Source organism: Streptomyces sp. PH9007, from assembly GCF_059813725.1.
On record NZ_CM187440.1, the window covers coordinates 5,910,842 to 5,967,154 of the forward strand.

Annotated in this window: 53 protein-coding genes (2 of these 53 only partly in view); 23 read left to right on the top strand and 30 right to left on the bottom strand. The window is 73.1% G+C overall.

The genetic code is table 11. The features are described from left to right. The 8 genes from ACTFAP_RS26960 to ACTFAP_RS26995 form a co-directional block, all read right to left on the bottom strand. Positions 1-4,669 carry the 5' portion of an amino acid adenylation domain-containing protein gene (locus ACTFAP_RS26960; protein WP_500467656.1) on the bottom strand. The gene continues 15,590 nt to the left of window position 1, outside the view, so only the first 4,669 of its 20,259 coding nucleotides appear in the window; it begins with the start codon at positions 4,667-4,669; the stop codon falls past the left edge of the window. Positions 4,670-5,021: 352 nt separating this feature from the next. Next, entirely contained in the window at positions 5,022-7,529 is a 2,508-nt protein-coding gene (locus ACTFAP_RS26965) for an AfsR/SARP family transcriptional regulator (protein WP_500467657.1), read from the bottom strand. A 323-nt stretch (positions 7,530-7,852) separates the two neighbouring features. Then, positions 7,853-9,181: a Zn-dependent hydrolase gene (locus ACTFAP_RS26970; RefSeq protein WP_500467658.1), complete on the bottom strand. Its 1,329-nt coding sequence runs from the start codon at positions 9,179-9,181 to the stop codon at positions 7,853-7,855. 144 nt (positions 9,182-9,325) lie between these two features. Further along, positions 9,326-10,048, bottom strand: a complete 723-nt coding sequence (locus ACTFAP_RS26975; RefSeq protein ID WP_495682735.1) for an HAD-IA family hydrolase — start codon at positions 10,046-10,048, stop codon at positions 9,326-9,328. 61 nt (positions 10,049-10,109) lie between these two features. Further along, on the bottom strand, positions 10,110-11,000 hold the full coding sequence (locus ACTFAP_RS26980; RefSeq protein ID WP_390120883.1) for a sirohydrochlorin chelatase: 891 nt from the start codon (positions 10,998-11,000) through the stop codon (positions 10,110-10,112). A gap of 97 nt (positions 11,001-11,097) precedes the next feature. Then, the gene (locus tag ACTFAP_RS26985) at positions 11,098-12,075 is read right to left on the bottom strand and encodes a BadF/BadG/BcrA/BcrD ATPase family protein (protein WP_495682736.1); all 978 of its coding nucleotides are present in this window, start codon (positions 12,073-12,075) and stop codon (positions 11,098-11,100) included. Continuing rightward, complete coding sequence (locus ACTFAP_RS26990; protein ID WP_500467659.1) at positions 12,072-12,749, bottom strand: uracil-DNA glycosylase; 678 nt, start codon at positions 12,747-12,749, stop codon at positions 12,072-12,074. Before ACTFAP_RS26990 ends, ACTFAP_RS26985 begins: the two co-directional genes overlap by 4 nt. Before the next feature lie 76 nt (positions 12,750-12,825). After that, on the bottom strand, positions 12,826-13,908 hold the full coding sequence (locus tag ACTFAP_RS26995; RefSeq protein ID WP_495682737.1) for an oxidoreductase: 1,083 nt from the start codon (positions 13,906-13,908) through the stop codon (positions 12,826-12,828). 103 nt (positions 13,909-14,011) lie between these two features. On the opposite strand from ACTFAP_RS26995, the gene ACTFAP_RS27000 reads away from it, so the two are divergent. Next, entirely contained in the window at positions 14,012-14,374 is a 363-nt protein-coding gene (locus tag ACTFAP_RS27000) for an ArsR/SmtB family transcription factor (protein ID WP_364241367.1), read from the top strand. On the opposite strand, the gene ACTFAP_RS27005 is transcribed toward ACTFAP_RS27000, so the two are convergent. Beyond that, a complete protein-coding gene (locus ACTFAP_RS27005) occupies positions 14,371-15,063 on the bottom strand; it encodes a DUF305 domain-containing protein (RefSeq protein ID WP_500467660.1) in 693 nt (230 codons plus the stop codon). The two genes, ACTFAP_RS27000 and ACTFAP_RS27005, sit on opposite strands and share 4 nt — an antisense overlap. Positions 15,064-15,269: 206 nt before the next feature. Here ACTFAP_RS27005 and ACTFAP_RS27010 point away from each other — a divergent pair, with 206 nt between their 5' ends. Continuing rightward, on the top strand, positions 15,270-16,694 hold the full coding sequence (locus tag ACTFAP_RS27010; RefSeq protein WP_500467661.1) for an LVIVD repeat-containing protein: 1,425 nt from the start codon (positions 15,270-15,272) through the stop codon (positions 16,692-16,694). A 6-nt stretch (positions 16,695-16,700) separates the two neighbouring features. On the opposite strand, the gene ACTFAP_RS27015 is transcribed toward ACTFAP_RS27010, so the two are convergent. The 4 genes from ACTFAP_RS27015 to ACTFAP_RS27030 all read right to left on the bottom strand — a co-directional run bounded on the left by ACTFAP_RS27015 (position 16,701) and on the right by ACTFAP_RS27030 (position 19,865). Further along, complete coding sequence (locus tag ACTFAP_RS27015) at positions 16,701-17,357, bottom strand: TetR family transcriptional regulator (protein WP_495682740.1); 657 nt, start codon at positions 17,355-17,357, stop codon at positions 16,701-16,703. A 139-nt stretch (positions 17,358-17,496) separates the two neighbouring features. Next, positions 17,497-18,192, bottom strand: coding sequence for an HAD family hydrolase (locus tag ACTFAP_RS27020; RefSeq protein ID WP_500467662.1), 696 nt, complete (start codon positions 18,190-18,192; stop codon positions 17,497-17,499). Positions 18,193-18,289: 97 nt separating this feature from the next. Continuing rightward, positions 18,290-19,243 carry a M56 family metallopeptidase gene (locus tag ACTFAP_RS27025; protein WP_500467663.1) on the bottom strand — a complete coding sequence of 318 codons (954 nt, stop codon included), beginning with the start codon at positions 19,241-19,243 and terminating at the stop codon, positions 18,290-18,292. 64 nt (positions 19,244-19,307) lie between these two features. Continuing rightward, positions 19,308-19,865, bottom strand: coding sequence for a DUF5134 domain-containing protein (locus ACTFAP_RS27030; protein ID WP_500467664.1), 558 nt, complete (start codon positions 19,863-19,865; stop codon positions 19,308-19,310). 122 nt (positions 19,866-19,987) lie between these two features. Between ACTFAP_RS27030 and ACTFAP_RS27035 the strand changes: the two genes are divergently transcribed. Further along, positions 19,988-20,563 (top strand): GNAT family N-acetyltransferase, encoded by a 576-nt coding sequence (locus tag ACTFAP_RS27035; RefSeq protein WP_495682743.1) that lies wholly within the window; start codon positions 19,988-19,990, stop codon positions 20,561-20,563. Here the strand turns inward: ACTFAP_RS27035 and ACTFAP_RS27040 are convergent. Beyond that, positions 20,544-21,230 carry a glycerophosphodiester phosphodiesterase family protein gene (locus tag ACTFAP_RS27040; RefSeq protein WP_495682744.1) on the bottom strand — a complete coding sequence of 229 codons (687 nt, stop codon included), beginning with the start codon at positions 21,228-21,230 and terminating at the stop codon, positions 20,544-20,546. The genes ACTFAP_RS27035 and ACTFAP_RS27040 overlap by 20 nt on opposite strands. A gap of 190 nt (positions 21,231-21,420) precedes the next feature. On the opposite strand from ACTFAP_RS27040, the gene ACTFAP_RS27045 reads away from it, so the two are divergent. From ACTFAP_RS27045 to ACTFAP_RS27055, 3 genes are read left to right on the top strand one after another with little or no spacing between them, the layout of a single operon-like run. Next, a complete protein-coding gene (locus ACTFAP_RS27045; RefSeq protein ID WP_500467665.1) occupies positions 21,421-22,821 on the top strand; it encodes a DUF6421 family protein in 1,401 nt (466 codons plus the stop codon). Between the two features lie 46 nt (positions 22,822-22,867). After that, the gene (locus tag ACTFAP_RS27050; RefSeq protein WP_495682746.1) at positions 22,868-23,641 is read left to right on the top strand and encodes an SDR family NAD(P)-dependent oxidoreductase; all 774 of its coding nucleotides are present in this window, start codon (positions 22,868-22,870) and stop codon (positions 23,639-23,641) included. After that, positions 23,638-24,708 carry a beta-eliminating lyase-related protein gene (locus ACTFAP_RS27055; RefSeq protein ID WP_495682747.1) on the top strand — a complete coding sequence of 357 codons (1,071 nt, stop codon included), beginning with the start codon at positions 23,638-23,640 and terminating at the stop codon, positions 24,706-24,708. The genes ACTFAP_RS27050 and ACTFAP_RS27055 overlap by 4 nt, the downstream gene beginning before the upstream one ends. A gap of 63 nt (positions 24,709-24,771) precedes the next feature. Here ACTFAP_RS27055 and ACTFAP_RS27060 read toward each other — a convergent pair whose 3' ends face one another. Further along, positions 24,772-25,482, bottom strand: coding sequence for a lysophospholipid acyltransferase family protein (locus ACTFAP_RS27060; protein WP_500467666.1), 711 nt, complete (start codon positions 25,480-25,482; stop codon positions 24,772-24,774). 138 nt (positions 25,483-25,620) lie between these two features. Here ACTFAP_RS27060 and ACTFAP_RS27065 point away from each other — a divergent pair, with 138 nt between their 5' ends. The 8 genes from ACTFAP_RS27065 to ACTFAP_RS27100 all read left to right on the top strand — a co-directional run bounded on the left by ACTFAP_RS27065 (position 25,621) and on the right by ACTFAP_RS27100 (position 32,812). Further along, positions 25,621-25,986, top strand: coding sequence for a thioredoxin family protein (locus ACTFAP_RS27065; protein ID WP_500467667.1), 366 nt, complete (start codon positions 25,621-25,623; stop codon positions 25,984-25,986). 85 nt (positions 25,987-26,071) lie between these two features. Further along, positions 26,072-26,869: an electron transfer flavoprotein subunit beta/FixA family protein gene (locus ACTFAP_RS27070; protein ID WP_046725219.1), complete on the top strand. Its 798-nt coding sequence runs from the start codon at positions 26,072-26,074 to the stop codon at positions 26,867-26,869. Positions 26,870-26,921: 52 nt separating this feature from the next. Then, positions 26,922-27,884, top strand: coding sequence for an electron transfer flavoprotein subunit alpha/FixB family protein (locus ACTFAP_RS27075; RefSeq protein ID WP_400008820.1), 963 nt, complete (start codon positions 26,922-26,924; stop codon positions 27,882-27,884). Positions 27,885-28,017: 133 nt separating this feature from the next. After that, positions 28,018-29,298, top strand: a complete 1,281-nt coding sequence (locus ACTFAP_RS27080; RefSeq protein WP_495682750.1) for a DUF6986 family protein — start codon at positions 28,018-28,020, stop codon at positions 29,296-29,298. Positions 29,299-29,341: 43 nt separating this feature from the next. Then, positions 29,342-30,304, top strand: coding sequence for an ROK family protein (locus ACTFAP_RS27085; protein ID WP_495682751.1), 963 nt, complete (start codon positions 29,342-29,344; stop codon positions 30,302-30,304). A gap of 27 nt (positions 30,305-30,331) precedes the next feature. Next, on the top strand, positions 30,332-31,351 hold the full coding sequence (locus ACTFAP_RS27090) for an NUDIX domain-containing protein (RefSeq protein WP_495682752.1): 1,020 nt from the start codon (positions 30,332-30,334) through the stop codon (positions 31,349-31,351). 91 nt (positions 31,352-31,442) lie between these two features. Beyond that, complete coding sequence (locus ACTFAP_RS27095) at positions 31,443-32,081, top strand: class F sortase (RefSeq protein ID WP_495682753.1); 639 nt, start codon at positions 31,443-31,445, stop codon at positions 32,079-32,081. Between the two features lie 152 nt (positions 32,082-32,233). Next, on the top strand, positions 32,234-32,812 hold the full coding sequence (locus ACTFAP_RS27100; RefSeq protein ID WP_495682754.1) for a hypothetical protein: 579 nt from the start codon (positions 32,234-32,236) through the stop codon (positions 32,810-32,812). Between the two features lie 28 nt (positions 32,813-32,840). On the opposite strand, the gene ACTFAP_RS27105 is transcribed toward ACTFAP_RS27100, so the two are convergent. Further along, on the bottom strand, positions 32,841-34,241 hold the full coding sequence (locus ACTFAP_RS27105) for a M20/M25/M40 family metallo-hydrolase (protein ID WP_495682755.1): 1,401 nt from the start codon (positions 34,239-34,241) through the stop codon (positions 32,841-32,843). A 173-nt stretch (positions 34,242-34,414) separates the two neighbouring features. On the opposite strand from ACTFAP_RS27105, the gene ACTFAP_RS27110 reads away from it, so the two are divergent. After that, the gene (locus ACTFAP_RS27110; RefSeq protein WP_400008828.1) at positions 34,415-35,680 is read left to right on the top strand and encodes a geranylgeranyl reductase family protein; all 1,266 of its coding nucleotides are present in this window, start codon (positions 34,415-34,417) and stop codon (positions 35,678-35,680) included. Between the two features lie 160 nt (positions 35,681-35,840). Here ACTFAP_RS27110 and ACTFAP_RS27115 read toward each other — a convergent pair whose 3' ends face one another. Beyond that, complete coding sequence (locus tag ACTFAP_RS27115; protein ID WP_500467668.1) at positions 35,841-37,082, bottom strand: MFS transporter; 1,242 nt, start codon at positions 37,080-37,082, stop codon at positions 35,841-35,843. Positions 37,083-37,099: 17 nt separating this feature from the next. On the opposite strand from ACTFAP_RS27115, the gene ACTFAP_RS27120 reads away from it, so the two are divergent. Continuing rightward, a complete protein-coding gene (locus tag ACTFAP_RS27120) occupies positions 37,100-38,308 on the top strand; it encodes an ROK family protein (protein ID WP_390120958.1) in 1,209 nt (402 codons plus the stop codon). Positions 38,309-38,343: 35 nt separating this feature from the next. On the opposite strand, the gene ACTFAP_RS27125 is transcribed toward ACTFAP_RS27120, so the two are convergent. After that, positions 38,344-38,538 (bottom strand): hypothetical protein, encoded by a 195-nt coding sequence (locus tag ACTFAP_RS27125; RefSeq protein ID WP_030731954.1) that lies wholly within the window; start codon positions 38,536-38,538, stop codon positions 38,344-38,346. Positions 38,539-38,732: 194 nt separating this feature from the next. On the opposite strand from ACTFAP_RS27125, the gene ACTFAP_RS27130 reads away from it, so the two are divergent. The 4 genes from ACTFAP_RS27130 to ACTFAP_RS27145 all read left to right on the top strand — a co-directional run bounded on the left by ACTFAP_RS27130 (position 38,733) and on the right by ACTFAP_RS27145 (position 42,785). Further along, complete coding sequence (locus tag ACTFAP_RS27130; protein WP_390120961.1) at positions 38,733-39,971, top strand: MurT ligase domain-containing protein; 1,239 nt, start codon at positions 38,733-38,735, stop codon at positions 39,969-39,971. Positions 39,972-39,993: 22 nt separating this feature from the next. Continuing rightward, positions 39,994-40,722, top strand: a complete 729-nt coding sequence (locus ACTFAP_RS27135) for a type 1 glutamine amidotransferase (RefSeq protein WP_030731960.1) — start codon at positions 39,994-39,996, stop codon at positions 40,720-40,722. Between the two features lie 30 nt (positions 40,723-40,752). Continuing rightward, on the top strand, positions 40,753-41,679 hold the full coding sequence (locus ACTFAP_RS27140; protein WP_495682758.1) for a cytochrome c oxidase assembly protein: 927 nt from the start codon (positions 40,753-40,755) through the stop codon (positions 41,677-41,679). Positions 41,680-42,017: 338 nt separating this feature from the next. After that, positions 42,018-42,785 carry a transglycosylase SLT domain-containing protein gene (locus tag ACTFAP_RS27145; RefSeq protein ID WP_495682759.1) on the top strand — a complete coding sequence of 256 codons (768 nt, stop codon included), beginning with the start codon at positions 42,018-42,020 and terminating at the stop codon, positions 42,783-42,785. Between the two features lie 494 nt (positions 42,786-43,279). Here ACTFAP_RS27145 and ACTFAP_RS27150 read toward each other — a convergent pair whose 3' ends face one another. The 3 genes from ACTFAP_RS27150 to ACTFAP_RS27160 form a co-directional block, all read right to left on the bottom strand. Then, positions 43,280-43,498, bottom strand: a complete 219-nt coding sequence (locus tag ACTFAP_RS27150; RefSeq protein ID WP_500467669.1) for a hypothetical protein — start codon at positions 43,496-43,498, stop codon at positions 43,280-43,282. An 86-nt stretch (positions 43,499-43,584) separates the two neighbouring features. Beyond that, positions 43,585-44,364, bottom strand: coding sequence for an SDR family NAD(P)-dependent oxidoreductase (locus ACTFAP_RS27155; protein WP_390120970.1), 780 nt, complete (start codon positions 44,362-44,364; stop codon positions 43,585-43,587). A gap of 8 nt (positions 44,365-44,372) precedes the next feature. Further along, a complete protein-coding gene (locus ACTFAP_RS27160; RefSeq protein ID WP_400008835.1) occupies positions 44,373-45,068 on the bottom strand; it encodes a TetR family transcriptional regulator in 696 nt (231 codons plus the stop codon). A 389-nt stretch (positions 45,069-45,457) separates the two neighbouring features. Between ACTFAP_RS27160 and ACTFAP_RS27165 the strand changes: the two genes are divergently transcribed. Then, a complete protein-coding gene (locus ACTFAP_RS27165) occupies positions 45,458-45,991 on the top strand; it encodes an EF-hand domain-containing protein (protein WP_500467670.1) in 534 nt (177 codons plus the stop codon). Between the two features lie 120 nt (positions 45,992-46,111). On the opposite strand, the gene ACTFAP_RS27170 is transcribed toward ACTFAP_RS27165, so the two are convergent. The 6 genes from ACTFAP_RS27170 to ACTFAP_RS27195 form a co-directional block, all read right to left on the bottom strand. Beyond that, a complete protein-coding gene (locus tag ACTFAP_RS27170) occupies positions 46,112-46,963 on the bottom strand; it encodes a class I SAM-dependent methyltransferase (protein ID WP_400008836.1) in 852 nt (283 codons plus the stop codon). 212 nt (positions 46,964-47,175) lie between these two features. Further along, positions 47,176-47,931 (bottom strand): hypothetical protein, encoded by a 756-nt coding sequence (locus ACTFAP_RS27175; protein ID WP_495682764.1) that lies wholly within the window; start codon positions 47,929-47,931, stop codon positions 47,176-47,178. Continuing rightward, positions 47,897-48,466 (bottom strand): SigE family RNA polymerase sigma factor, encoded by a 570-nt coding sequence (locus ACTFAP_RS27180; protein WP_400008838.1) that lies wholly within the window; start codon positions 48,464-48,466, stop codon positions 47,897-47,899. Before ACTFAP_RS27180 ends, ACTFAP_RS27175 begins: the two co-directional genes overlap by 35 nt. 19 nt (positions 48,467-48,485) lie before the next feature. Then, a complete protein-coding gene (locus ACTFAP_RS27185) occupies positions 48,486-49,031 on the bottom strand; it encodes a hypothetical protein (protein ID WP_500467671.1) in 546 nt (181 codons plus the stop codon). 237 nt (positions 49,032-49,268) lie between these two features. After that, the gene (locus tag ACTFAP_RS27190; RefSeq protein WP_495682766.1) at positions 49,269-50,309 is read right to left on the bottom strand and encodes a vWA domain-containing protein; all 1,041 of its coding nucleotides are present in this window, start codon (positions 50,307-50,309) and stop codon (positions 49,269-49,271) included. A 256-nt stretch (positions 50,310-50,565) separates the two neighbouring features. Then, on the bottom strand, positions 50,566-51,075 hold the full coding sequence (locus ACTFAP_RS27195; RefSeq protein ID WP_495682767.1) for an AidA/PixA family protein: 510 nt from the start codon (positions 51,073-51,075) through the stop codon (positions 50,566-50,568). A gap of 712 nt (positions 51,076-51,787) precedes the next feature. Here ACTFAP_RS27195 and ACTFAP_RS27200 point away from each other — a divergent pair. After that, positions 51,788-52,165: a nuclear transport factor 2 family protein gene (locus tag ACTFAP_RS27200; protein ID WP_390120996.1), complete on the top strand. Its 378-nt coding sequence runs from the start codon at positions 51,788-51,790 to the stop codon at positions 52,163-52,165. A gap of 179 nt (positions 52,166-52,344) precedes the next feature. Here ACTFAP_RS27200 and ACTFAP_RS27205 read toward each other — a convergent pair whose 3' ends face one another. Genes ACTFAP_RS27205 through ACTFAP_RS27215 form a run of 3 tightly spaced genes read right to left on the bottom strand, consistent with a single transcriptional unit; the run spans position 52,345 to position 55,477 of the window. Beyond that, positions 52,345-53,868 (bottom strand): tripartite tricarboxylate transporter permease, encoded by a 1,524-nt coding sequence (locus ACTFAP_RS27205; RefSeq protein ID WP_390120999.1) that lies wholly within the window; start codon positions 53,866-53,868, stop codon positions 52,345-52,347. Further along, positions 53,868-54,494, bottom strand: a complete 627-nt coding sequence (locus ACTFAP_RS27210; protein WP_495682768.1) for a tripartite tricarboxylate transporter TctB family protein — start codon at positions 54,492-54,494, stop codon at positions 53,868-53,870. The genes ACTFAP_RS27205 and ACTFAP_RS27210 overlap by 1 nt, the downstream gene beginning before the upstream one ends. Beyond that, a complete protein-coding gene (locus tag ACTFAP_RS27215; RefSeq protein WP_390121004.1) occupies positions 54,491-55,477 on the bottom strand; it encodes a Bug family tripartite tricarboxylate transporter substrate binding protein in 987 nt (328 codons plus the stop codon). The genes ACTFAP_RS27210 and ACTFAP_RS27215 overlap by 4 nt, the downstream gene beginning before the upstream one ends. 126 nt (positions 55,478-55,603) lie before the next feature. Between ACTFAP_RS27215 and ACTFAP_RS27220 the strand changes: the two genes are divergently transcribed. Next, positions 55,604-56,313, top strand: partial view of an IclR family transcriptional regulator domain-containing protein gene (locus tag ACTFAP_RS27220; protein ID WP_495682769.1) — the 5' portion only. The gene runs 82 nt beyond the window's last position; only the first 710 of its 792 coding nucleotides appear in the window; its start codon is at positions 55,604-55,606; its stop codon lies beyond the right edge, outside the window.

Here is a 56,313-nt window from a genome sequence, read left to right on the forward strand (position 1 = left end):
CCTGCCGGTGCGGCGCGCCCGGGTCCGCGACCATGGCGCGCATCACGCGTACATACACGTCGCGCAGCAGCAGCACCTGATTCTGCGTCAGCACATCCGGGTGGTAGTCCAGGCCCAGCAGCAGCCGCGAGGAGTACGGATTACGGATGATCCCCACGTTCAGCGGGAAGTTGGTCGGCTCGGCCCGCACCGTGCTGAAGCTGTCGATCTTGCCGTCCTCGATCCGGATCCGGTCCGCACCGAAGGCCTTGCTCAGCACATGGAAGTGGTTGTAGACGAAGTTCACCTCGAACAGCGGGCCCCCGCCGAGCCCGCGCTGAAGAGCGCCGAGGGGGTAACGCCGGTGCGGCAGCAGATCGCGTTCGGCCGCGAAGACCGCCCGCACCAGATCGGCCCAACTGCCGGTCGGCAGCTGAAGCCGGAAGGGCACGGTGTTCAGATAGAGGCCCCGGGCCTCCGCCCCGTCCGTCTCCTCCAGCCGGCCGTTGGCCGTGAGACCGACCAGGAGATCCGAACTGCCGGTGAGCACGCTGATGGCCCGTAGATGCGCCGCCAGGGCCACCGCCTTGAACGGCACCCCGCACTGCCGCGCGACCTCCTGGAGGCCGTCGCACACCTCCTGCGGCAGCAGGGTCTCCACCGAGCCGTAGCCCTCGGCCTCGTTGTGCACCCGCCATTCGTCGGGCATCGCCTGCGCGGCCGGCCCGGACGGGGCGTCCGCCGGACGGCGCGGCAGCCGGCAGTCCGGACGGTCCCCGACCCGCTCCAGCCAGAACTCCTCGCTCTCCCGCGAGGTCATCGCGGCCTTCTCCGCCGCGATGAAGTCGCGGTAGGTGGACCGCGGCGGCTCCGGGCGGGGATCACCTCCCGCCAGCAGCTCCTGATAGAGCGAGGTGATCTCGGAGAGCGTGGAATGCAGGCTCCACCCGTCGAAAATGGCGTGGTGTTCGGTGATCGTCCACTGGAACACCTCGTCCGCCAGCCGGTGCAGGCCGAAGCGCAGCAGCAGCGGGTGCGCGTGGTCGAAACGGTGCGCCCGCTCCGCCCGCACATAGTCGGCGATGACCTCCTCCTGGGCCGCGCCGTCCAGCTCCCGCACATCGACCACGGCGAACGGCATCTCGGCGTGGGCGTGCACCAGTTGCAGGGGCTCGCTGTAGCCGCTCAGGTCGAAGGACGTGCGCAGGATGGGATGCCGGGCGACGACCCGGGCCACCGCCTCGCGGAAGGCCGCCTCGTCGAACGGGCCGATGATCCGCAGGCTGTCGACATTGTGGTACGGCCGCCGGTCGGGGTCGAACTCCATCTCGTAGACCATGCCGACCTGGAGTTCGGCCATCGGATAGGCGTCGGTGAGCCCCTCGGGCAGGCGTGCGCGGTCCCCGGCGGCGAGCAGCGAGAACGGCTCCGGCGCGGCGGCCGGACCCTGCGCCCCGTCCTCCTGTCCGTCCGGGGGCGTGGTGACGGAGCAGACTCCGGCCAGTCCGGCGGCGGTGGGGTGCCGGAACAGGTCCTGGAGGGCGAAGGACACCCCGCCGGCCTTCGCCCGACCCAGGACCTGAAGGGCGCGGATGGAGTCACCGCCCAGGTCGAAGAATGAGTCGAGCCGTCCCACCCGGCGCACACCGAGGACCTCGCCCAGGATGTCGGCGAGCAGCGCCTCCACGGGGCCCTGTGGTGCGGCGTACTCCTCCCCGAGTTCCGGCCGTTCCTGATCGGGGGCGGGGAGGGCGCGGGTGTCGATCTTGCCCTGCGGGGTGAGGGGCAGCTGGGCGAGGTGGACGAAGTGGTGCGGGATGGCGTACGGCGGCAGTTCCGCCGTGAGCCACGCCCGCAGCTCCGTGGCGTTCAGCGGTTGTCCGGTGGTGGTGGTGAGGTAGGCGGTGAGGGTGTCCGGCTGGGTGTGGGTCAGGTGGGCCTGCGTGATCCGCGGATGCCGCTGGAGCGCCGCCTCGATCTCCGCCGGTTCCAGCCGGTGCCCGCGCACCTTGATCTGCTGGTCGGAGCGTCCCTGGTGGTGCAGGGTGCCCTGCGGCGTCCAGCGGGCGAGGTCGCCGGTGCGGTAGAGGCGGCTGCCGGGCGGGCCGTAGGGGTCCGGGACGAAACGGTCCGCCGTCAGCCCCGGGCGTCCCGTGTACCCCCGGGTCACGCCGGCACCCGCGACGTACAGCTCGCCCGTGACACCGATCGGCGCGGGCCCGCCGTGCCGGTCGAGCACCCGGATCGTCATGTCGGGCAGCGCCGGGCCGATCGGGGCCGTGCTGTGGCGGAGATCCTCGGCGGTCAGCCGGATGTGGGTGACGTGGACGGTGGTTTCGGTGATGCCGTACATGTTGATCAGGGCGGGGGAGTCGTAGCCGTGCCGGTCGGCCCAGGAGCGGACCGAGGGCTGGTGGAGCTGCTCGCCGCCGAAGACCACGGCGCGCAGCGCCAGCGGTGTGCCGCGCTCCGCGTCCACGGCCTCCAGATGGCGGAACGCGGTGGGCGTCTGACTGAGGACGGTGACGTTCTCCCGGCCCAGCAGGGTGTGGAAGGCGTGGGTGTCGCGTGCCGTGTCGCGCGGGACGATGATCAGGCGGGCGCCGGTGGTGAGGGGGCCCCAGATCTCCCAGACGGAGAAGTCGAAGGCGAAGCTGTGGAACTGGCTCCACACGTCGTCGGGGCGGAGTTCGATGGCGCTCCGTGCCGCGGTGAACAGCCGGGTGACGTTGCGGTGGGTGACGGTGGTGCCCTTGGGCCGGCCCGTCGACCCGGACGTGAAGATGACGTAGCACGCCTGGTCGGGGGAGATCGGTGCGGCCGGCGGCGCGGTGTCCGCAGCCGGAGGCTCTCCGTCCGCCGTCGCGAGGTCGAGGGCGGTCCAGGGCCCTTCCGGTGCGGTGGTGTCCCGGGTCAGGACGAGGGGCGCGCCGGTCTCGGCGAGCATGTGGCGCAGGCGTTCGGCGGGGAAGGTGGTGTCCAGCGGTACGTACACGCCGCCCGCCTTCAGGACCGCCAGCGCGGCCATCACGGCTTCGGGGGAGCGGTCGATGAGCAGGCCCACCGGTGTCTCCGGGCCCACTCCCCGTTCGACCAGGGTGTGGGCGAGCGCGTTGGCCCGCTGGTCCAGGTCCCCGTAGGTCAGCCGCTGCTCCCCGCAGACCACGGCCACGGCCTCCGGAGTCGCGGCGGCCCGCGCGGCGACCTGCTCGTGCAGCATCCCCGCCGCGCACGCGGTGTCACCACCCGCCCAGGAGGCCACCAACTCCCGCTCGGCAGGCGGCATCAGCTCCAGCCGGCTCACCGGCAGATCCGGCTCCGTCACGGCGTGGCCGAGCAGCGTGCGCCAGTGGTCGACCAGCGTCGCCACATCCGCCGCGTCGAACAGGTCGGTGGCGTACTCCACCTCAAGACGCAGCCCCCCGGCCCCCCGGTACACCGACCAGGTCAGGTCGAACTTCGCCGTGTCCGTCGGCACCATCGTGCGCCGCACCGCGACCCCGCCCGGCAGCGTGGTGTCCGGCTCCTCCTCGTGCAGGGCGAACACCACCTGCACCACGGGCGTGTGGCTCAGCGAACGCTCCGGCCGCAGCCGCTGCACCGCCACATCGAACGGAACCCTGCTGCGGCCCAGGGCATCCAGCACCCCGACCCGCGAGCGCTGGACCAGGGACCGGAAGGACGGATCGTCCGCCAGGTCGGTGCGCACCACCAGGGAATCCGCGAAGAACCCCACCAGCTCGTTCAGCCGGGGCAGCCCGCGCCCGGCCACCGGCGAGCCCAGCACGACGTCCGTACTGCCCGAATGCCGTGCCACCAGCGCCTGGAAGGAGGCCAGCAGCACCATGTACAGGGTGACGTTCTGGTCCGCCGCGAAGGTCTCCAGCTCCCGCAGGGGCACCCCGGTCAGGGGGTACGAGCGCGTCCGGCCCCGGTGGCTCAGCTCGGCCGGGCGGGGCCTGCCCGTACCGAGATCCAGTACCTCGGGAGCGCCGTCGAGCGCCTTCTCCCAGGCCGCCAGCGCCTTTTCGGCCCGGGGGCCGGCGACCGCCTCCCGCTGCCACAGCGCGTAGTCCGCGAACTGCACCTCGGGCGCCGCCGCGGCACCGCCCGCCGCCTCCCCCTGTTCCCAGGCGGCGAGCAGCTGGCGCTGGAAGACCTCCACCGACCAGCCGTCGCAGGCGATGTGATGGAAGGTCAGATGCAGCCACAGTTCACCGTCCGCGATCCGCAGCAGCACGTACCGCACCATCGGCCCGGTCGCCAGGTCGAAGGGGACCAGTGCCTCGGTCTTCACCAGGGCCTCGGCACGCGCCCGCCGCTCCGCGAGGTCCTCGCCGCCCCCGTCCGCGGCGAGGTCCACCAGCCGCCCCGGGACCCGTCGGTCCTCCAGAACCCGCTGCCGCGGTTCCCCGCCGCCGTCCTCCTCGATCACCGTGAACAGCACGTCCTGGCCGGCCGCGACCGCGTTCAGGGCGGCGGACAGCCGCTCCTCGGCGTCCTCGGGGAGCGGCCCGGTGAACCGCAGGGTGACCGGGATGTTGTAGACCGGGCGTCCGCCCATCCAGCGGTCCAGGAACCACAGCCGCTGTTGTCCGTAGGACAGCGGGCCGCGTTCCGCCGGACGGGGCCGGAGAGTTCTGCTGGAGGGGGCCGGTGAATTCTCCGGGCGACGGATGCCGTTGTCCATGTACGAAGTCCTTCTCGCCGGCCGAGTAATTCGGCGGATGACCGGTGATGTTGATCCGGAAGGCAGGGCGGAGCGCCAGCACATTGCGGAGGAAAGGGCGTCGAGCTGTGGAACATCTGCACGCTAGGGAGGCAATGGGGGCAAGTCAAGGGATTCCGGTGGCCGTTGCGTGCGCAATAGTGGATCGATGGCGGACGGAAAAGAAGGGAATAATGTCCGGGCCAAAAAAGGGCGCGCGCAGACGTGAGTTCCGCCCGCGATTTCACCGCGGGCGGAGCGGCGCCGCGGGTCGGGGAGAGAAATCCGGTGCGCGCCGGGAAACGCCGTACCGGCCGTTCCGTACCACGACGGGTCAGGGAACCGCCGGCACCTTCGGCAGCAGCAGCCTCGCGGGCTCCGGCGGCGCGGGCCGCACCCCCTCCTCCGCGAGCGCCACGGTCAGCCGCGTGACGGCCTCCGGCGGCGCGTTCCCTGCCGCCCGCCGGGCCGCCGCGAGCAGTTCACGGGCCTGCCCGTGCTCCCCACGGTGGCGGTAGGCACCGGCCAGACCGATCAACGCCTCGATCTCGTCCCCGGCCTCCGCCGTACCGGGCCCCACCGCCCACCCGCCGGCCCCGGCCACCGCGACCAGCACCGCCCGGGCCCCCGCACGCGAGGTCCGCGGCGCCCCGCCGTCACCCGCCCCGTCCGCCCCGCCCCAGCCCGGCGCCGCGCGCCACTGCCCCCACACCGCCACCACCGCGTCCGCCAGCGCCCGGGCGTGCGGCAGCAGCCCCGCGTCGGCGGCCTGCCGGACGGCCAGCAGCAGCCAGGGACGTTCCCGCCCGTACCAGTCCCCGGGATCGGCCAGGATCTGGCCCACCCAGCGCGCGGGCAGCGCCCAGCGGGTCACACCGGCACCGCCGGATCCGCTCTCAGGACCCCGGTCGTGGCCGCCCCTGCGGTACGCCTCGTCGAGCAGGAACAGCAGCGCCCCCAGGTAGCGTTCGAGCGCGGCGCGGTGCGCACCGGCCGTCTCCTCGGCGGCCAGCCGCTCCCGCGCGAAGGCCCGTACCAGACCCGGCAGCCGGTAGCGGGCCGCGCCGCTCACCGGATCGACATCGACCTCCAGCAGATACGACTCGGCCAGCTCCTCCAGCAGATCCTGCGAGGTGAGCGGATCGGTGCGCAGCAGCGGGCCCCCGGCCCACGACGCGAAGGACGCGGCCTGGGGCACCGCCAGCAGCCGCAGCAGCCGGCGCGCACCCGGGGTACGGCTGTCGTAGGCGGCGGCCACCGCGGCCCGTACGTCGGTGCCCGAGCGGCTGAGTTCGTCCAGCGGCCGGGCGCACTCCAGCAGCCGGCGGTTCAGGTCGGCGACCGTCCAGTGCGGGCGGGCCACCAGCCGCGCGGCGGCACCGCGCAGCGCCAGCGGCAGGTCGTCGCAGGCGGCGCACAGCTCTGCGGCCTGCGCCTGCTGGCCCTCGACGCGCCGGCGGCCGGCGATCCTGGCCAGGAACTCCAGGGCGTCGGCCCGGTCGAACGGGCCCAGTTCCACCCGCCGCGCGGCCGGCAGCCCCGTCAGGCGGTGCCGTGAGGTGATCAGCACCCGGCACGCGGCGGTACCCGGCAGCAGCGCCGCCACCTGCTGCTGCGTGCCCGCGCCGTCCAGCACCACCAGCACCCGCCGCCCGGCCAGCCGGTCCCGGTACATCTCCGCGCGTTCCTCCGTGCCGGCCGGGATCTCGGCCTCCGCGACGCCCAGCGCCCGCAGGAACCGCCCGAGCACATCGCCGGGCTCCACCGGCCCGCCCGTGCCCGACAGCGAGGCGAACAACTGCCCGTCCGGATAGCGGGCGGCGAGCCGGTGCGCCACGTGGACCGCCAGGGTGCTCTTGCCGACCCCCGCGCGCCCGGTGACCACGGTGACCGGTACGGCGGTGGGCCCGGTGGGCGGCTCCGCACCCGGATCACCGGTCACTGCCTCCCCGGACGCCCCGGCCGGGCTCTCCAGCAGGGTGGCGAGGGCCGCGCGCCGCCCGGTGAAGTCGGCGACATCGGCGGGCAGCAGCCGTGGCACCCGGGTCGGCGCGTGCCGCCGGTCCACCGTCGCCCGCTCCGCCGGCCCGCCGTCGGGCCCCTGGAGCAGCCGAGGGTCGCCGGTGAGGATGGCGTGGTGCAGCCGGCGCAGCCCTTCACCGGGCTCGATGCCCAGTTCCTCGATGAACGTCTCCCGCGTCTTGCGGTACTCGTTGAGTGCCTCGGCCTGCCGGCCCGAGCGGTACAGCGCCGTCATCAGCAGCGCCCTGGGTCTCTCCCGCAGGGGGTGCGCGGCGGCCAGCGCCGCCAGTTCTCCCACCAGACGCTGGTGTTCCCCGGCGGCCAGCTCCAGTTCCAGGCATTCCTCGTGCAACGCCAGCCGCTGCTCGTCCAGTTGGGCGACCCCACCGCGCACCAGGCGGCTGCCGATCCCGTGCAGGGCGGGCCCGCGCCACAGCGCCAGGGCCGTACGGAACGCCCCGGCGGCCTGTCGTAACCGCCCCTCGGCGGCGGATCTGCGGCCGGCCGCGACCCGGGTCTCGAAGTCCGCGAGATCCAGTGCGTGGTCGCCGGTCCGCAGCCGGTAGCCGGGCGGCCGTGTGGTGATGAGCCCGACGGCCGACAACTGGTGACGCAGTGAGGAGATGCAGATCTGGATCTGGCTGCGGCTGGTGGCGGGCGGTTCCTTGCCCCACACCCCGTCGATCAACCGGTCGACCGGCACGATCCGTTCGGCCTCCAGGAGCAGCAGCGCCAGGACGGTGCGCTGCCGTGAGCCCCTGACCTGGAGCGGAACGTCCTCGTGGGCCACTTCCAGCGGGCCGAGTATCCGGAACTCCATGCGCTGTGTTTCTCCCTCACTGCTCGATCCGTCTTCCGAAAGACCGCGCGGCGGAGCGAGGAAGCGTGCTCCCGATCGGGGCCACACGCGTAGAACGTGCCGTCGAGCAGCCGGAATACAGGGTGAGTGGCCTTCCGGCCTGCGGTGACACGTTGGTGCGTGGGCCCACCGGGCCACGGCCGGAGGGCCGGCCGCAGGCGGTCCCCGACCGGAGTCACCACGCGGGGTAGCGGGGCAACTCCTTTCGGAGACGATGGCACAGCGGTCGCGGCACAGTCAACGAACAAGAATGTCTACTTCCCGCCAGGCTCCGGAGGCATACGTCACGACGCGGGCTGTTTCCCCCGGCCGGTGCCCCCGCCCGTGGCGGCGCCCAGCCGCAGCACGGTGCGCAGCAGTACATCGGCCCCGCGCACCAGCGCCTCGGGTGGGGTGTCCTCGGCCGGCGCGTGCGAGATGCCGTCGCTGCTCGGCACGAAGATCATGCCGATGGGGGCGAGGGAGGCCACGATCTGCGCGTCGTGGCCGGCCCCGCTGGGCAGCGACAGCTGGGCGAGCCCCAGCGCGTCGGCCGCCTCCACGATCGCCCGCCGCAGCACCGGATCGGTGGCCACCGGAGCCGAACCGCTGGAGCGGACACAGCGCACGGAACAGCCCGTACGCCGCTCCACCTCCTCGCACACCTCCCGCACCGCGGCCTCCCCGGCGGCCAGCCGCGCCGGGTCGATGTCCCGCACCTCGGCCGTCAGCCGTGCCGTGCCGGGCACGGTGTTCGTCACATTGGGCCCGGTCCGCAGAAAGCCGACCGTGGCCGTGGTACAGATCTTGTCCGCGGCGATCCGCCGCACGCCCAGCACCAGTTCGGCGGCGGCGACCAGCGCGTCGCGGCGCGCGTCCATGGGGGTGGTGCCCGCGTGCTGGGCCTGCCCCGTGACCTCTATGTCCACGATGACGCGGCCCACGATGCCCTCCACCACCCCGATGGGGATCCCGGCCCGTTCCAGCACCGGGCCCTGCTCGATGTGGAGTTCCAGGTACGCGGCGATGCTGCCGGCGGGCCACGCCGCCTCGGCCAGCCGGTCGGGATCCCCGCCGTACTCGGCCAGGTACTCGCGCGCGCCGCGCCCCGAACGATCGGTGGCGGACAGCCCGTCGGCCAGCTGCCCGCACACCGCCCGCGAGCCGAAGAACGGCAACTGCACCAGCGCGCCCTCCTCGTTGGAGAAGGCCACGGCGACCGGATCGAACGGCAGCCGGGTGCCGGTGGCGTGCAGGACCCGCAGCACCTCGATCGCCGCCACCACCCCGTAGGCGCCGTCCAGCCGGCCGCCCTGCACCACGGTGTCCGCGTGCGAGCCGATCAGCAGGACGGGGCCCCTCGCGGGCCGGGGCAGCCGCAGGAACAGATTGCCCGCCGGGTCGGTGCTCGGCACCAGGCCGGCCGCGTGGCCCACGCCGGCCAGCCAGTTCCGCGCCTGCTGCTCCAGGGGCCCCAGACCGAGCCGGGTTACCCCGCCGCCCGGGTCCGCGCCGATCTCACCCAGCCGGTCCAGGATCTGGAGCAGCCGGACGCCGTCCACGCGCGGCGCGGGCGGGCCGGCGGGGGAGGGGTCGCGTTCCGTGGTGTCTCCTGGCGAGCCGAACTGGGTCACGTCTCCTCCAGCCGGGCGATGCCCGGTGCTCGCCGGTATCTGCTGGGGATGAATGCCACCACATACGGCTATTCCTGGGTTATCGAAACGCAATTCATGGGCTCCGCACGACATCCGCACATCGGGTGCCGCGCCACCCGCCGGTCACGAACCGGCGCGCCCGACCGCCGGCCCGCCGCCCGCCGCGCGCCCGATCCAGGCCAGCACGGCGTCGGCGTCAAAGGTGTCCTGCCCGCCCGGAAAGCACAGTCCGGCGCCCGCGAACACCGCCTCGTCCGCCGCCCGCAGCACCGAGGGCACCGCGACGCACCGCATCCCGGCGCGCAGCGCCGCGGTCACGCCGGGGGCCGCGTCCTCCACCACCACGCACTGCTCGGGCGGCACCCCCAGCCGCAGCGCCGCCGCCTCGAACACATCCGGTTCCGGTTTGCCGCGCGGCACTTCCTCGGCCGAGACCCGTACCGGCAGCAGCGCACCCACCGCACTGCCCGTCAGCGCCGCGTCGATCGCCTCCCGGGTCGATCCGGAGGCCACCGCCATGGGCAGCCCCGCCGCGTGCGCCAGCTCCACCAGCCGCGCCATCCCCGGGAACACCTCGATACGGCCCCGGATCAGCTCCAGGTAACAGCGGTCCTGCTCCGCCAGCAACTCCTGGGCGGGCGCGGCGATGCCGTACTCCGCCCGCTGGGCGACCAGCGCGTCCAGCGCGCCGACGCCGATGTAGCGCGTGTACCGCTCCCAGCTGAAATCACGCACTCCGTGCCCGGCCAGCACGCGGCGGTTCGCCTCGTAGTAGTGCGGCTCACTGTTCACCAGTGTGCCGTCGAGGTCGAACACCAGGGCAGCGGCCGGCAGCACGGTCGTCATGCGGCCAGTGTGACAGCCGCGCCCCCGCTCCGGAACGCCGCCGCCGCCGGGCGGGCCGGGGTCACAGCGCCGAGGCCCCCTGCGCGTCGCGCAGCGGAATGCCCAGCTTGGTGGTGTACGCCGACAGCACCAGCCTGCCGATCGCCGGGTAGGCGCCCAGCGGTTCGGCCATCGCACAGCCCGCCTCGTCGGCCGCCGCGGCCAGCAGGCCGTCCGGCACCTCGGGCCCGATCAGGCACGGGGCCAGCGCCAGTTGCTGCGAACCCGCCTCGATCAGCTGGGCCGCCACGTCCGCGACCGAACCCGCCTCGTCCAGCGCCGCCGCCAGGACCGGCACCGCCAGCCGCGCCGACAGCAGCATCCCGGTGATCCCGGCCGCCTGCACGGCCTCCTCGCCGCCCACGGTGGCCAGGATGATCCCGTCCGCCGCGGTCGCCACGGTGAACAGCCGGGCCCGGTCCGCGCGCGCCAGATCGGCCTCGGACAGCCGTACGTGCACCCCCTCGGCCAGCAGCGGGTGCGGCCCCAGGACGTCCGTCAGCTCCGCGCCGGAACCGCTGCTGAGCACCGCCTGCCGGATCCCGCGCAGCTGGGCGCTGTCGGGGCCGGCCAGCAGCGGGACGACCACGGCCGCGGGCTGCTGGTCGGCGTCGTCGCGCTCGGCCGCCACCCCCGCGAGCACCTGGCGCAGCGACGGGAACTCCTCGTCACCGTCGTGGCTCTCGGCGAAACCCACCCTGGCGTCGAGCCCGGGCAGCTCGGAGCGGGCGATGCTGGTCACTTCCTCGGCGATGCCACGGCCGACCGCCGACGGGGTACCGGGAACGGCAAGCACCAGCACCGGCGCGCCCTCGGGCGCGCTGACGGGCTCCGGACGGCGGTGGCGTCCGGGCTGGCGTGGTCTCGGCATTCGTACGGGCAGGCCGGTCCCGTGCCCAGTGGGGGAGCTCATGTCGCCGCATGTTAATGCCTTGATGTGGTTGGCTGTTCGGCCGGGGCCTCCCCCTCGGGGTTTGTCCGGAAAAATCCCGCGCCTGCGTGTGACCCGGTCAACCCAGCTCCAGGAGCCCCCGATCGGGCGGCAGCCGCAGCCCGCCGGCCGCGATCCGGCCCGCGATCAGCAGTGCTCCGGCCAGCGGATCACCCGTGGAGCGGGTCACCCCGGCACCGGGAAGCAGCCGCCCGAGCTCGGCGCGCACGGGCCCCAGCAGCGGCTCACCCATCCGGAACAGCCCGCCGGTCAGCGCCACTTCGCCGTTCGCGGGCGCGACCGCCGCCGCCGACCGCGCGATCTCCCGGGCCGCGGCCGTCACGATCCCCGCCGCCACCTCGTCGGTACCGGCACAGGCCGCCACCTCGGGCGCGAAGGACGCCAGCACCGCCGCCCGGTCACTGCGCGGATACACCGCCCCCGGCAGCCCGCCGGCCGGCCCGAACATCAGCTCCGCGCGCTCCAGCAGCGCCGCCGAACCGCCCGTCCGTCCGTCGTACGCCCGCAGCGCCGCCGCCAGCCCGTGCTGCCCGATCCAGGCCCCGCTGCCGCTGTCGCCCAGCAGATGGCCCCAGCCGTCCGCCCGCCGCCAGCGCGCGCCGTCCATGCCCAGCGCGATCATCCCGGTGCCGGCCGCCACCACCGCGCCCGGCCGTTCGCCCAGCGCCCCCGCGTAACCGGTGACCGCGTCCGCCGCCAGCGCCCAGCGCCGCACCCCGAACTCCCGCCCCAGCGCCGCGGGCAGCCGTTCCCGCAGCTCCGCGCCGAGGGTGGCCATGCCGGCCGCGCCCACGCACACCGCCGTGACCCGCGCCGCCGCCCCCGCCCGCGCCAGCAGGCTCCGGGCGGCCGGCAGCATCCGTTCCAGCAACTGCTCCGCGTCGATCCCCGAGCCGCCGGTCCGCACCGGCCCGTCGGTGACCGTCTCCCATCCCGGCTCCACCTCGCCGGCGCCGGTCACCCCGGCCAGCGCGATTCGCAGCCCGGAACCGCCAGAATCCACCCCCAGCACCCAGCCCCCGGCGGGGCCGCTCACGGCAGCGTCCAGTCCACCGGCGCGGCGCCCTGCTCGGCCAGCAGCGCGTTGGCCCGGCTGAACGGCCGGGAGTTGAAGAAGCCGCGGTCCGCCGACATGGGGGAGGGGTGCGCCGATTCCACGCTGGGCACCTGGCCCAGCAGCGGGCGCAGATTGCGGGCGTCACGGCCCCACAGGATCGCCACCAGCGGCGTGCCGCGCGTCACCAGCGCCCGGATGGCCTGCTCGGTGACCTCCTCCCAGCCCTTGCCGCGGTGGGAGGCGGGGGTGCGCGGCGCCACGGTCAGCGAGCGGTTCAGCAGCAGCACCCCCTGCCGCGTCCAGGGCGTGAGGTCACCGTTGGAGGGGCGGGGCAGCCCCAGGTCGGTGTGCAGTTCGCGGAAGATGTTCTCCAGGCTGCCGGGCAGCGGGCGCACCTCGGGCGCCACCGAGAAGCTGTGCCCCACGGCGTGCCCCGGGGTGGGGTACGGGTCCTGTCCCATGATCAGCACCCGCACCTCGTCGAAGGGCTGGGTGAAGGCCCGCAGGACGTGCTGCCCGGCGGGCAGGTACGTCCGCCCCTGGGCGATCTCCGCGCGCAGGAAATCGCCCATCGCGGCGATCCGGTCTGCCACCGGGTCCAGGGCCTTGGCCCAGCCCGCTTCCACAATCTCATTCAACGGTCGTGCTGCCACGGTCCGTTACCCTACTGTCCGGGACCGACACCGCGCGCCATGCCCGAAGCGTCCCTCACGTCCGTACGAGCGGTGCTCACACCGCCCGCTGGTACTGCGGCGGCACCCCGTGGTGGCTCACGCCCAGGTCACGGGCGGCGCGGTGCGGCCAGTACGGGTCGCGCAGCAGCTCGCGGCCCAGCAGGACGGCGTCGGCCTCGCCGTTGCGCAGGATCTTCTCCGCCTGCTCCGGTTCGGTGATCAGGCCCACCGCCGCCACCGGCAGGTCCGTCTCGGCCTTGACCCGGGCCGCGAACGGCACCTGGTAGCCGGGGCCGGTGGGGATCCGGACCCCGGGGGCGTTGCCGCCGGTGGAGACGTCCAGCAGGTCCACCCCGTGCTCCCGCAGCAGCGTGGCGAAGCGCACCGTGTCCTCCGCCTCCCAGCCGCCCTCGGGCAGCCAGTCGGTGGCCGAGATCCGGAAGAACACCGGCAGGTCCTGCGGCCACACCGCGCGCACCGCGTCCACTACCTCCAGGGCGAACCGGGTGCGCCCGGCGAAGTCGCCGCCGTACGCGTCGGTGCGGTGGTTGCTGAACGGGGACAGGAACTCGCCGAGCAGATAGCCGTGGGCGCCGTGCACCTCGACGACCTCGAAGCCGGCCCGCAGCGCGCGCCGGGCCGTGTCGGCGAACTGTCCAATGATCTCGTGGATCCGCGCGGTGCTCAGCTCGGTGGGCACCGGGTGATGCTCGTCGAAGGCGAGCGGGGACGGGCCGACCGGCTGCCAGCCGCCCCGCTCCGCGCTCAGCGGCCGGCCGCCGAGCCAGGGCCGGTCGGTGCCCGCCTTGCGCCCGGCATGGGCGATCTGGACACCCGGGACGGATCCCTGCTCCTTGATGAACGCGGTCAGCGGGCGCAGCGCCGCCTCCTGCCGGTCGTTCCACAGCCCCAGGTCGGCCGGGCTGATGCGGCCCTCCGGGCTGACGCCGGTGGCCTCCAGCAGGACGAGCCCGGCGCCGCCCGCCGCCCGGGCGCCGTAGTGCACCAGATGCCAGTCGCGCACGGCTCCGGTGTCGGGTCCGGAGTCCGGGGCGGAGTACTGGCACATCGGGGCCATCCAGACCCGGTTGGGCAGGGTCAGCGACCGCAGGGTGAAGGGCTCGAACAGGGCACTCACGGCAGGCTCCTCGCGGGGGGCTCGGACAGGGGGGAAACGGTGGTACGGCAGCCATCGTAGTACGACGCTCATCAAAGTACGATGCCCCTCGTATGATGGACGCATGAACCCCTCTGCCCCCGCGCCCGTCACCGTCGCCGGCCGCACCCTGGACCACCCGGACCGCGAACGGATCCGCCTTGATCAGGTGCTCCAGGCCCTGGCCGACCCGCTGCGGCTGTCCGTGCTGCGCCGGCTCGCCGCCGCCGGTCCCGGCGCGGAGCTGTCCTGCTCGGACTTCGACCTGCCGGTGAGCAAGTCGACCAGCACCCATCACTTCCGGGTGCTGCGGGAGGCGGGGCTGATCGCGCAGACGTACCGGGGCACCGCGAAGATGAACGCCTTGCGCGGCGCCGACCTGGAGCAGCTGTTCCCCGGCCTGCTGGACGCCGTCCTGGCCGCGGCGGCGCGCGAACGCGCGCGTTAGAGGAGCGCCTCCATCCGGGCGATCTCCACCCGCTGCGAGGCGCCGATCTCGGCGGCCAGCTCCAGCGCCGCCCCGTCGTTGCCCTGCGCGGAGACGTCCGCCGCCATGGTCAGCGCGCCCTCGTGGTGAGCGATCATCAGCTCCAGGAACAGCGCGTCGAACTCCGCGCCGCGCGCGGCGCGCAGCCGCTCCATGTCCGCCGCGCTCGCCATCCCCGGCATGTCCGCGCCGTGCTCCCCGTGCCCGTGCCGGGCGCCGTCCCCGGCCTGCTCGCCGCCGGCGTTGCGCAGCAGCCAGGCGCGCATGATCTCGACCTCCGGGCCCTGGGTCGCCGCGATCCGGCCGGCGATCCCGCGTACCGAGGCATCGTGGGCGAACTCCCCGGCCAGATCGGTCATCTCGATGGCCTGTTCGTGATGGCCGATCATCATGGTCATGAAGGCGTGATCGGCGGCGTTCGGGGCCGTGCCCTCCTCGGCCGCCTCGCGCGCCTCCTGCGGGGATATGGTCCGCGCGTCCTCGCCCGGCCGGCCCGGCGCGATCACCGACGCTTCCTCGGAGTGCCCGGTGTCCCCGGCGGCCGCCTCACCGCCGGTGCAGCCGGTGAGCGCCGCCGCGGCGAGCACGGCGATCAGGGATACGGCCGTCGCGGCACCCTTGACAGGACGGCGGGCGCGAAGAGTTGACACAGAGTCCTCCTGATGCGCGAGTGCATCATCAGCCAATACGGAAAGATGAATGATCTGTTTCCCATATTGATCTGTACATGCACGTCGGGATACTGATGACATCCGTGAACCGGTCAACCCCACGTAACACCGGAACGGATCCCGGGAGGATTCCAGTGACATCGTTGCACAGACCCCGCGTGCGACGCAGGCGGCTCGGAGTGACCATGGCGGCCCTCGCGGGCCTGCTGGCCACCTATGCCCTCAGCGGAACAGCCCTCGCCACCCCCGATGCGGGCGACAACGCCCCCGAGACGCAGGAGATCACCGCCGACCAGTCCCCGCGCCTGGAATCGGCGGGCGGCAGCGGCGAGATACCCGGCCTGGGCGAGATCGTCCACACCCCCAACGTCACCCACGTGGCCAACGTCCCCAAGAACGCCCTGCAGTCCACCAACTCGGACATCTCGTTCCAGGGCAACTACGCCTACGCCGGCAACTACAACGGCTTCGTCATCCACGACATCTCCCGCCCCAGCAAGCCGAAGATCGTCGCCGAAGTGCTGTGTCCCGGCGGCCAGGGCGACATCTCCGTCAGCGGCGACCTGCTCTTCCTGTCCGTCGACTCCTCGCGCAGCGACGACTCCTGCAACAGCGTCTCCCAGTCGGCGACCATCAAGGATTCCTGGGAAGGGATCCGGATCTTCGACATCAGCGACAAGCGCAACCCCAAGTACGTCTCCGCCGTCGAGACCTACTGCGGTTCGCACACCAACACGCTGGTGCCGGACGGCAGGAACGTCTACCTGTACATCTCCTCGTACTACCCCGACGCCTCCTTCCCCGACTGCCAGCCGCCGCACGACGGCATCTCCATCGTGAAGGTGCCCCGCAACGCCCCCGAGCGCGCCGAGGTCTCCAGCTTCGAGGTGCTCTTCCCCGACGGCGGCTTCCCCGGCAGCGACCGCGGCTCGGCCACCACCGGCTGCCACGACATCACCGTCTACCCGAGGCTGAAGATCGCCGCCGGTGCCTGCATGGGTGACGGCATCCTCATGGACATCTCCAAGCCCGCCAAGCCGCGTGTCATCGACCGGGTCCAGGACGCCGAGCGCTTCGCCTTCTGGCACTCCGCCACCTTCAGCCAGGACGGCAAGAAGGTCGTCTTCACCGACGAACTCGGCGGCGGCGGCGCGGCCACCTGCAACGCCCGCATCGGCGACGAGTACGGCGCCAACGGCATCTACCACATCACCGGCAAGGGTGACCGGCGGCGCCTGGAGTTCCAGAGCTACTTCAAGATCCCGCGCTACCAGTCCGACACCGAGAACTGCGTCGCCCACAACGGCTCGCTCATCCCGGTCCGGGGCCGCGACATCATGGTGCAGTCCTGGTACCAGGGCGGCGTGTCCATCTGGGAGTTCACCGACTCCGGCAACCCGCACGAGATCGGCTACTTCGACCGCGGGCCGCAGAGCAACGAGACCCTGACCTTCGGCGGCTCCTGGTCCGCCTACTACTACAACGGCTACATCTACTCCAACGACCAGGCGGGCCTGGACGTCCTGCGCATCGACGACCCGCGCACCAACGGCGCGCGCGGCGTCAAGCTCACCGAGCTCAACGCCCAGACCCAGCCCAGTTACTGGTGAGCACCGCTACGAATGAGCACCCTCACCCGATGACATGAGCACCCCGCCGGGCGGTTCACCGCCCGGCGGGCACCCCCGCTCCCACTCCAGCCCGTACCGGGCGAACAGCTCCGCGCGCAGCCGGTGCCCCGGCATCGGCGCCCCCGGCAGCAGCACCGCCACCACCGCGCCCATCAGCAGCGCGCGCAGCATCCGGTAGTCCGTGTCCGGATCGGCGGCACCGTAGCGCACCATCGTCTCCCGCAGCAGCGCCGCCAGCCGCTGCTGCTCGGCGCACTGGACGAACCCCTCCTGCTGCAACAGATGCGCCATGTGCGCCCGCATCAGCACCGGCCGCCGCGCCGCGAGGCCCAGGATCGCGTCGATCGCCCGTGCCAGCAGCTCCCGGCCGCCCGCCGCGTCCGCGCACGGCGCCGGCTCACGCTCCAGCGCGGCGGCGAGCGTCAGATGCATCTGCCGGTGCACGGCGCTCTGCAACAGTTGCCGTTTTCCCGGAAAGTAGTACGACACCAGACCCCGGGCCGCACCGGCCCGTTCCGCGATGTCGCCCAAGGTCGTGGCCTCGTAACCCCGCTCCCCGAACAGCTCGGCGGCCGCTTCGAGCAGCCGCTCGCGCGAGCGCCGCCGCAACTCTTCATTGACCGATGCGCGGCGAGGGGACATGCTGGACTCCCGTTGACTGGCTCACAGCCAATATACTCAGCGAGGACGCCGGACATCCGCCCCGGGGGCGGAGCCCTGTCCGGCACGGACCGGTGGTATCGGGCGGCGCGGGGGACCGCCCGATACCGCCACCACCACGTCAGTCCACCAGCTCCAGCACCGGCAGCAGACCGTCGGGACGCTCGGTCACCGGCAGGTGCTCCACCAGGTGCAGGGCACATCCGATCGCCGTCGCGCCCCCGTCCGCCCGCTGGTTGTCGCCCACCATGAGCGTGTTCCGCGGCAACAGACCCAACCCGGCACAGGCGATCTCGAACAGCCGGGGATCCGGCTTCACCAGCCGGTGCTCGTAGGACAGCACCCAGGCGTCCACGTACCGGTCCAGACCGTGCTCGCGCAGCACCGGACGCAGATCCCAGCCGATGTTGCTCACCACCGCCACCCGCACCCCGCGCTCCCGCAGCCCGGCCAGCACCGGCTCCGTGTCGGGGTAGGGGCGCCAGGCGTCCGGCTCCATGTGCCGCTCGTACAGCGCGTCGTACAGCCCGGGCAGCGGCAGCGGTACGCGCCGGGCCAGCCCCGTGTACAGCGCCCGGTGCCCGGAGGGATCCCGGTCCCGCTCGCGCCACAACTCCGCCAGCTCCTCGGGCACCTCACGCGGCGCGCCCCCGCCGGGCAGCGCCCCCGCCTCCTCCAACTCCTGGGCGAGCCGCCGCGTCTCGCCGTCCGGCATGTCCACCCCGGCCCGCGCCAGGACGGTGCTCAGCCAGCGCTCCGCCGGTTCGATGCGCATGAGGGTCCCGGAAAAATCGAAAAGCACACCCTTGATCGCCATCCCCCGATCCTCCCCCACCCACCGCGCCCTCCCTCCGCGCCGCACGGGTGGGGACCGCTGACCGTACGCCCGGTCGCGGGCCGCCCGGGCCCGGGGCTCAGCCGCCCAGCGCGCTCAGGCCCGGGGCGAAGGCCAGCAGCAGCGGCACGGCCGGCACCAGGGCGGCGATCGCCGTCAGCCGCAGGCGCCGGGCCGGGGTCAGCCGCCGGGACGGCGTCAGCAGGCGATGGACGCGGTGCGGCAGCTGCGCGCGGTGGGCCGGGGAGGCGAAGACCCCGCGGTCTTCGTTCAGGCCGACCAGCGCCAGCGCGGTCGTCAGCCCCCCGAACCGCCGCGACGCGGCGTCGTCGGCCGCCAGCTCCACCAGCCGGTGCACCTGGTCCCGGAACCCCGCGAACACCGGCACCCGCGGAAAACCCTCGGCCAGCGCGCCCGCGCAGTGCACCAGCCAGTGATGGCGCGCCCGCGCGTGCCCGTCCTCGTGCGCCTGGACCGCGTCCAGCTGCCGCCCGCTCAGCCGCCGCAGCGCCGCCGTGGTGATCACCAGCCGCCGCTCCGCGCCGTCCGTCAGCAGCCAGGCGTCGGGCCGCTCGCTCTCCAGCACGATCAGCCGTTCCCCGGCACCGTTCCCCGCGCCGCCCTCACCCGGCAGCAGTGGCGCCCGCTCCCGCAGCCGCGCCCGCCGGGCCCGGCGCGCCGCGCGCGCCTGCCGTACCTGGAGGGTGAGCATCACCGCCGTCCAGATCCCGCCCGCCGCCAGCAGGACGGCCAGCACCGCCGCCCACAGCTGACCGTCCGGCTGCAGCGCGTACGCCTCGATCACCGGCGCCGGGGCTGGCGCGAAGACATGGCCGCGCACCCCGTGCCAGGCCGCCGCCCCGCTGAGCGCCATCGCCAGCACACAGCACAGCAGCACGGCCGCCACCACGCACTGCCACACCCACAGCGCGAGCACCGGTTCGCGGTCCGGCCAGGAAACCCTGGCCAGCACGCGCGGCGCCGTCGCCGCGGCGAGCCCACCCAGCACCAGCAACGCGAGCGCGATCACCATGCCCGTCAGCCTAGAGGCCGCCCCGCTCCCGCCCGGCGCCGGGGTGATCTGTCCCACACCGTCCTCACATGGACACCAGCATCACCAGCATCCCCAGCGACAACGCCAGCCGGCAGCCCGCCGCCACCTCCGGCGACCGTTCCGCAGGCTCCGCCCCGCCGCCGGCCACCGGACCGGCCCCCGCCGCCACCGGCGCGGGCGGCACCGGCACCACCAGCGCACCCGTGCGCAGCGCGTACAGCGCGAAGTACCCCAGCAGCACCCCGGTCAGCACCGGCACGCCGCCCGCACCGTGTCCCGCCGGGCCGAGCATCGCCAGCCCCATGTACACCATGGCCAGCGCCTCCACGACGTGGTGGGCCCGGTGCGCCGGCCGCGCCCGCAGCAGGGCGGACCATCCCGCCAGCGCGCCGAAGAACACCACGTACGCCTGCCCCGGCGCCGCCGCTCCGGCGCCCGGCACCGCCATGAACGCCATGCCGAGGCCCATGGCCCCCTCGACGCCCGCCGGCCGCCGCGCTCCCCGCCCAGGTTCCGCCGCCGCCCGGTACAGGCAGTACAGTCCGGTGCTCCCGCACAGGGCCACCAGCAGCCACCCCACCACCACCGGTCCCTCGTGCATCGCACCCCTCCCGATGTCCGCCCCCCGTTCCCTGCCCGCGCCGCCGCAGGGCTACGACGGCGCACGGAAGCGCGGGGGAGCGCGGGGAGTGCGCGGCGGGCACGCGCGTACGATGGACCGCTGTGACAGCAGCAGCAGAACTGGTCTTCGCGACGGCGACCGAGGCCGATGTGCCCGCGCTCGTCGCCCTCGTGGAATCCGCCTACCGGGGCGAGTCCAGCCGCGCGGGCTGGACCACCGAGGCGGATCTGCTGGACGGGCAGCGCACCGACCCCGAGGGCGTCCGGGAGGCCATCGGCGACCCGGACGGCCTGGTGGTGACGGTCGCCCTGCCGGAGGACACCGGCGCCGGGACCGCCCCGCTGCTGGCCTGCTGCCAGCTCCAGCACCGCCCGGCCGCGCAGGGCCCGGGCAGCGCCTACTTCGGGATGTTCGCGGTGAGCCCCACCGCCCAGGGCGCCGGCATCGGCGCGGCCGTGCTGGCCCACGCCGAGCGGACGGCTCGTACCGTCTGGCGGGTGGAGCGGATGGAGATGCAGGTGATCACCGCCCGCGCCGACCTCATCGCCTGGTACGAGCGCCGCGGCTACACCAGGACGGGGGAGCGCACCCCGTTCCCGTACGGCGACGAGCGCTTCGGCCTCCCGCGCCGCCCCGGCCTGGAATTCGAACGGCTGGTCAAGCCGCTGGGCGGCTGAGCTCCGCCACGATCTCCGGCCGGTCGGTCACCACCCCGTCCAGGCCCAGCTCGCGGACCCGCGCCAGATCCTGGTCGGTGTTGACCGTCCAGCTGATCACCTCCAGGCCCAGCGCCCGGCACCGGTCCACCGCCTCCCGCGTCAGATGCGGCAGCTCCGCCGAGACCAGGTCCGCGCCCAGCTCCCGGGCCCGTTCCGCGGCGGTGTCCGTGGAGCGCCCGGTGACCAGGCCGATGGACTGCTCGGGCAGCAGGCCGCGGACGGTGCGCAGCGCCTCGTCGTGGAAGGAGATCACCCGCACCCGCCCGGCCAGCCCGCGGGCGGTGATGACGGCGGCCAGCGCCGTCGCGGCGGCCGGGTCCTTGATCTCGGCCTGCAAGGGCAGGGCGACCGCCTCGGTCACCTCCTCGAACAGGGGCACCCGCTCCCCGAGCCCGGCGTCCAGTTCGCGCAGCGCGTCGGCGGTGTGGTCGGCGACCGGCCCGGCGCCGTCGGTGGTGCGGTCCACGTCGGCGTCGTGCATCACCACCAGCGCGCCGTCCTTGCTCAGATGCAGATCCAGTTCGATGACGTCCACGCCCTCCCGCTCGGCACGGACGAAGGACCGCAACGTGTTCTCCGGCTCCACGCCCATCAGCCCGCGGTGCCCGACGATCATGAGTGACATGGGGCCACCGTAGCGGCGCCCGGTGACGCCCCGCTGAACACCGCGCGAGGCTCCCCCGACACCTCCAAGGACAGGAAAAGTTTCTGTCTAAACATGCTGCCACCGCATAATTTCCGGGATCTCGGCTTGATCGACAGACCTTCCCCGGATACGGTGCTAGTACGCGAGGATCTTTTGTGGAGGAGTGATCATGCCGGAAACCCTGGCCCCCACCACCGCCGAGGAGTATCCGCCGACCCCGGCGGCCCGCGTCGTGGACCACCCGGCCTGGCCCCGGCTCAAGCACGCCGTCGAAGCCGTACGCCCCGCCCAGTCGCGGGACGGCTCCATCGACTTCGACGCCGAGTCAGCCCCGTCCCGCGCCGCCGTCGAGCGCGAGATCGAGCGCGTCATCACCGAACTGCGGACTCTCTCGCCCCTGTTGCCGCACGACGCCGCCTACCACCGGGCGCTGGAGAGCGACCTGCGCCGCTGGGCGGACGAGGGCTTCGGGGTCCCCGACTTCCTCGACTCGCTGCTCGCCTTCCGGCCCGCCGAGCACCGCGCCGACGGCCTCCAGCACCTCGTGCTGTTCCCCATGTACACCCAGAACGGCAACCCCGACCGCAACCTGGAAGCCGTCGTGGTGCGCGTCGTGTGGCCCGAGTGGCTCGCCGAACTGGAGCGCACCCGCTACGACAACCCGATGTTCCTCGGCATCACCTTCGAGGACTTCACCCCCGGCTACGACACCAACTCCGCCGTGCTGTTCCCGGAGACCATTGCGGTCCGCGAGGCCCCCGAGCGGTTCAGCTGGGGCGGCATCTTCTGCGACCGCGAGGCCGCCCGCTTCCGCAAGGTCGTCGCCGCCGCCGGCGAGGTCACCAGCCTCGCCCTCCCCGAGGACGCCCAGGGGCTGCTCACCGACCAGGAGCGCACCCAGCACACCTTCGTCCTGTGGGACATGATCCACGACCGCACCCACAGCCACGGCGATCTGCCGTTCGACCCCTTCATGATCAAACAGCGCCAGCCCTTCTGGATGTACGGCCTGGAGGAGCTGCGCTGCGACCTCACCGCCTTCCACGAGGCGGTCCGGCTGGAACGCGAAGGGCTGCCCCAGGCCCGCGACGTCCAGTACGCCGTCCTGCTCGACCGGATCTTCCGCTTCCCCGTCACCGGCGCCCGCAACCGCAACTACGATGGCCTCGGCGGCCAGCTGCTGTTCGCCTACCTCCACCAGAACGGCGCGCTCCAGTGGACGGACAACCGGCTCAGCATCGACTGGGAGCAGGCCCGCGCCCTGACCGTGCGGCTGCGCGAGGAGATCGAGACCCTGTACCGGCTGGGCATCGACCGCCCCAAGATCGTCCACTGGTTCAAGGCGTACGAGTTGGTCAGCGCCTACCTCTCCCCGCACCCCGGCTCGACTTGGGCCAAGGGCCCCGAGGCCCTGGACCTCACCCAGCCCCCGCGCAAGCTCGTCGACGACGTCCTGCCGGACGAGTTCCCGCTCAGCCTGTTCTACGAGGCGCTGGCCAAGAAGCTCCGCAAGGTGATCGAATCCACCCGGGGCATCACGGCGGACACCCCCGTCCGACAGGCGGCCTGACCGGGCGCCGGGCCATGATGGAAGAGCCCCGAGGAAGCGAGGGACGATGACCGACACCGACGCAGCGCCCACCACCGGCCCCCTGGACGGCGCGGTCGTCGCCGTCGCCGGGGCGGCGGGACCGGCCGGCGCCGCCACCCTGCTGAGCCTGGCCCGCGCCGGAGCCACCGTGGTGGCCGCCGACGCCGACCCCGAACGCCTGGCCGTCGCCGTGGACGCCGCCCGTTTCGCCCACGGCGGAGCCACCGTCACCGGTGACACCGTCGACCTCCTCCACCTGGACACCGCCCGTCAGTGGGCCGCCAGGACCGAGAAGGAGTACGGGCGGATCGACGGCCTCGTCCACCTCGTCGGCGGCTGGCGCGGCTCGGCCTCCTTCGCGGACACCGACCTCGCCGACTGGGACGTGCTGCACGACCTGCTGATCCGCACCGTGCAGCACACCTCCCTCGCCTTCGAGGGCCCGCTGGCCCGCAGCGGGAACGGCCGCTACGTCCTGGTCTCGGCCGCCGGCGCCACCCGCCCCACCGCGGGCAACGCCGCCTACGCCGCCGCCAAGGCCGCCGCGGAGGCATGGACCATGGCCCTGGCCGACGGCTTCCGCAAGACGGGCACCGACGCCGGCGGCCCTCCGCCGTCCGCCGCCACCGTCCTGATCGTCAAAGCCCTGGTGCACGAGGCCCTGCGTGCCGAGCGCCCGGGAGCGAAATTCGCCGGCTTCACCGATGTCACCGACCTCGCCGAGGCCGTCACCGGTCTGTGGAGCAGGCCCACCGAGGAAGTGAACGGAACCCGCCAGTGGCTCACCCCCCAGCCGTGACCGACACCGACACCGACGCCCGCCGGCACCACGACCCGAGTGTGCGCGGCTTCGCCAGTGACAACTACGCCGGCACCCACCCCGAGATCCTCGCCGCCCTCGCCCTGGCCAACGGCGGGCACCAGGGCGCGTACGGCGACGACGACTACACCCGCCATCTCCAGGACGTGATGTGCCGCCACTTCGGCGCCCGCGCCGAGACCTTCCCGGTCTTCAACGGCACCGGCGCCAACGTCGTCGCGCTCCAGGCGCTCACGGACCGCTGGGGCGCCGTCATCAGCGCCGACACCGCGCACATCCACGTGGACGAGGGCGGCGCCCCCGAGCGCGTGGGCGGCATCAAGCTGCTCACCGTGCCCACCCCGGACGGCAAGCTCACCCCCGCCCTGATCGACCGCGAGGCGTACGGCTGGGACGACGAGCACCGGGCGATGCCCCAGGTCGTCTCGCTCGCCCAGAGCACCGAACTGGGCACCCTCTACACCCCGGACGAGCTGCGGGCCATCGCCGACCACGCGCACGAGCGCGGCATGACCGTCCACCTGGACGGGGCCCGGCTCGCCAACGCCGCCGCCGCCCTGGACCTGCCGCTGAGCGCCCTCACCACCGACGCCGGGATCGACGTCGTCTCCTTCGGCGGCACCAAGAACGGCCTGCTGTACGGGGAGGCCCTGGTCGTCCTCTCCCCGGACTCGGTGCGCGCCATGCGGCACCTGCGCAAGCTGTCCCTCCAGCTCGCGTCCAAGATGCGGTTCGTGTCCGTCCAGTTCGAGGCGCTGCTCGCCGGTGACCTGTGGCTGCGCAGCGCCGGGCACGCCAACGCGATGGCCGCCCGGCTGGCGGCGGGGGTGGCGGACGTGGCGGGCGTGGAGATCCTCCACCCGGTCCAGGCCAACGCCGTCTTCGCGCGGCTGCCCCGGGAGGCCGCCGAGCGGCTGCGCAAGCGCCACCGCTTCTACTTCTGGGACGAGAGCGCCGGCGATGTGCGCTGGATGTGCTCCTTCGACACCACGCGGGAGGACGTCGACGCCTTCCTGGCGGCCCTGCGCGAGGAAATGGCGCGCTGAGCGTCCCCGCCCCGACGCGTCACCGCCCGCCCGGACCGTGTGTCCGGGCGGGCGGACATCGTGTCACGCCTGCCGCGGCTCCGGTGCCGTGCCGCCCAGGTGCGCCGGCAGCCACCAGGTGTCCTCCGGGCCGCGCGGCCCCTCGGGGTACGCCTCCTGGGCCGCTTCCAGCAGCCCCTGCATCCGCTCGCGCATCCGCTCGGTCAGCGTCACCGCCGACTCGGCCGGGTCGGCGGTCATCGGCTCGCCGATCCGGATGGTGATCGGGTAGTGGCGGCGGCGCAGATCCCGCTTGCGGCCCTTGGTCCACACCCGCTGGGTGCCCCACAGGGCGACCGGCAGCACCGGCACCTGGGCCTCCTGCGCCATCCGCACCGCGCCCGACTTGAACTTCTTCAGCGTGAACGAGGGCGAGATCGTCGCCTCGGGGAACACCCCGACGATCTCCCCGCCGCGCAGCGCGGTCAGCGCGTGTTGGAAGGCGTGCTCGCCCTGCTTGCGGTCCACCGGTATGTGCTTCATGCCGCGCATCAGCGGCCCGGAGATCTTGTGCTTGAACACCGAGTCCTTCGCCATGAACCGCACCAGCCGCTTGGACGGCCTGGCCGCGAACCCGGCGAAGACGAAGTCCAGGTACCCGATGTGGTTACTGACCAGCACGGCACCACCGGACGTCGGCACATGCTCGCTGCCGGCGATGTCCAGACGCAGATCGAGCGCCTTGAACATCGTCCTGGCGGCGGCGACGACCGGCGGATAGACAAGCTCTGCCATGCGGGACCCTTCATTCGTGCGGTCGTGGTGACCGCGCACAACCTACGCTGCCGTAACTTCCGGCATCCGCAGATAGTGCCCGGTTACCGGTGTGATTGGCTAGCCCGGGAGACCGACCGAGGCGGACGGAGAGTGACGATGGATGGGGGCGAGCGCCGCGAGCAGCCGCTGACGCCCGCCGCACTCGGTGTCGCGGGGCCACTGGGGGAGCGTGCCACCCTGGTGCACTTCTCCAGCGCCTTCTGCCGGCCGTGCGCGGCCACCCGGCGTGTTCTCGCGCAGGTCGCCGCGATGGTGCCCGGCGTCCGGCACCTGGAGATCGATGCCGAGGCCCACCTGGAGACCGTGCGCGCCCTGCGGGTCACCGCGACCCCCACCGTACTGGTCCTGGACGCCGCAGGGCGCACCGTGCGCCGCGCGTCGGCGATGCCCCGCAAAGCCGACGTCATCGCCGCGCTGGGCGAAGCGGTCGGCGACCGGGCCGACGGCCCCACCGACGCGTAGCGCAGGTCACATTGCGGCATGCTTGATGGCGGCATATAGGCTGGGTTTACTGACCAGTAACAACCGGGTGATCAGAGGAGCCGGCGTGAGCCTGAGGATCGTTGTCTGTGTGAAGTACGTGCCCGACGCCACCGGTGACCGGCACTTCGCCGAGGACTGGACACTGGACCGCGACGACGTCGACGGCCTGCTGTCCGAACTCGACGAGTACGCCGTCGAACAGGCCCTCCAGATCGCCGAGAGCGCCCGCGAGGCCGGCGAGGAGGCCGAGATCACCGTGCTCACCGTCGGCCCCGAGGACGCGGCCGACGCGCTGCGCAAGGCGCTGTCCATGGGCGCCGACAAGGCCGTCCACGTCGAGGACGACGACCTGCACGGCACCGACGCGCTCGGCACCTCCCTCGTCCTGGCCAAGGCCATCGAGCACATCGGCTACGACCTCGTCGTGTGCGGCATGGCCTCCACCGACGGCGCCATGGGCGTGCTGCCGGCCATGCTCGCCGAGCGGCTCTCCGTCCCCCAGGCGACGCTGCTGTCCGAGCTGACCGTCGCCGGCGGCACCGTCACCGGCCGCCGTGACGGCGACGCCGCCACCGAGCGGCTGAGCGCCCAGCTGCCCGCCGTCGTCTCCGTCACCGACCAGTCCGGCGAGGCCCGCTACCCCTCCTTCAAGGGCATCATGGCCGCCAAGAAGAAGCCGGTGGAAGCCCTGGACCTGGAGGACCTCGACCTGGACGCCGAGCGGGTGGGCCTGGCCGGATCCCGTACCGAGGTCATCTCCGCCACCGAGCGCCCGGCGCGCACCGCGGGCGAGATCGTCACCGACGAGGGCGAGGGCGCCGGGCAACTGGCGGGCTTCCTCGCCGGCCAGAAGTTCATCTGACCGCCGCCCCGCCCCTCGTACGCCGCACGCACCTTCCGCAGGAGACATCACCATGGCTGAAGTCCTCGTCCATGTCGACCACCTCGACGGCGCCGTCCGCAAGCCCACCCTCGAACTGCTCACCCTCGCCCGCCGCCTCGGCGACCCGGTCGCCGTCTTCCTCGGCGCCGGGGCGGACGCCGCCGCCGGCGTCCTCGCCGAGCACGGCGCCGTCCGCATCCTGACCGCCGACGCCCCCGAGTTCGCCGACTACGCGATCGTGCCCAAGGTGGACGCCCTCCAGGCCGCCCACGACGCGGTCCGCCCGGCCGCCGTCCTGCTGCCCTCCTCCGCCGAGGGCAAGGAGATCGCCGCCCGGCTCGCGGTGCGCCTGGACTCCGGCATCATCACCGACGCCGTCGACCTGAGCACCGACGAGCAGGGGCCGGTGGCCACCCAGTCGGTCTTCGCCGCCGCCTACACCACCACCTCCCGCGTCACCCAGGGCACCCCGATCATCACGGTCAAGCCCAACTCCGCCACCCCCGAGGCCGCCCCGGCCGCCGGCACCGCCGAGCCGCTCGCCGTCACCTTCGGTGACGCCGCCACCGGCACCAAGGTCACCTCCCGCACCGCGCGCGAGTCCACCGGGCGGCCCGAGCTGACCGAGGCGGCCATCGTGGTCTCCGGCGGACGCGGCGTCGGCGGCGCCGAGAACTTCGCCGTCATCGAGGCCCTCGCCGACTCCCTCGGTGCCGCCGTCGGCGCCTCCCGCGCCGCCGTCGACGCCGGCTGGTACCCGCACTCGCACCAGGTCGGCCAGACCGGCAAGAGCGTGTCCCCGCAGCTGTACGTCGCGGCCGGCATCTCCGGCGCGATCCAGCACCGGGCCGGCATGCAGACCTCCAAGACGATCGTCGCCGTCAACAAGGACGCCGAGGCCCCGATCTTCGAGCTGGTCGACTACGGCGTGGTCGGCGACCTCTTCGAGGTCCTGCCCAAGCTGACCGAGGAGATCAAGGCCCGCAAGGGCTGACCCGGCCGCCCCCGAGGCCCGCACCCGGTCCAGGACAACGGCGCCCGCCGCACGGCGGGCGCCGTTGTCTTTCCCCCGCGCGCCGGTTAGCTTCGTTCAACGAATTGTTGAACGACGGGCCGAGGAGCCGCCGGTGGATCAGCGTCAGGCCCGTACCAGCATCCCCGCCGCCACCCGCCACGCCATCGACGCCTCCCTCGCCGGAGCCGACGCCCATCTGGCCCGCCACTACCCCGGCGAGGCCACCACCCGGCAACCGGTGCACACCGTCTACGTACCCGCCGACCGCTTCGCGCCGGACACCGCCCGGCAATGGGGCATCGCCGCCCTCGCCCTGCTGGACACCCACGCCCCCGACCCCGCCGCCCTGGCCGCCGTCCTCGATCTGCCCGAGGACCTCGCCGGCGACATCCACCGCCGGGTCCGCGCCAAGCTCACCACGGAACCCGTCGAGGACCTCCGCATCGACTTCGAGGACGGCTACGGCCGCCGCCCCGACGCCGAGGAGGACGCGGACGTCCTGCGCGCCGCCGCCCACATCGCCACCGCCCGCCGCCGGGGCACCGCCCCACCCGGCATCGGCATCCGCTTCAAGAGCCTGGAAGCCCCCGTACGCGACCGGGCGATCCGCACCCTCGACCTCTTCCTCAGCGCCCTGCTGGAGGACGGACCGCTGCCCGGGGAACTGCGCCTGACCCTCCCCAAGGTCTCCCACCCCGACCAGATCACCGCCATGGCCCGGCTGTGCGAAGCCTTCGAGACCGCCACCGGGCTGCCGGCGAACCGCCTCACCTTCGAGGTCCAGATCGAGACCACCCAGGCCATCCTCGGCGCCGACGGCCGCGCCACCGTCGCCCGGCTGATCGCCGCGGCCCCCACCCGGGTGGCGGCCCTGCACTACGGCACTTTCGACTACAGCGCGGCCTGCTCCGTCAGCGCCGCCCACCAGGCCCCGGACCACCCCGCCGCCGACCACGCCAAGGCCGTGATGCAGGCCGCCGCGGCCGGCACCGGCGTGCGCCTGTCCGACGGCTCCACCAACCTCCTGCCCACCGGGGACACCGCTCAGGTGCACCGGGCATGGCGCCACCACCACGCCCTCGTCCGGCGGTCCCTGGCCCGCGCCTACTACCAGGGCTGGGACATGCACCCCGGCCACCTGCCCACCCGCTACGCCGCCGTCTACACCTTCTACCGCCAGGGCCTGCCCGGTGCCGCCCGCCGGCTGGCCGCCTATCTCGGCGGGACGGGCAACGGCGAGGGCGCCGTGCTCGACGAACCCGCCACCGCCCGCGCGCTGGCCGGTTTCCTGCTGCGCGGGCTGCACTGCGGGGCACTGGACAGCGCCGAGGTCACCGCCGCCGCCGGGGCCGGCCCCGACGCGCTGCGCACCCTGGCGGCCCCACCCGGCTGACCGCTCTGGACAACCCGCCCCGTTCCGGACAGGCTTCCCCCTCATGGACCTGGATCTTGTCGCAGCCGTGGACATCGGCGGCACCAAAGTCGCGGCCGCCCTCGTGGACGGCGACGGCACCCTGCTGGCCCGCGCCCAGCAGCCCACCCCCGCCCGGGAGGGCGCGCGGCAGGTGCTGGCCGCCGTCACCGGCACGCTCACCGCCCTGATGGCGGACGAGCGGTGGCGGCGGGTACGCGCCATCGGCATCGGCAGCGCGGGCCCCGTGGACGCCCGTACCGGCACCGTCAGCCCCGTCAACATCCCCGCCTGGCGGGACTTCCCGCTGGTGGCCGGGATCAGGGCAACCACCGGTGCCCTGCCGGTCACCCTGCTCGGCGACGGCAACGCCATCGCCGCCGGCGAGCACTGGCGCGGCGCCGCCCGCGAGCACGACAACGCCCTGTGCATGGTGGTCTCCACCGGCGTGGGCGGCGGCCTGATCCTGGACGGCGCCCTGCACCCCGGCCCCACCGGCAACGCGGGCCACATCGGGCACATCAGCGTCGACCTCGACGGTGATACCTGCCCGTGCGGCGGCCGGGGCTGTGTGGAGCGCATCGCCAGCGGCACCAACATCGCCCGCTGGGCCACCGAGGCGGGCTGGCACCCGCCGGCCGGGGCCGCACCCACCGCCGCCGCCGTCGCCGCCGACGCCCGCACGGGGCACCCGGTGGCCCGCGCGGCCTTCGCCCGCTCCGCGCGGGCCCTGGCGGCCGGCATCGCCGCCACCGCGACCCTCGTCGAACTGGACGTGGTCGTCGTCGGCGGCGGCGTCAGCCAGGCCGGCGAGGTGCTGTTCACCCCGCTGCGCGAGGCGCTTCACACGTACGCCACCTTGCCGTACGTCCGGGGCATCGAGGTGCTCCCGGCCCAACTGGGCACCGACGCGGGCCTGGTGGGGGCGGCAGCCGTCTGCCGCCGCGGCGCGGACACGTTTTTGACACCGGGACAAGCGGGCAACTGACTCACGGGCGAAAAAGGAGGGGGATCCGTGATCATCTGGCTGAACGGCGCATTCGGTGCCGGCAAGACCACGGCCGCACGGGAACTGATCGACCTGCTGCCGGGCAGCCGGCTCTACGAACCCGAACTGGTCGGCGCCAGCCTGCGCGCTACGCTCCCCAAGGAGCGCCTGGCCGAGGTGGACGACGTGAGTGAACTGCCGTCCTGGCGCAGGCTGGTGGTGGACACCGCCGCCGCTCTGCTGTCGGAGATCCCCGGCCCGCTCATCGTCCCGATGACCCTGCTGCGGCAGGAGCACCGGGACGAGATCTTCGGCGGTCTGGCCACCCGGGGGATCGCGGTGCGGCACTTCCTGCTGCACCTTGAAGAAACGTTCCTGCGTGTGCGGATCGACGGTCGCGCCACGGACGACGACGCGGCCCGTCGGCACGGACTCGCCCAACTGCCCCACTACAGCGCCGCGCTGCCCTGGCTCACCCACGACGCGCACACCATCGACACCCACGGACACACCCCGCGCCGCACCGCCGAGGCCCTCGCCGAGGCCATCAGCCTCGACCAGGGCGCCTGCCCCATCGTGCAGACCCCGCCACCACGCGCCGAGACCCTCGCCGCCGGCATGCTCCTGTTCGACGACCACGACCGGGTGCTCCTGGTGGACCCCACCTACAAGCCCGGCTGGGAGTTCCCCGGCGGCATCGTCGAGGCCGGCGAGCCCCCCGCCCGGGCCGCCGTGCGCGAGGTCGCCGAGGAACTCGGCCTTAGCCTGTCGCCCCGGCCCGACCTCCTCGTCGTCGACTGGGAACCGCCGCGCCCCTCACGCCCCGGCGGGCTGCGGCTGCTCTTCGACGGCCGCCGGCTGACCCCCGACCAGATCCGTACCATCCGGCTGCCCGCCGACGAACTGCGCGCCTGGCGCTTCACCACCGAGGACGAGGCACGGACCCTGCTCTCCCCGAACCGCTTCGACCGGCTGCGCTGGGCCCTGCACGCCCGTACCCGGGGCCGCCCCCTCAACCTGGAGGCCGGCGTCCCCGTCGGCGGCTGACACCCCGCCGAATCGCGCCCCCGCCACCCGCGCCCTACCGTGTGCCTGACGGCCCCACACCGGGGGAGACCCCCACCAACGGTGAACCGCCATGCACATACCGACCCACCGGACCCCCGACCGCGACAGCTGGGGCACCCGCCTGGCCGCCGCCGGCCTCGGCTGCGCCCTGGTCCTCGGCCTCCAGCTGATGCACCAGGCCACCGGCGCCGGCGGCCCGCCCCAGCCCTCCGCCCCGGGCACGGCCGGCGGCGCGGGCACCGCGCACCCGCCCCAGCCCTCCGCCGCCCCCACCCGGGTCGGCATCCCCGCGATCGGCGTCGACGCCGCCCTGACCCCGGTCGGCCTGGACCCCGAGGGCTGGCTCCAGGCCCCGCCCCCCGACGCCGGGCACCTCGCCGGCTGGTTCACGGACGCCCCCGCCCCCGGCGCCCGGGGCACCGCCGTCCTCACCGGACACGTCGACACCGCCGCAGGGCCCGCCGTCTTCTATTCCCTGGGCGCCCTCGGCACCGGCGAGACCATCACCGTCACGCGCCAGGACGGCGGCACCCTCGACTTCACCGTGTACGACATCGCCGTGTACGACAAGGACCGGCTCCCCGAGCGGGTCTACGCGGACACCGGGCAGCCCGAACTGCGGGTCCTCACCTGCGGCGGCAGCTACCACCCGGAGACCGGCTACACCGGCAACGTCGTCGTGTACGCCACCCTGACGGCCGTCCACTGACCCGGCTGGCCGCATCCCGTGACCCGTTCACCGCGTCCGCGTGGCCGGACAGCACCCACCACGCCTAGCGTCACCCAGCACACGGAGCAGAACCGCCCCTCCCACCCCACCGGTCACACCCGCCACACCGTCATCCCGGACGAGGAGCCCCCATGACCGCACTGACCACCCTCGCCGTCACCGCGCTCACCGGCATAGCCCTGACCGCCGCCGCCCCCGCCCAGGACAGCGACTCGTTCGCCTTCAGCCTCTCGCCGCAGACCGTCCAGCCCGGCGGCACCGTCACCCTCACCGCCACCGGCTGCACCGGCGCCGAGGCGTTCGCCGAGTCCGGCGTCTTCGACCGGATCAGCCTCGGCACCCCGGGGCAGACCCAGAGCGCCCGCACCACCGTCAACCCGGCCGCCCGCCCCGGCAGCACCTTCGACGTCACCTTCACCTGCGGCGCCCAGAGCGGCCGTACCACGCTCACCGTCAACAGCACCGTCGCCGCCGCGGCCACGCCCACCCCCACCCCCGCCGCCGGCACGGCGACGGCGGCAGCGGGCAAGGAGGGCGCCGCCACCCCCACGGCCGACTCCACCACCCTGCCCACCCTGGGCTCCCAGGCCGGCACCGGCGGCTCCCAGCGGGACCTCACGCCCGTCCTGCTCACCGGGGCCGGACTCACCGCGACCGCGCTCACCGGCGGCGTCGTGCTGTACCGCCGCCGGGCTCAGCAGCAGCGCTGACCGGCGGCCCGGCGGCGGCGCGGAACCGTTACGCCCGCGAGCCCTCCGCCCGCTGCTCCGCGTACCCCAGGACGAACAGCGCCTCGGCCACCGCCATCCGCTCCAACTCCCGCGGGTCCACGCTCTCGTCCACCGCGTGGATCCGCGCGGCGGCGTCGCTCAGCCCGATCAGCAGGATCTCCGCCTCCGGGTACAGCCCCGCCAGCGTGGCCGTCAGCGGGATCGAGCCGCCCTGGCCCACCACGGCCATCTCGGCGCCCTCGTACGCCGCCCGCATCGCGTCGGCCATGGCCGCGTACGCGGGGGAGGTGGTGTCCGCCAGGAAGCCCTGGCCCTCACCCGCCGGGTCCACACTCACCCGCGCACCCCACGGCGCGCGCGCCCGCAGGTGGTCCGCCAGCAGCCGGGCCGCCTCACCCGCGTCCACCCCCGGCGGCACCCGCAGGCTCACCAGCGCCCCCGCGCTCGCCTGCACCGACGGCGTGGCGCCCACCACCGGCGGGCAGTCGATCCCCAGCACCGTCACCGCGGGCCGCGCCCACAGCCGGTCCGCCACCGCCCCGGAGCCGATCAGCTCCACACCCTCCAGCACCGCGGCGTCCTCCCGGAACGCCTCGTCCGCGTACGCCGTGCCCGGCCACACGCCCGAGGAGTCCAGACCGTCCACGGAGGTCGAACCATCCGCGTCCCGCAGCGAGTCCAGCATCCGGATCAGCGCCGCCAGCGCGTCGGGCGCCGCCCCGCCGAACGCCCCCGAGTGCAGATTCCCCTCCAGGGTGTCCACCCGCACCCGCACCATCGCCATCCCGCGCAGCACCGCCGTCACCGTCGGCTGCCCCGCCCGCACGTTCCCGCTGTCCCCGATCACGATGGTGTCCGCCGTCAGCAACTCCGGGTGCTGCTCCGCGTACCGCTCAAGGCCCCCGGTGCCCTGCTCCTCGGAACCCTCCACGATCACCTTCACCGTCACCGGCACCCCACCGGCGGCCCGCAGCGCCCGCAGCGCCAGCAGATGCATCAGCACCCCGCCCTTGCAGTCGGCCGCGCCCCGCCCGTACCAGCGCCCGGCGCGCTCCGTCAGCGTGAACGGCGGCGAGGTCCACGCGTCCTCGTCCAGCGGCGGCTGCACGTCGTAATGCGCGTAGAGCAACACCGTCGGGGCGCCCTGCGGCCCGGGCAGCAGCCCGTACACGGACTGGGTGCCGTCCGGGGTGTCCAGCAGCCGCACATCGGTGAACCCCTCGCCGCGCAGCGCGTCCGCGACCCACCGGGCCGCCGCCTCGCACTCGCTCGGCGGGAACTGCTCCGGGTCGGCGACCGACCGGAACGCCACCAGCCGCGCCAGTTCCTCGCGCGCCGTCGGCATCATCGCGGCCACCGACGCGGCGATCGCGGTGTGCGGACCTGAGTGCGGAGAAGAATGCTGCATGAAAGGCTCCTTGAGCTGCGTGCCGCCACCCGCGCACCAACCCCGGGCACGCCCGGGCCGCGTACCTGACCGGGAATGACAGCCGATCATCCCACAGCGATCCACCGCTCACCCGGGACCGTAGGATGCCAACCCGAGGACGGAACGGACGGGCAGCGGGAGCAGCGAACAGCGTGAGCAGCGAGAGCGGAGCCGAGAACACAGTGGTGTGGGACGTCGTCGTCGTGGGAGCGGGCCCCGGTGGCGCCTCCGCCGCGCGTGCCGCCGCCGAGGCCGGGCGGCGGGTCCTGCTTCTGGAGAAAGCCGAACTGCCCCGCTACAAAACCTGTGGCGGCGGCATCATCGGCCCGTCCCGCGACGCGCTGCCGCCCGGCTTCGAACTGCCCCTGCGCGAACGCGTCCACGCCGTGACCTTCTCCCTGAACGGCAAACTCTCCCGCACCCGCCGCTCCAAACGGATGCTCTTCGGCCTCGTCAACCGCGCCGAGTTCGACCAGCGCCTGGTCGACGCCGCGGTCCGCGCCGGTGCCCGGCTGCGCACCAAGGCCGCGGTCTCGCGCGTCGAACAGCACGGCCCGGCCGTGCCCGACCGGCGCACCGTCGCCGTCGTTCTCAGCGGCGGGGAGACGATACTGGCCCGCGCCGTGGTCGGCGCGGACGGCAGCGCCAGCCGGATAGGCGCGCACGTCGGTGTCCGTCTGGACCGGGTCGATCTCGGCCTGGAGGCCGAGATCCCGGTCCCGCCCGAGGTCGCGGCCGACTGGGCCGGCCGTGCCCTGATCGACTGGGGCCCGCTGCCCGGCTCCTACGGCTGGGTCTTCCCCAAGGGCGACACCCTCACCGTGGGCGTCATCTCCGCCCGTGGCGACGGCGCGGCCACCCGCCGCTATCTGGAGGACTTCACGACCCGGCTCGGCCTGTCCGGCTTCGAGCCGGCCATCTCCTCAGGCCACCTGACCCGTTGCCGGGGCGAGGACTCACCGCTCTCCCGGGGGCGCGTGCTGGTGTGCGGTGACGCGGCGGGGCTGCTGGAGCCGTGGACCCGGGAGGGCATCTCCTTCGCGCTGCGCTCCGGCCGGCTGGCCGGCCAGTGGGCGGTGCGGATCGCCGACGCGGGGGACGCCGTCGACGCGCGTCGTCAGGCGCTCAACTACACGTTCGCCATCAAGTCGGGTCTGGGCGCCGAAATGGGCGTGGGCCGCCGCATGATCGGTATCTTCGGTCCGCGTCACCGGCTGCTGCACACCGCGCTCATCGGCTTCCGTCCCGCCTGGAACGCCTTCGCCCAGATCACCCGCGGCTCCACCACCCTGGCCGGGATCGTGCGCAATCACCCGGCCGCCCGCCGCGCCCTGGCCGCGCTGGACCGCACCGACCCCGCCGCGACCCCCGCCGACGAGGGAGCCGCGCCCGCCGACGAGGGATCGCGCAAGGAGTAACGGCGCCCACGCCGTACGGGGTTCGCAGCGAGCCGGTGGCGCCCCGTACGGCGTGGACGCCGTGGCCCGAGGGCCGCTGCGGGGCGGGGTTCTCATGGCTCCGGGTGTCCGGGCACGCCCTGTGCTGTCCGCCCGGCCCTTCCTGTGTGCGGTGACGCTCTCAGGAGACGGTCTGTGCCGACCCGCGCATGCCGTACGCGATGGCGGCGGCGGCCGCGGACAGCAGCGCCACCGAGGTCAGGGCCGTCGCCAGGGAGAACCAGTCGGCCAGGAAACCGATCGCCACCGGCCCCAGCAGCATGCCGCCGTACCCGACCGTCGAGGCCGCCGCCACGCCGCGCGGCCCGGCCAGCGACCCGGCCTGACCGATGGCCACCGGGAAGATGTTCGCCAGACCCAGACCCGTCACCACGAAACCCAGCAGTGCCGGCCAGACCGAGGGCGCGAGCGAGGCCAGCAGCATCCCCGCCGCGGCCACCGAACCGCCGGCCACCATCGCCCGGGTCTGCCCCAGCCGCAGCAGCAGCCAGGTGCCCGACAGCCGCCCCACCGTCATCGCCAGCGCGAACACGGTGTACCCGGCCGCCGCCAGACCCTCGCTCGCCAGCAGCGTCTCGCGCAGGTGCAGCGCGCTCCAGTCCGCCAGCGCACCTTCTCCGTACGCCGTGCACGCCGCCACCACCCCGAGCACCACGACCAGCCACCCCACCGGGCCCGCCGCGCCGGCCCGCGGCGCGTCCGCGGCCGCCGGATCCGGCCCGGGTGCGCGCGGTGCCGGATGGGCCAGCAGCGCGCGTCCGGCCACCACCGCCACCAGTACGCCGATCAGCGCCAGCGCCGACAGATGCCAGGCTGCCGACAGTGACCCGGCCACCAGCCCGCCGGCCCCCGCGCCCACCATCCCGCCCAGCGAGAACGCCGCGTGGAAGGAGGGCATCACGGGCCGCCCCAGTGCCGCGACGAGATCGACCGCCGCGCTGTTGGCCGCCACGTTCATGCCGCCGAACCCGGCGCCGAACAGCAGCAGCATCGCCCCCAGCACCACGGCCGAATGCGCGTGCGCGGGCAGCGCCACGCTCGCCGACAGCAGCAGCGCCGCGCCCACCGTCACCGGGTGGTTTCCCAGCCGCTGGCACAACCGCCCCGTCAGCGTCATCGTCACGACGGCGCCCACCGAGACGCCCAGCAGCGCCAGCCCCAGCGCGCTGGCCGACGCTCCCGTCTGCTCCTTCACCGCCGGGATCCGCACCACCCAGCCGGCGAACACGAAACCGTCCACGGCGAAGAACGCCGTCAGCGCGTACCGCAGTTGACGCAGCGCCGGATCGACTGTCCTCCGACCGTCGCCGGCCCGGCGGTTTCCCCGTTCCGACCCGGCCCTGAATTTGTTCATCGAAGGCACAAAGTCAGAATAGGGACGTGACCCGCTCTCGTACAAGGCTGGAACGCGGCCGCAACGCGCTCGGCCCCGCCCTTCAGCTCGTCCACACCGGACGTGCCCCCACCCGCGCCGTCCTCACCACCGAACTCGGCGTCACCCGCGCCACGGCGGGCGCCGTCGCGGCCGAGCTCCAGACCCTCGGGCTGATCACCGTGGACGCCCGCCCCGGCGCCCCGGCCGGCGCCCAGGGCCGCCCCTCCCACCGGCTGTCCATCGCCGACGACGGCCCCGTCGTGCTCGCCGCCCAGGTGCACGCCGACGGCTACCGCGCCGCTCTCGTCGCGCTGGGCGGCGGCATCGTCGCCACCACCCCCGCCTGCCAGACCGTGGACGCCGACCCCGCCCAGGTCATCGGCGAACTCGTCGCCGCGGGCGCCGAACTCCTGGCCGCCAGTGGCCGCCGCTGCGTCGGGGCCGGACTCGCCGTCCCCTCCGCCGTCGCCGAGCCCGAGGGCACCGCCCGCGGGCCGCTGCATCTCGCCTGGCCCGCCGGGGCCCCCGTCCGCGACATCTTCAACCGCTGCCTGGCCGACGCCGGATTCACCACCCGGGGCCACTGCGGCAACGACGTCAACCTCGGAGCCCTCGCCGAGCACCGCCACGGCGCCGGCCACGGCGCCCGCCATCTGCTGTGCGTCGCCACCGGCCACCGCGGCGTGGGCGGGGCCCTCGTCCTGGACGGGCGGCTGCACACCGGCAGCGCCGGGCTCGCCCTGGAGGTCGGCCACCTCACCGTCGATCCCGCCGGGCGGCCCTGCCAGTGCGGCAGCCGGGGCTGCCTCGACGTGGAGACCGACCCCCTCGCCCTCCTGGACGCGGCCGGGCGGCCCCCGGGGCCCGAGGGCTCGCTGCTCGACCAGGCCCGCGACCTGATCCGTACCGAGTACGCCACCGACCCGGCCGTGCGCGCCGCCACCCATGCCGTCGCCGACCGCCTCGGTCAGGGGCTGGCCGGCCTCGTCAACATCCTCAACCCCGACCGCATCATCCTGGGCGGGCTGCACCGCTGGCTGCTGGAGGCCGATCCCGCCCGGCTGCGCGCCGCCGTCCGCGACCACAGTCTGTGGGGCAAGGACAGCAACGCCGCCATCCAGCCCTGCACCCTGGACCACAACAGTCTCGTCGGCGCCGCCGAGCTCGCCTGGCAGCCCATCCTCGACGACCCGCACGCCGCCCTTCCGGGCTGACCGCCGCCCCGCACCCCCGTGCAGCCCCCACCCCTCTACAGCCCGAAACCGCCCAGCAGCGAGGCCAGCGACTCACCGCCGGCCGTGATGCCCGGCGCGAGGGCCGTCCCCGACAGATAGAAGCCGAACAGCGCGCACACCACCGCGTGCACTGGCTTCAGTCCGTCCTTGCGGAAGAACACCAGCATCAGCACCGCGAGCAGGACCACCCAGGAAACCGACAGGATCACGACCACTCCCTTCACCGTATGCACCCTAAAGCCCACAAAGAGTAATGATCACTCGATACGGGCAAATGGGTGAAAGCCGCCCACGGCGCCGGGAACGCCCCCGCCACGCCGCACACTTGACCGGATGCGGTGCGAGTACCGCCGCAGACCTCGATAGGCTGGTCATCGGTCTAGGGCAAGGAGGAGCCAGGACGATGTCAGAGAGCACGCCGCTGTCACCACGGGCCAGGCTGGCCGTGACGGCGGGCAAGGCAGCAGCCGCCGTATCGCGCGCCGCCGGCCGCGGAAGCGGATCGGTGATCGGCGGGCGCGTAGCCCTGAAATTCGACCCCGAACTGCTGTCCCGGCTCGCCGGACATCTGGACGTGGTCCTGATCTCCGCGACCAACGGCAAAACCACCACCACCCGGCTGGTCGCCGAGGCACTGCGTGCCGGTGGCGAGGTCGTCTCCAACGCCCTGGGCGCCAACATGCCCGCCGGCATCACGTCCGCGCTCTCGGGCGGCGCCGAAGCCCGCTTCGGAGCCCTGGAGGTCGACGAGAAGTACCTCATCGCCGTCGCCCAGGATGTCAACCCCAAGGCGATCGCCCTGCTCAACCTCTCCCGCGACCAGCTCGACCGCGCGGCCGAGACCCGCATGATGGCCGAGCACTGGCGCGAAGGGCTCCAGGGCACCAAGGCCATCGTCATCGCCAACGCCGACGACCCCCTCATCGTGTGGGCCGCGTCCTCGTCCCCCAACGTGGTGTGGGTCGCCGCCGGCCAGGCGTGGAAGGACGACGCCTGGTCCTGCCCCTCGTGCGGCGGAGTGCTCCAGCGCCCCGACGACACCAACTGGAAGTGCGCCCAGTGCGGCTTCGGCCGCCCCACTCCCACCTGGGTGCTCTCCGGCGACAGCGTGCTCGACCCGCACGGCGCCTCCTGGCCCATCCACCTCCAGCTCCCCGGCCGCGCCAACAAGGCCAACGCCACCTCGGCCGCCGCCGTCGCCGCCACCTTCGGGATCTCCCCCCAGGTCGCCCTCCAGCGCATGCAGTCGGTGGCCGCCGTCGCGGGCCGCTACGACGTCGTCCAGTACGAGGGCCGTGACATCCGGCTCCTGCTCGCCAAGAACCCGGCCGGCTGGCTGGAGACCTTCTCCCTGATCGACCCGGCCCCGGCCCCCGTCATCCTCGGCGTCAACGCCCGCGGTGCGGACGGCACCGACACCTCCTGGCTGTGGGACGTCGACTACACCCGGCTCACCGGCCACCCCATCGCCGTCATCGGCGACCGCCGCCTGGACCTGGCCGTCCGCCTGGAGGTGGCCGGCCAGAACTTCCAGGTCTACGAGACGGCGGCCGAAGCCATCCGCAACCTGCCCCCCGGCCGCATCGAGGCGATCGCCAACTACACGGCGTTCCAGGACCTGCGCCGCGTCGTCGGCAACTGACACCAAGGAAGGCCAGCACACCATGACCGCCTCCAGCCTGCGCCTGGTCTGGGTCTACCCCGACCTGCTCAGCACCTACGGCGACCAGGGGAACGTCCTGGTCGTCGAGCGCCGGGCCCGTCAGCGCGGACTCGCCGTCGAGCGCGTCGACGTCCGCTCCGACCAGCCCGTCCCCACCACCGGTGACATCTACCTCATCGGCGGCGGCGAGGACCGCCCCCAGCGCCTGGCGGCGGAGCGCCTGCGCCGCGACGGTGGCCTCACCAAGGCCGCCGAGTCCGGCGCGATCATCTTCTCCGTCTGCGCCGGTTACCAGATCCTGGGCCGCGAGTTCGTCAACGACCTCGGCGAGCGCGAGGCGGGCCTCGGCCTGCTGGACGTCATCAGCGTCCGGGGCACCGGAGCCCGTTGCGTCGGCGACGTTCTCGGCGACGTCGACGAGCGTCTGGGCCTGCCCCAGCTGACCGGCTTCGAGAACCACCAGGGCGTCACCCAGCTCGGCCCCGGCGTGCGCCCCTTCGCGAAGGTTCACTTCGGCAACGGGAACGGCACCGGGGACGGCACGGAGGGCGCCTGGCGCGACACCATCTTCGGCACCTACATGCACGGTCCCGTGATGGCCCGCAACCCGCAGATCGCCGATCTGCTGCTCCGCCTCCACCTGGACGTACCCGCGCTCCCCCCGGTGGACGACCGCTGGTACGACGCCCTGCGCACCGAACGCGTCGCGGCGGCCACCCAGACCGTCTGACCGAAAACGCCGGGTCATATCCTGTTGCCCATGGACCACGGTGACCACGGCACGATGGCGGATCTGCCGCCGTTTTCCTTCGCACGCGGAATGGAATTCGGCGGCGATCCCGTCTTTCTCGCGGGCAGCCTGATCGTTCTCGCGCTCTATCTGTGGGGCGCCCTCCGCCTCCACCGCCGGGGCGACCGCTGGCCCGTCGGCCGCACGGTCTCCTTCGTCCTGGGCATCGTCTCGATCCTCGCCGTGACCGCCACCGCGCTGAACGACTACGGCATGGTGCTGTTCAGCGTGCACATGGTGCAGCACATGGTGCTCAGCATGGTTACCCCCATCCTGCTGCTGCTCGGGGCCCCGGTCACCCTCGCGATGCGGGCCCTGCCCCCCTCGGCGCCCCGCCGGCTCCTGATCGCCTTCCTGCACACCCGCTACGTACGGGTGCTGACCAGTCCGGTCTTCACGATCCCGCTGTTCATCGCGAGCCTGTACGGCCTGTACTTCACCCCGATCTTCGACTTCCTGATGGGCTCCAGGGCCGGCCACATCGGGATGATGGTCCACTTCCTGGCCGTGGGTCTGGTCTTCTTCTGGCCGATCATGGGTGTGGACCCCGGCCCGCACCGCTCCGGCTACGTGATGCGCCTGCTGGAGCTGTTCGCGACGATGCCCTTCCACGCCTTCTTCGGCATCGCGCTGATGATGGGCAGCGAGCCCATGATCACCACCTTCGCCGACCCCGCCCCGTCGCTGGCCACGGACGCCCTGGCCGATCAGTCGGCTGCGGGCGGCATCGCCTGGGCCTTCAGCGAGATCCCCACCGTGCTGGTGCTGATCGCGCTGGTCTTCCAGTGGTGGGCCTCGGAGGAGCGCACGGCGCGCAGGGAGGATCGCCAGGCCGACCGTACGAACGACCAGGCCCTGGCCGACTACAACGCCTACCTCGCCTCCCTCGCCAAGTAGTCCCGGCCGGCGCCCGGGCGCCGCGCCCCTGGGTCAGCACGGCACCACGGCGGGTGGGCCGGAGCACCGAAAATCCGCTCACCGCGTGTCTGTCCGCCGCCGCTCCGGGTGACGCCGAGGGGGGTGTGCTGTGAGGCGGGGCACGAGACGGCGGTCACATCCGACCCGGGGTAGGAGAGACCTGGGCGCCGCCAAAGCGGACAAAGCGCCCATATGGCGGCTCGCTACGAGGTGCGGTCGCAGAGGCGCTCTTTGCTCCGGGGGTGGGGGTGCGGGCAGGGTGGCGTTGTCGCGCTTCGCGGCATTTCCCCCGTCTCGTGAGGATCGAGGTGTTTTGTATGACCGCCACCCACGGCGTTTCCCGCATCCGGACCCGCACGGCTGCTGTGGCCGGCATTGTGACCGCCGGGGCCGCGGCTCTGTCCCTCGTCCACGCCCCGGGTGCCGCTGCCGACGCGCACACCTCCGCCGTCGCCCCCACCACCATGAGCACCAGCGCTCCGGCCTTCACCGCGCCTGCCGACCAGGGCAGCACGGACCAGGCCCCGCAGGCCGGCGACAGTGCCGCCACGGACAGTGGTGACACCGGCAGCGCCGCCGCTGCCGCCGCCGACACGGCCGAGGCCCCCGCGGCCGAGACCGCCGCCGCTGCCGCCGACACCGCGGCGCAGGCCCCGCAGAAGGAGTCCGCTCCGGCGGACAAGGGCCGCGGCGCCCAGTACAACGACGACGGCACCCTGGTCACCATCGACCGCAAGGACCAGCCCAAGCCGAAGCCCGCCTCGGACGAGCAGATCGACCAGTGGATCAACAAGGCCCTGGACGTCATGAAGGAGAACGGCATCCCCGGCTCCTACGAGGGCATCAAGAGCAACCTGATGCGCGAGTCCAGCGGCGACCCCCACACCATCAACATGTGGGACAGCAACGCGCACAAGAACATCCCGTCCAAGGGCCTGCTGCAGGTCATCGACCCGACCTTCGAGCAGTACCACGTGGACGGTACGAGCAAGGACGTCTACGACCCGGTGGCCAACATCGCCGCGGCCTGCAACTACGCGGCCGACCGCTACGGCTCCATGGACAACGTGAACAGCGCCTACTGACCGTGGCCTGATCCGACCCGAGCCGAGCCGGACCCATACCCGGTGCCCCCCGTGCCCCTGCGGCGCGGGGGGGCACCGGGCTTTCGCGGTCGGCGGCTGCCGCCGGGGCGGCGCCTGCGCACGGCACGGACGCCGGTCCGCACCCGGTACGCCGGAGGGCGAGGACAGCAGTTCTGTGCTGCTCCCGGTGAGGAACGGCCTAGGAAGGCGATTCCGGCCGGTGGAACCATCCCTGGAGCGGCAGCCGCGCCCCACCGCCCCCGCCGGCCGCCGCACCGTTCCGCCCCTTTCCCCGAGCCCGGAAAGAGCCACCCCGTGACACCTCCGTCCGCACACCCCGACGCCCCGTCCCAGGTACCCGACCCGACCGTGCGCGTCGTCGCCCACACCCTGGACGACTCGGGTCTGGTCACCACGGGCACGGCCCGTCCACTGCTGCGCTGGCGCCCGGAGACCCACCCCGACACGGACCCCGCGACCGTCCGCGCGACCGCCTACGAGCTGCACACCGCCTCCGACGACGCGAAGGACAGCAGCCCCCGGCGCCGCCCGCCGGGTGCGACGTGCGTGCCCCGGCCGCCGGTGACGAGCACGGCCTCCACGAAACCGTGCGAGTGGGGCGGGACGAGGTGCTCGTGCGTGTACCTCCCGGTGTGCACCGGCTGACCCTCGGCGAGGAACAGGACACCCCGCACGTCATCGACGGCGCTCATGCGTTCTGTATACGCCACCGGCGGCCGTGCCGGTACGCCGGTGCCCGCCGGACCGCGACGCGCTCCGGCGGGCACCGCCATGCGGATCAGACGGCGGTGTAGCCGCCGTCCACCAGGTGGTAGCTGCCGTACACGAAGGACGCGCGCGGGGACAGCAGGAACGTCACCAGTTCGGCGACCTCCTCGCTGGTGCCCAGGCGCCCGGCCGGGTGCAGGGCGACCAGGCCCTCGTACTGGGCGCGGTCCATCTCCTGGAGCAGCGGCGTCTCGATGAAGCCGGGGCCGACCGCGTTGATCCGGATGTTCTTGGTGGCGTACTCGGCGGCGGCGGTCTTGGTCAGGCCGATCACGCCGTGCTTGGCGGCGACGTACGCGGAGGAGCCGGGGGAGGCGACGCTTCCCAGGATCGAGGCGACGTTCACGATCGCCCCGCCGGAACCGGCGGCCTCGATGGCGGGCAGCTCGTGGCGCATGCAGTGGAAGACGCCGTCGAGGTTGGTGCGCACCACCCGGTTGTAGGCGTCGATGTCGTACTCCCCGGTGGGGGCGACGGGGCCGGCGACACCGGCGTTGTTGACGGCCAGGTGCAGACCGCCGAAGGTCTCGACGGCGAAGGCCACACCGGCCTGGACGGACGCGGGGTCGGTGACGTCCATGGTGACGGCGGCGGCCGACAGGCCCTCGGAACGCAGGGTGGCGGCGGCCTCCTCCGCGCCCTCGGCGCGGTAGTCGGCGACGACGACGTCGGCCCCTCCGGCGCCCAGCCGGCGGGCGGTCGCCAGCCCGATGCCGGAGGCGGCGCCGGTGACCAGGACGGTGCGGCCGGCGAACTCGGTGGCGTAGTCGGGTACGGGGGTGGTGCTCATGGGGCTGTTCACTTTCTTCGTGCGGATAGGACCTCGCGGTCGGCGGCGGCTGCCGCCTCCTCCGTGAGGGCGTCATAGGAGCGCTCCACCAGCGCGGCGAGGTCGGCCACGGCGCGGCTCTGGTCGCCGGCGGGCGCGTGGCGGGCCCACAGCCGCATGGCGGCGGTCAGCACACCGGCGGCGGCGTCGACGACCACGGTGGGGCGGGGGTCGTGGGCGGCGTCCACGGCCAGCCGCGCGGCGACGATGCCGACCGATTCCTCCTGGGCGTCGACCCGGATGCGCTGGTAGGCGGCGAAGAGCGAGGGGTCGCTGTCGATCCGGGCGAGCAGCGCGCGGATCTCGGGGCGGTGGTGCGACGCGGGGGTGTCCCGGTCGGTGAGCCAGTGCCCGACCGCGCGCCGGTAGGCGATCAGCGGCGGCTCCGTGGCGGGCCGCTCGCGCAGCAGTGCGTTGATGCGGCGGCCGTCCTCCCGGACGAAGTCCAGGGCGGCTTCCTCCTTGCTCGCGAAGTAGCGGCTGAAGGTGCGGCGGGCGACATCGGCGCGGTCGGCGATCGCGGCGACGGTCACCTCGTCGGGGCCGTGCCGCAGCACCAGCTCCAGGGCGGCGGCGGCGAGCGCTTCGCGGGTACGCCGCGCCTTGCGCTGCCGGCCGTCTTCGCGGGGGGCCGGGATCGGCAGGGGAGACCTGTTCACCGTCATGGCACCGACGTTACACCCACTCATGTCCCATGGGGACAAGAGTCCCGGTGGGACAGAAACGGCTTCCTCGCTTCCCCGGCGGAGCCTCGCGGCGACGCCACGGACGCCTCCCGGGTGGCCGGACACGAGGCGTCACCATCGGGGCCGCACCGTGACCGTCCCGGTTTCCGGGCCTGCTTCCTGGGCCGGGCGCCGGCGGGTCGACCGACCGGTGGGTCCCGGACGGCGGGAAGGTGCCGTGCTGCCTCAGATGTGCGTCAACACCCAAGCGCTGTCAGCGCGTTCGGGTGAACTGTGGGCGCGGCCGGCGGGTACGCGGCCGTCGCGGGACAGAGTTACTTCGCCGTGCCGACGGCATACGGCCGCGGCCCGACGAAAGGCGGGGCAGGATGCGAGCGGAAGCACTCAGCCGGGCGAAAGTGGTCTTCACCCTCTTCGACGCCGATGGCAACGGATACCTGGAGTCCGAGGACTTCGACCTCATGGCGGGGCGGGTCGTCCTGGCGGCCCCCGACGCGGGGGAGGCGGAGAAGGAAGCGCTGCGCGACGCCTTCCGCCAGTGGTGGGTGTTCCTGCTCGGCGAGCTGGACGCCAACCGGGACGGCCGCATCAGCCTGGAGGAGTTCACCGCCGGCGTGCTGACACCGGAACGGTTCCGGGACGCGCTGGGCGCGTTCGCGGGGACGCTGGCCGCCCTCGGGGACCCGGACGGCGACGGACTCGTCGAACGGCCCCTCTTCGAGGCACTCATGACGGCCATCGGTTTCGAACACGCCAACATCCACGCGCTCTTCGACGCCTTCGGCCCCACGGACGAGGACCGGATCACGACCGGGACCTGGATCACCGGCATCAAGGAGTTCTACAGCCCGGACCACGCGGACATCCCGGGTGACCATCTGGTCGGCGACCCGGTCTCCTGACCCGGGGCGGCGCGTCCCCTGCCGGTGACCCGGATCTCCGGCCGGGGACCGTGCCCCCCGACACGGCCCACCCGTCGCCCCGAGGGGCATGGTCACGCCCCCCGGCCCCTGGGGCACGGCTCAGCCGGCCGCCCGGCCCCAGGCGGTGAGCACCGCCAGCGACAGATCGTGGAAATCGGGCTGGGACATCTCCCGGTACGCGGCCTCGAAGTCGGCCTCCTCGACCAGCCCGGCGGCGACCATGCCCACCCGGGACTGCTCCAGGCTCAGCCGCCACCACCGCGACTCGGCGTCGTCCCCGTGGATCTGCTGGAAGCGCGCGTCCATCCCCACCTCGGTCAGCCCGGCCCGCCGCAGCGGCACGGGGAGCGAGCGGGCCCACGCCGTGTCGCTGCCCACCGACTGCTCCAGATGCGTACGGAAGGCCCGCATCACGGTGCGGTACGCCGGATGCGGGGAGTCCAGCACCGGGAAGGAGGACGGTTCCTCCAGCAGCAACGTGCCGCCCGGGGCGAGCCAGCCGGCCAGCCGGGCGACCGCCCGGTCGGGATCCGGCAGGTGGACGAGCACATAGCGGGTGTGGATGAAGTCGAAGGACCCCGGGGGGAAGTCCTCGGTCAGCATGTCGTGCCGCAGCACCTCGACGCCGGCGTCGGCCAGGTCGTCCAGAAAGGTGGTGTCCAGATCGGTCACCGTCACCCGTGCTCCCCGGCCGGCCAGCCACCGGGCCACCGAACCGCCACCGCCGCCCACGTCGAGGACGCGGTCCCCGGGCTTCAGCCCCAGGGACAGGAAACGGTTCCGGGTGTGCTCGTCCAGAACGGACTCCAGCAGATCCAGCCGTCGCCGTTCGGTGCCGAGCGCGTGGCTGAACATGCCCTCGCTGTACCGGTCCGGATTCCAGGCCCACCGCGCGCCGGGCAGCCGCTCCGTGCGGGGCGGAGTGAGTGCGGGGGTCAGGGGTTCGTTCACCGCTGAGATCTCCTTGGTGTCCGGTCGATACGGGAAGGGGGCGCACGCCGGCGCCCGGGCAGCATTACGGTGGCACCCGGCCGCTCCGCACGCCGGGGCGTTGCCGTCGAATGGCCAAAAGGCACCCTTGATCGGCGGGAACTCCGGCCGGAGGGCGGGCAGGCCGCCCGCCCTCCGGCCCGCCGGCCGCGCACGGACTTGCGAGAGACGGCCTAACCCTGACCCGGCCAGTCGGCGGGATCCACCACGAACTCGTCGAACACCTCACCGTCCGCGTCGTGGGCGACCACCCGGAAGCCCTGCGACAGCCCTGGTACGTCCGCGACATCCAGGTAGTAGACCCCCCACCCCGGCGCCCCCTTCAGCGTGACCAGCGTGGCCGGGTGGGAGCCCGCCCCTCCCTCGGGCACGACCACGATCCGCGACGGCGTCTCCGTCAGCCGCCAGGAGCCCTTGACGAGCGTGACCTCGCCGGCCTCGCCGCTGTAGCCGGCGCTGATGCGGTCCGCCCCGATGTTGTCACCGATGGGGCCCTTGGCGGTCTCCAGACTGCTCGCGAACTGCCCGGGGGAGGCGATGACGTAGTTCTGCCGGCCCTCGGGCAGCAGCCCCAGCACATACTCGTCGTTGATCACGACCGGCTCATACGGCTCCACCTCCAGCGGCCCGTCACCGGCCGCCTCCCCGGGGAGCGGCCCCCGGCCCGTGGCCGCGGGCGGCGCGCCGGTGCCGGGCGCGTCGCCTGGGGAGGGCCGCTCGCCGGCCGGCCACCCCAGCGGACCGGTGGCCAGCACCACCACCAGGACTCCCGCCGCCCCCGCGCCGGCCAGCATCGCGGCCCGCCGCCGGGCCCGCAGCGCCCGGCCCCGGCGGATCACCTCCTCCACCGGCGCCGGCCCGGCCTCCACCCACCGCGCCGCCCGGCGCAGTTCCTCAACGAACTCCGGTTCGCCCTGCCGCTCCGGCACGCCGGCTCACCTCCTGTCTCTTCCCCGGGGCCCGCAGTTCGCGCACCGCCGGGTCGGCACGCAGCTTCTCCAGGCCGCGCGCCGCCCGGCTGCGTACGGTGCCGATCCGGGCCCCGAGCAGCGCCGCCACCTCGGTCTCGGTGCGGTCCTCTATATAACGCAGCACGACGGCCGCGCGCTGCCGCGGCGGAAGCCGTTGCAGCGCGCTCGTCAACACATCCCTGGCGAGGACCTGTTCGGCCTGGTCCCGGACGGTCTGCTCCGGGAACCGGGTCGTCAGCCACTCGAACACCCGAAGCCCACGGATCCGGTCGCGATGGGCGTTGATCATGATCCGCCACACATAGGCGTCCGGGTCGGCGCTCTGCGTCACGCGGTGCCACCGCGCGTACGCCTTGGCCAGCGCCACTTGGACGAGATCCTCCGCATCGTGGTGGTGGCCGGTCAGCAGCCGCGCCGTCCGCAGCAGCCGCGGCCAGCGGCTGACGGCGAAGGTCCTGAAGTCGGCGTCGTGGGCTTCGGGTGCACGCGTCATGGGGTCGGTTGATGGCGGGTCAGAAGTCCAGCGAGACCTCGATCTCGTCGAACACCTCTCCGTCGGGGCCGGACGCGGTGATGGTGTACGTGTCGACGCCGTCGACCTCCCACCGGGCCGGGTCGAAGTAGTAGGTGCCCCAGCCGTCCGCCTCCTCCAGCACCACCGGCTGGGCCCCGTAGCCCCAGCCCTGGCCCTCGGGGGTGACCGCGATGAACGGCACCCCGTCGTCGAGCCGCCAGGCACCCTCCAGCAGGACGATCTCGCCGTCCACGCCGTACACACCGGCGCTGATGCTGTTGGGGTTGATGCTGCTGCCCGGGTACCCCTTGGCGGCTTCGACGTCCTCGTCGAAGGATTCGGGGGAGGAGACCACGTAGTTCTGCTCGCCCTCGGGCAGCAGCCCCATGACGAACTCGTCGTTGATCACCACCCGCTCGTAGGGCAGCGCCTCGATGAGGTCCATCCCGCCGGCCTGGGCCGCCTGCGGGAAGAGAACCACCAGGGCCGCGGTGGTGGCGGCACCGGTGAGCAGGGCGCGCCTGAGTGTGGACTTGCCGGTCATGAACCCTCCATGGGCCTCGCTGTTTCTGTCATGACTCAGACGGTGTCCGCCCTCCGGATCTATCCGCCCTTCCCGTCACCACAGAAAATCCCGCCACCCCGGGCGCCGGCACCCTCCCGCCCCCGCCGCCTGCCGGGCACCTCCGTACCCCTGCCGTACGTCCCTCGTGCGGCTGTCGCCCGATCCGCGGGCGGGCCCCGGTGTCGACGGGGCCCGGGTTCCGCCGGCTTGCAGGCGTCAGTGCATCAGCAGCAGCCGCGTGTTCGGGACGAGCTTCCGGTTCACGCTCGTGCTCTGCACGAAGATCATGAAGTCGTCGTTGTGGTTGGGCTTGACGCGCACTTCTACGTCCGGCAGGCCGAGCAGGACCCGTGCCTCGGGCCCGGTGTACACCCGGTCCGTCTTCTTCTCCAGCACCGCTATCTGCTTGCGCGCCTGAATCTTCTCCGACTTGCTCAGCTGGTAGAAAGCACCACCGGTGCGGTAGGTGTGCCCGCTTTCCACCACCCACTCGCGTATCCCCGCGTCCCGCGTCACGGAAATCAGCTGATACTGCGACGGATTCACCGGGGTGAGGCCGGCCGCCTTGATGGTGTCCTTGTTGACCGTCTCCGCCCCCGTGGAGAAAACCGCCCGCGATCCCCGGATGCCCTTGGTGCGGCCCACCATGAATTTCTCGGTGGCCTCCTGGATGACCTGCCCGGCCTCTTCGAGGCCCTGGGTGCTCGTGGCGTCCCAGATCGCGATGTTGTCCTTCGGGAAACCGCACCGCATGGCTTCCCGCTTGCCCATCTGGTCCGGCACCAGCACGGCCAGCGTCCAGTTGTCCTGCTGCGTCTCGATCATCCGGGCCACCGACTCGACCAGCACCCTGGGGTCCTTGGACGGGGCGTCCTGGCTGCGATGACTCGCGTTCTCCTGCCCGTCGGTGAGGACGAACGTCAAGAAGCTGTGGTCGCCGTACAGCTGGGCCGTCTGCGCCAGTTCGTGCTGCGACTTCAGCGCGGCGGCCAGCAGGGCCGTCATGCCGCCGGCCCGGTACAACTGCTTGAGCGAGGGCATGCGCAGGACGTCCTTGTCATAAATGACGCACTCCACCGTGTTCGAGAACACGTACACCGTGACGCGGGTTTCCTGGTCCAATTCCTCGGACCGGCGGGCGAGATAGGAAATCTGCTGATCGGCGACTTCGACGACCTTGCCGCTCAGGTGTGACATGGACGAACTCGCGTCCAGTACCAGGGCGACGTGGTTGATGTAGTTCTGCTTTCCGGACATGAAAGCTCCCCCTCTTCCGATTGGATGTTCCTACCTTCTCACCCACCACTGACAATCGATCGTGGCGAAGGAACGGACGCGGCGTCACACCCGGCCGGAGGCCGCCCACGACGCGGGGCGGACGGGCCGTCAGGTGACGAGGAGGGGGATTCCGGGCGGCCGGGCGTTCGCGCCCCGGGAGACCGGGAGACCGTCTGCACGCGGGCGGGCCGGGGCGGCGGCCGGTGGCGACCGCCGCCCCGGTGTTCCCGAACCGTCACGGGTTCTCAATGGTGATGTAGGGGTCCCACTGGAAGTAGCCCTTCAGCTGCCGGTGCCGGTCCAGGATCTGGAAGAAGAAGCGGTACACGACCTGGCCGGGCTTCCTGACGGTCGTGCGCCAGTAGTGGTCCTGGTAGTTCTGCGTCACGAAGCCCGGCGTCCCCTCGGTGCCCTCCTGCGGCATCGGGAAGACGCCGTCGATCACCTCGATCTCCGGGGTCCTGATGAGCTGGTGGCCGCTGTCGCTGCTCACGTACCGGTACAGCAGCGCCTTGTAGTCGCTGCTCAGCGACAGTGTGGTCTCCCGCCACCTGATGCTGTCCCCGGGCTCGGCCCGCAGATTCAGCTCGGCCCCGGACGTCCCGATGATGTGGTCGTGGCGCGTCGTCATGTAGATGAGGCTGTGGTCGACCTGCGTCGGCGCGTCGGGGTTCCTCGACGCGTCGGGGTACCGCTCGACGATGGTGGCCGCGTCGAACGCGATCAGTACGTTGAGATCCGTCATTTCCTGTTCCCCTCGGGTGCGGGACTGTGGCGGGACATCGCCCGGTCGCGCCGTTCCGTCTGTGGCCGGCGCGGCCGGTGGGGCCGTCCGGTCATCGGTGGTGAGGGCTTTCGGCACCCGCTACGCCGGGGCGCGGGGCCCGGTGGGCGGCCGGGTCGCGCGCTCAGCTCCGGGTGGCGCCGAGGCGGCCGGTGTCGATGAGGGTGTGGAGACGGCCGGGCGTGAGGTCTTTGTGGTCCGGTGCCACGAGCGGGAGTTCACGCGCGAGCCGAAGACACGTCGGCCGGCGCGCACGGGACGCGGAATGGTCCCGTGGCGTGTCGGTCACGCCTCACGATCCTAGATTTGGCGGACCGACGGTGGTGCGATTCGGGGGACAACGACCGGAAAACATCGAATGCGGTACTTGGCCGAATGATCGGCTTGCTTCGCAATTCCGTGCGAAAATCGGAGTTCTGGCAGAGACGGAAGGGGAATGGTGGAGAAAGCGAGGTGTCCGCTCCGTCATCGGGCCCGGAGGTTTCAGGACCGTGGATCTCCCGGGAGTCCGTGTACGCCGGGTGGGCTGGCGACCGTCCCGGAGCACCGGCACGGTGGTACCTGGCCTTTTTCGGCGCTCGCCGACACGTGCGCGCGATTACGTCGTGGGGCGATCGGCCGTCGTCGTCGGTTCCCGTGCGTCACTGTCAGAGGCACGGTGCAGGATGAGGTCATGGAACCTTCGAGGACCGTGCAGCTGCTGTGGGACCGTATGCAGGACCGTGACTGGAGCGGCGTCGGCGCGCTGCTGGCGCCCGACGCGATCGTGGAGTGGCCGGCCAGCGGGGAACGCATCGTGGGCCGCGAGAACTATGTGCGCGTCAACGCGGAGTACCCGGAGGGCTGGTCGATCCATGTCCTGCGCGTCGTGGCCTCCGGGAACGAGGTCGTCTCCGAGGTCGAGGTGCCGCACGGGGCGATGGGCGTCCACCGGGCGGTGTCCTTCTGGACCGTGGAGAACGGAGTGATCACCGGGGGCCGCGAGTACTGGACGGAGCTCGGTGCCGACCGGGCTCCCGAGTGGCGGACTCCCTATACCGAGCGCATCTGAGGCACGCCGTGGGCGCCCCGGCGATCACCCCGCCGGTGCGCCGCCCTCGGACGTCGCGTGGAGGAACGACCGCCGGGCGAACGCGCCGCGGGAGCACTCGCGCGGCGTTGCGCCCGCACAGCGCCGGGGCCGGCCCGTACGGGCCGGCCCCTGGGTGTCCGTCTTCCCGGCGCCGGTGGTCAGGCGGCCGTTCCCACCGCCGCCTGCTGGGCCCGCCGGCTCCGTGCCCGCTGGACCAGCAGCCCGGTGACGCCCAGCGCCAGAACGAGGTAAAGGGTGGCGGAGATCGGGCTGGAGACCAGCGCCAGCGGATCTCCCTCACTGACCGCCATCGTGCGCCGGAACTCCGTCTCCGCGAGCGGGCCGAGGATCACCCCGATCAGCACCGGGGCGACGGGGAACCCGTACCGCCGCATCGCGAAGCCAAGCAGCCCGATCGCCAGGACCAGCACCAGATCCAGGACCTTGCTGCTGGTGGCGAAGATGCCCAGCATCGCGAACACGGTGATCCCGGCGTACAGATAGTGCCGCGGTACCTTCAGCAGCTTCGCCCACAGCGGCGCGAACGGCAGGTTGAGGATCAGCAGCACGACCATGCCGATGAAGAAGCTGGCCAGCAGCGCCCACACCAGCTCGCTGGCGCGTTCGAACAGCAGCGGCCCGGGCTGGAGGCCGTACTGCCGGAACGCGGCCAGCATGACGGCTGCGGTGGCGGAGGTGGGCAGGCCCAGCGCGAGGAGTGCGCCCATGGCGGTGCCCGCGGTGGCGTTGCCCGCCGCCTCGGGTCCGGCGACACCCTGAATGGCGCCCTTGCCGAACATGGAGCCCGGCTTGCGGGAGGCGAGACGGCGCTCGGTGCCGTACGACAGGAACGTCGGGACCTCGGAGCCGCCGACCGGGATGATGCCGAACGGCACCCCGATGGCGGTGCCGCGCAGCCAGGCGGGCAGGGCGAGCCGGAACTCCCGGCGGGAGAGCCAGAGTCGGCCGGTCGAGGTGATGAGTTTGGCCTCCTCGCTCGTACCCCGCCGCGCCGCGACGGTGATGACCTCGCCGAGGGCCAGCAGTCCGACGGTGATGACGACGATGTTGACCCCGTCGAAGAGCTCGGGCATCCCCGCGGTGAACCGGGAGGCTCCGGACATGCCGTCGATGCCGACAAGGGCGATGGCCAGTCCGATGGCCAGCGAGGTCAGGCCGCGCAGGATCGATTCTCCGACCACGGCCGAGATGGCCACGAAGGCGAACACCGCCAGCGCCAGATACTCCGCCGGTCCGAACAGGGTGGCGAGCCGGGCCAGGGACGGTGCGAAGAACACCACCAGCAGCGAGGCGACCGTGCCACCGATGAACGAGGCGATCGCCGAGGCCGCCAGGGCCTGGGCCGCGCGTCCGCTCTGGGCCATCTTGTGGCCCTCGATGGTCCCGGCGATGGCGGTGCTGTTGCCGGGGGTGTTCATCAGGATGCCGGATATGGAGTCACCGAAGAGCCCGCCGAACAGCACACCGGCGAACATGATGAACGCGCCGATGGGGTCGAGCGAGAACGTCACGGGCAGCAGCAGCGCCACCGCCATGGCCGAACCCAGGCCCGGCAGGACCCCGACGGCCGTGCCCAGCAGGGCTCCGACGAACACCCACAGCATGTTCATGGGCGTGAGGACGGTCAGGAAGCCGTCCCCGAGGTTGCTCAGGGAGTCCATCAGAAGACCCCTTCCAGGATGCCGGGGGGAAGGTTGAGCCCCAGTCCGGCGGAGAAGGCCAGTTGGATGCCCGAGGAGATGGCGACGGCGAGGAAGATGTCGAAGACCGTCCGCCGGCTGCCCAGGGTCCGGGCGACGCCCCAGAACAGTCCGGCGCCCGCCAGGATCCAGCCGAGCGGCAGCAGCAGCACGATGAACGCCGCCACGGTGCCGACGAGTCCCAGCACCGCGGGCCGGTTGCTGCGCACCCGCAGCGGCTCGGGTACGGCGTCCGTCGCGTCACCGGGCCCGGCGTCCGCCGGCTGTACGGCGTCGGCGTCCGGCGCCGCGGCGGGCGACGCGGGCGGCGAAGTGGGTCCGGCCTCGGGGGCGGCCACCCGCACGGGTTCGGGGCGGCGCCAGGTGTCGATGCCCAGGAGCACGGCGAAGACGAAGCAGCCGACGGCGATGATGGCCGGGAACAGCTGCGGGCCGGGGGAGGCGACGTTGTCCGGCACCTCCATCGTGAGGGTGCCGACGGCGAGCACGATGCCGGTGACGAGCAGCAGCAGCGGGATGATCAGCCCGGTCCTGCGCTGCCAGAACTCCGCCCGGGCGGGGCCGGGGGAGGCGGTCGGGGTGTTCACAGGCCCAGCTCCTCGATGACGGCGTCGACCCGGGCCTGGTCCTCCTGGATGAACTCGGCGAACGCGTCGCCGGTCAGCAGGCTGTCCACCCACTTGTTGCGGTCCAGCGCGTCCTCCCACTCGGGGGTGCGGGTCATCTCGGTGACGATGGCGATGAGTTCCTCGCGCTGTTCGTCGCTGATGCCGGGCGGGGCCACCAGCCCGCGCCAGTTGGGCAGCGCGACGTCGATGCCCTGGTCAATGAGGGTGGGGGTGTCGATACCGGGCACCGGCTCCTCGGCGGAGATCGCCAGGGCGCGCAGATTGCCCGCCTCGATCTGGTCGCGGAAGTCGTTGTAGCCGCTGACCCCGACCTCCACCGTGTGCGACAGCAGCGCGGTGAGGACCTCGCCGCCGCCGGCGAACGCGATGTAGTTCAGCTGGGCCGGGTCGATGCCGGCCTCCCGGGCGGTGAGCCCGGCCAGCAGATGGTCGGTGCCGCCGAGCCCGCCGCCGCCGATCGCGTGCCCGTGCGGGTTCTCCCGCCAGGCCTGGAGGAAGTCGTCCAGGGTCCGGTAGGGCGAATCGGCCGGGACGATGAGCACCTCGTAGTCCTCGGCGAGCCGGGCGATCGGCGTGGTGTCCTCCAGCGCGACCGGCGAGTTGTTGACGGTGATGGCGCCCTCCATGACCGTGCCGGTCATCATGAGCCGGGTCGGGTCGGCGCCCACCTCGACGAACTGGGCCAGGCCGATGGTGCCACCGGCTCCCGGCACGTTCACAACCTGCACGTTGTTCACGATCGACCCGGCGCGCAGCGCCTGCTGGAGCTCCCGGGAGGCGAGGTCCCAGCCGCCGCCCGGCGCCGCCGGCGCCATGACGATGAGCTTGGACCTCGGCGTCGCCCCCGAGGCGGAGTTGCTGGCGTCGACGGCGGCAAAACCCGCCAGCACCAGCGTGATCACGACCCCGAGGGCCGCGAGAGCCGGACGTTTCTTGCGCACGGACACTCCCTTGTGACCTGTTAACGAATGGTTTGCGACACCAGAGTGTCCGCCTAGTAGATATAGATGACCGCCAGGTGGTATACAAGCCTTCGGTTCGAACTGATTGCTGAACAAGGGGGCGGGATGACCACCACGGCGGCCACCGACAGCGACGGGGGAGGCGGCGGAATCCGCGCGGTCAGCCGCGCCTGGCGGGTTCTGCGGGCCTTCACTCCCGACCGGATGTCACTGAGCCTGGCCGACATGGTCCGGGAGACCGGACTGCCCCGGACGACCGTGCTGCGCCTGGTGGAAACCCTCGCCGCCGAGGGACTGCTGGAAGCCGGGGCGGACGGCCGGATCCGGGTCGGCACCGCCCTGATCTCGTTCGCCGCCTTCGCCGACGCGGCCTGGACCGTGCCCGCCGCCTCCCTCGCCCGGATGCGGGCGCTGGCGGCGGAAACCGGCGAGACCGTGAGCCTCTACGTCCGTGAGGGGCACCGCCGTGTCGTCGTCGGCCAGGCACCCAGCCCCAACACCCTGCGGCACGCGGTCCAGCAGGGCGACGAACTGCCCATGAATCTCGGCTCCGCCGCCTACATGCTGCTCAGCCTCGAACCCCCGGCCGAACGCGACGCCCTCATCACCGCCATCGTCACCGAATCCGGCGGCGACCCGCAGGCCCTGCGCGAGGGCATCGCCCGCGCCGCCGACCAGGGCTGGAGCGTCAGCCACGGCCAGCGCGAGGCGGGCAACAGCGGTCTGGCCGTACCCGTCCCGCACGCCGGCAGCCGCCGGCCCGCCCGCACCGTGGTCCTCGCCCTGGGCGGTCCCACCGTCCGCTTCACCGACGA

Bases quoted from the DNA above. Each gene is read 5' to 3' on its own strand.
- ACTFAP_RS27085 (WP_495682751.1), top strand. From the start codon at position 29,342: ATGGACCTGGATCTTGTCGCAGCCGTGGACATCGGCGGCACCAAAGTC.
- ACTFAP_RS27030 (WP_500467664.1), bottom strand. From the start codon at position 19,865: ATGCACGAGGGACCGGTGGTGGTGGGGTGGCTGCTGGTGGCCCTGTGC.
- ACTFAP_RS27095 (WP_495682753.1), top strand. From the start codon at position 31,443: ATGCACATACCGACCCACCGGACCCCCGACCGCGACAGCTGGGGCACC.
- ACTFAP_RS27155 (WP_390120970.1), bottom strand. From the start codon at position 44,364: ATGAGCACCACCCCCGTACCCGACTACGCCACCGAGTTCGCCGGCCGC.
- ACTFAP_RS27000 (WP_364241367.1), top strand. From the start codon at position 14,012: ATGAACCCCTCTGCCCCCGCGCCCGTCACCGTCGCCGGCCGCACCCTG.
- ACTFAP_RS27190 (WP_495682766.1), bottom strand. From the start codon at position 50,309: ATGTCCGGAAAGCAGAACTACATCAACCACGTCGCCCTGGTACTGGAC.
- ACTFAP_RS27145 (WP_495682759.1), top strand. From the start codon at position 42,018: ATGACCGCCACCCACGGCGTTTCCCGCATCCGGACCCGCACGGCTGCT.
- ACTFAP_RS27075 (WP_400008820.1), top strand. From the start codon at position 26,922: ATGGCTGAAGTCCTCGTCCATGTCGACCACCTCGACGGCGCCGTCCGC.
- ACTFAP_RS27010 (WP_500467661.1), top strand. From the start codon at position 15,270: ATGGCGGCCCTCGCGGGCCTGCTGGCCACCTATGCCCTCAGCGGAACA.
- ACTFAP_RS27065 (WP_500467667.1), top strand. From the start codon at position 25,621: ATGGATGGGGGCGAGCGCCGCGAGCAGCCGCTGACGCCCGCCGCACTC.
- ACTFAP_RS27050 (WP_495682746.1), top strand. From the start codon at position 22,868: ATGACCGACACCGACGCAGCGCCCACCACCGGCCCCCTGGACGGCGCG.
- ACTFAP_RS27025 (WP_500467663.1), bottom strand. From the start codon at position 19,243: ATGGTGATCGCGCTCGCGTTGCTGGTGCTGGGTGGGCTCGCCGCGGCG.
- ACTFAP_RS27020 (WP_500467662.1), bottom strand. From the start codon at position 18,192: ATGGCGATCAAGGGTGTGCTTTTCGATTTTTCCGGGACCCTCATGCGC.
- ACTFAP_RS27205 (WP_390120999.1), bottom strand. From the start codon at position 53,868: ATGGACTCCCTGAGCAACCTCGGGGACGGCTTCCTGACCGTCCTCACG.
- ACTFAP_RS27180 (WP_400008838.1), bottom strand. From the start codon at position 48,466: ATGACGCGTGCACCCGAAGCCCACGACGCCGACTTCAGGACCTTCGCC.
- ACTFAP_RS27165 (WP_500467670.1), top strand. From the start codon at position 45,458: ATGCGAGCGGAAGCACTCAGCCGGGCGAAAGTGGTCTTCACCCTCTTC.
- ACTFAP_RS27200 (WP_390120996.1), top strand. From the start codon at position 51,788: ATGGAACCTTCGAGGACCGTGCAGCTGCTGTGGGACCGTATGCAGGAC.
- ACTFAP_RS27105 (WP_495682755.1), bottom strand. From the start codon at position 34,241: ATGCAGCATTCTTCTCCGCACTCAGGTCCGCACACCGCGATCGCCGCG.
- ACTFAP_RS27045 (WP_500467665.1), top strand. From the start codon at position 21,421: ATGCCGGAAACCCTGGCCCCCACCACCGCCGAGGAGTATCCGCCGACC.
- ACTFAP_RS27100 (WP_495682754.1), top strand. From the start codon at position 32,234: ATGACCGCACTGACCACCCTCGCCGTCACCGCGCTCACCGGCATAGCC.
- ACTFAP_RS27060 (WP_500467666.1), bottom strand. From the start codon at position 25,482: ATGGCAGAGCTTGTCTATCCGCCGGTCGTCGCCGCCGCCAGGACGATG.
- ACTFAP_RS27160 (WP_400008835.1), bottom strand. From the start codon at position 45,068: ATGACGGTGAACAGGTCTCCCCTGCCGATCCCGGCCCCCCGCGAAGAC.
- ACTFAP_RS27135 (WP_030731960.1), top strand. From the start codon at position 39,994: ATGACCGCCTCCAGCCTGCGCCTGGTCTGGGTCTACCCCGACCTGCTC.
- ACTFAP_RS26965 (WP_500467657.1), bottom strand. From the start codon at position 7,529: ATGGAGTTCCGGATACTCGGCCCGCTGGAAGTGGCCCACGAGGACGTT.
- ACTFAP_RS27040 (WP_495682744.1), bottom strand. From the start codon at position 21,230: ATGTCACTCATGATCGTCGGGCACCGCGGGCTGATGGGCGTGGAGCCG.
- ACTFAP_RS26975 (WP_495682735.1), bottom strand. From the start codon at position 10,048: ATGACGACCGTGCTGCCGGCCGCTGCCCTGGTGTTCGACCTCGACGGC.
- ACTFAP_RS27015 (WP_495682740.1), bottom strand. From the start codon at position 17,357: ATGTCCCCTCGCCGCGCATCGGTCAATGAAGAGTTGCGGCGGCGCTCG.
- ACTFAP_RS27140 (WP_495682758.1), top strand. From the start codon at position 40,753: ATGGACCACGGTGACCACGGCACGATGGCGGATCTGCCGCCGTTTTCC.
- ACTFAP_RS27195 (WP_495682767.1), bottom strand. From the start codon at position 51,075: ATGACGGATCTCAACGTACTGATCGCGTTCGACGCGGCCACCATCGTC.
- ACTFAP_RS27130 (WP_390120961.1), top strand. From the start codon at position 38,733: ATGTCAGAGAGCACGCCGCTGTCACCACGGGCCAGGCTGGCCGTGACG.
- ACTFAP_RS27150 (WP_500467669.1), bottom strand. From the start codon at position 43,498: ATGAGCGCCGTCGATGACGTGCGGGGTGTCCTGTTCCTCGCCGAGGGT.
- ACTFAP_RS26980 (WP_390120883.1), bottom strand. From the start codon at position 11,000: ATGAGCTCCCCCACTGGGCACGGGACCGGCCTGCCCGTACGAATGCCG.
- ACTFAP_RS27185 (WP_500467671.1), bottom strand. From the start codon at position 49,031: ATGACCGGCAAGTCCACACTCAGGCGCGCCCTGCTCACCGGTGCCGCC.